Source organism: Rhizobium bangladeshense (assembly GCF_017357245.1).
GTDB classification, from domain to species: Bacteria; Pseudomonadota; Alphaproteobacteria; order Rhizobiales; family Rhizobiaceae; genus Rhizobium; species Rhizobium bangladeshense.
In genome coordinates this window covers 122,051-179,075 of sequence record NZ_CP071612.1, presented here as the reverse complement: position 1 = coordinate 179,075, position 57,025 = coordinate 122,051, and the positions used below count along the sequence as shown (strand labels likewise).

The following is a 57,025-nucleotide window of genomic DNA, read 5'->3' as shown; positions in this document are numbered from 1 at the left end:
CCGTTGACCGCGTGATGGCGGAGGCCTCGCTTTTCGACCGCACGCTTGCAGCGCTCGCCATCCGCCAATCGCGCGGCGATATGATCGAGGCGATCTTCCTGCTGCGCGCCTACCGCACGACTCTGCCGCGCTTCGGCTATTCAAGGCCGCTCGACACGGCTGATATGACGATCGAACGGCGCATCTCGGCGACCTACAAGGATCTGCCGGGCGGCCAGCTTCTTGGGCCTACCTTCGATTATACCCATCGGCTGCTCGATCCCTCGCTGCTTCAGGACGAAGCGGTCGAGGCGCCTGCCCAGCGTACGGCGGAGACCGGCCGCGTCATGCGCGTATCCGAAATTCTCGGCGAGGAAGGCCTGATCGAGGCAGACGGCGACATGCCGGAAGATCACGAGATCGGCGACCTGACCCGCGAGCCGATGGAATTCCCGATGACCCGCGACCTGCGCCTGCAGGCGCTTGCCCGGGGCGACGAGGGCTTCCTGCTGGCGCTCGGCTACTCCACCCAGCGCGGCTATGGCCGCAATCACCCCTTCACCGGCGAGATCCGCATCGGCGAAGTCGAGGTGGAATTCGACGTGGCGGAGCTCGGCTTCGCCGTCTCGCTCGGCGTAATCCAAATCACTGAATGCCAGATGGTCAACCAGTTCAAGGGATCGGCCAAGGCGCCGCCGCAATTCACCCGCGGCTACGGCCTCGTCTTCGGCCAGAGCGAGCGCAAGGCGATGGCGATGTCTCTGGTCGATAGGGCGTTGCGCGCCGAAGAGCTCGGCGAGGACATCACCGCGCCTGCGCAGGATGAGGAATTCGTCATTTCCCATTCCGACAACGTCCAGGCGACCGGTTTCGTCGAGCACCTGAAGCTTCCGCATTATGTGGACTTCCAGGCCGAACTCGATCTCGTCCGCCGCATGCGCCGCGAATTCGAAGCCGCCCGCAGTGCTGGCGAAGACATGAAGGAAGCCGCCGAATGAGCGATCTCGCCAGCTACAACTTCGCCTATCTCGACGAGCAGACCAAGCGGATGATCCGCCGCGCCATCCTGAAGGCAATCGCCATTCCAGGCTACCAGGTGCCTTTCGCCTCGCGCGAAATGCCGATGCCCTACGGCTGGGGCACCGGCGGCGTGCAGGTGACGGCCTCGATCATCGGGCCTGACGACGTGCTGAAGGTCATCGATCAGGGCGCCGACGATACGACCAACGCCGTTTCCATCCGCGCCTTCTTCCAAAAGGTCGCCAATGTCGCGGTGACGACGCATACCAGGGATGCGACGATCATCCAGACGCGCCACCGCATCCCGGAGGAAAAGCTCGGAGCCGGCCAGGTGCTGGTCTATCAGGTGCCGATCCCAGAGCCGCTGCGCTTCCTTGAGCCCCGCGAGACCGAGACCCGCAAGATGCATGCGCTCGAAGAATACGGCCTCATGCATGTGAAGCTCTACGAGGACATCGCGCGCAACGGTCGCATCGCCACCACCTATGCCTATCCGGTCAAGGTGCATGGACGTTACGTCATGGATCCTTCGCCGACACCGAAGTTCGACAATCCGAAGATGCACAAGTCGGAAGCGCTGCAGCTTTTCGGCGCCGGTCGCGAAAAGCGCATCTATGCCGTGCCGCCCTATACCGACGTCGTCAGCCTGGATTTCGAAGACCATCCCTTCGAGATCCAGCGCTTCGGCAAACCCTGCGCGCTCTGCGGCGCAGAAGATGTCTACCTCGACGAGGTCATCCTCGACGACAAGGGCGGCCGCATGTTCGTCTGCTCCGATACCGACCATTGCGAAGATCGCCGGGCGCAGGGGCATGCCGGCGAAATGCTGGCCCGGGAGGCTGCGGAATGACCGACACGGCGCTTCTCAAAGTCAACGACCTCTCAAAATTCTACGGCAATCGCATCGGCTGCCGGAACGTCTCCTTCGAGCTCTGGCCCGGCGAGGTGCTCGCCATCGTCGGCGAATCGGGTTCCGGCAAGACAACGCTGCTCAACTGCATCTCCACCAGGCTGATGCCGACCACCGGCAGCGTAGAGTACCACATGCGCGACGGCAGCTACCGCGACCTCTACCATATGAATGAGGCCGAGCGCCGCTTCCTGATGCGCACCGACTGGGGGTTCGTACACCAGAACCCCGCCGACGGGCTGCGCATGACCGTCTCGGCCGGCGCCAATGTCGGTGAACGGCTGATGGCGATCGGCGACCGGCACTACGGCAAGATCCGCTCGGCCGCCATCGACTGGCTCGAACGTGTCGAGATCGACGCAGAGCGCATCGACGACCAGCCGCGCGCCTTTTCCGGCGGCATGCGCCAGCGCCTGCAAATTGCCCGCAATCTCGTCACCGGGCCGCGCCTCGTCTTCATGGACGAACCCACCGGCGGTCTCGACGTTTCGGTGCAGGCGCGCCTGCTCGATCTGGTGCGCGGCCTCGTCAACGATCTTGGCCTCTCGGCCATCATCGTCACCCACGATCTCGCCGTCGCCCGGCTTCTCTCGCACCGGATGATGGTGATGAAGGATGGCTGCGTCATCGAACACGGTCTGACAGATCGTGTGCTCGACGATCCGCGGGAGCCTTACACCCAGCTGCTCGTCTCCTCGATCCTGCAGGTCTGAGCCATCGTTAGAAACCAGGAAAGAAGAATCATGGCCACGCCCCTCGTCGTTTCCGAAGTCTCGAAAAGCTTCACCATGCACCTGCGCGACGGCATCAGGCTGCCCGTCGTCTCCGACGTCGCCTTCTCTGTGTCGTCAGGCGAATGCGTCGTGCTCGGCGGCCCCTCTGGCATCGGCAAGAGCTCGCTGCTCAAGATGATCTACGGCAATTATGCCGTCGATACCGGGCAGATCCTCGTCCACCACGACGGGCGCATCGTCGATCTTGCCTCGGCCGACCCGCGCACCGTGCTCAACGTGCGGCGCCATACGCTCGGCTATGTCAGCCAATTCCTGCGCACCGTCCCGCGTGTCGCGGCCATAGACGTAGTGGCCGAGCCGCTTGTCGCACGCGGCGAACAGGCCGTGGCGGCGCGGGAAAAGGCCGGTGCCCTGCTCGCCAAACTCAACCTGCCCGAAACGCTCTGGCAGCTTCCGCCCGCCACCTTTTCGGGCGGAGAACAACAACGGGTCAACATCGCGCGCGGCTTCATCACCGACCATACGATCCTGCTTCTCGACGAACCCACAGCGTCGCTCGATGCACGAAATCGGGCCGTCGTCGTCAGCATGATTGCCGAAAAGAAGCGGGCGGGCGTTGCTCTCCTCGGCATCTTCCACGACGAGGAAGTGCGCGAAGCCGTCGCCGAGCGCATCCTCGATGTCCAGCAGTTCTCTCCACGAAAGATCGCTGCATGAACCGGAAGCTGGGCCTTGAGCCCTATATCGACGAGACTGCATCCGTCAGCGATTCCACCCTCGGGCGCTATACCGAAATCTCGGAACGCTGCCGCATCAGCGAGGTAACCTTCGGCGACTATTCCTACATCATGCAGGACGGCTCCATCTGGTGCGCGACGATCGGCAAATTCGTCAATATTGCCGCCGCCGTTCGCATCAACGCCACCAACCATCCGACCTGGCGCGCGACGCTGCACCATTTCACCTATCGCGCCGCAGATTACTGGCCGGACGGCGACATGGAGGAGGATTTCTTCGCCTGGCGGCGCTTGAATCGCGTGACGATCGGCAATGACGTCTGGATCGGCCATGGGGCGACGATCCTGCCGGGCGTCAGCGTCGGCAACGGCGCGGTGATAGGCGCCGGTGCCGTCGTATCGAAAGACGTCGCGTCCTACACGATCGTCGGCGGCGTCCCGGCCCGGCTGATCCGCGATCGGTTTTCTGAGGCGCTCGGAGAACGCATGGACGAACTCGCCTGGTGGGATTGGGAACATGACCGGCTGCGCCTGGCACTCCAGGATTTTCGCAACCTGAGCGCGGAAGATTTCCTCTCCCGCTACGGCGGCTAAACCTCCGATACCAGCGCCAGGAATTGTGACAAGACTTACACAAATATGACATCTGAGGGTCATCAAGCGGGACTAATGCGATCCTGATAAAGGCCCGGGATGCAGGGGAAGAGCATGATGTTCACGCTGAAGGATGTCACACGTCGATTCGGAAACAAACTCGCCGTCGACGCCGTCACACTCGAGATTTCTCAGGGTCAGATGGTTGGCATCATCGGCCGCTCCGGCGCCGGCAAGTCGACGCTCCTGCGCATTATCAACCGGCTCCAGGAGCCGAGCTCCGGCTCGATTCACTTTGCCGGCGTCGAAGTCTCCGGACTTCGTGGCCGGGCGCTGCGCAACTGGCAGCGCGACTGTGCGATGATCTTCCAGCAGTTCAACCTGGTGCCGCGCCTTGATGTTCTCACAAATGTCATGCTCGGCCGGCTCAATCACCGCTCGACGCTTCTGAGCCTGCTCAGCGTCTTCACACGCGAGGAGCGTATTCACGCCATCGCCGCGCTCGAACGCCTCGGCATTGAGCAGACGGCGCTGCAGCCGGCCGGCACGCTTTCCGGCGGACAACAGCAGCGCGTGGCGATTGCCCGCGCGCTCATGCAGAACCCGAAGATGGTTCTCGCCGACGAGCCGATCGCCTCGCTCGACCCGCTGAACGCCAAGATCGTCATGGATGCGCTGCGCGATATCAACGAGCGCGAGGGCATCATCGTAATCACCAATCTGCACACGCTCGACACCGCCCGCAACTACTGTGAGCGCATCATCGGCATGGCCGGTGGCCGCGTCGTCTTCGACGGAAAGCCCTCGGAGTTGACCGCGGAGGCTGTCAAGGAAATCTACGGGACGGATAAGGACGGCGCCGGCATCGACGAAACGGTGACCTCGACCAGCATTGAATCCACTCGTCGCCCCGAAATCGCATCATCCGGCATGACGGCCAAAGCCGCCGCCATGCATTGAACCGTTTCCGGCCGACGGGACAACGGCCGGAGAACCAACTGACAAGCCACGTCACAAAAGGAGACTTCCATGTCTGCATTCCGCAATATCCTGATGGCTACCATCGCCGTAGCCGCCCTCGCCGGCAATGCCGCCGCACAGGACGTCAAGGTGCTCCGCATCGGACTCGATGGCGGTGAAAACGAAGCCGACCAGGTTCGCCGCACCGAGTGCGTCAAGCCGGGCCTGACCGCTGCCACCGGTGTTTCCGAAGTCCAGCTCTTCCCATCGCCGAACTACAACGGCGTCATCCAGGGCCTGCTCGGTGGCACGATCGACCTCGCCGTCATGGGCGCTGCCTCCTACGCCGCGGTTTATATCAAAGATCCGAACGCCGTTACCCCGGTTCTGACCACGAAGCAGGCCGACGGTTCGACCGGCTACTATTCGATCATGGTTGCCCGCAAGGATTCCGGCATCAAGACGCTCGCCGACGCCAAGGGCAAGAAGCTCGGCTTCGCCGATCCCGACTCCACCTCCGGTTACCTCGTTCCTAACGTTGCCCTTCCGAAAGACACCGGCGCTCCCGTCAAGCAGTATTTCTCTGAAACCGGCTTCGGCGGCGGCCATGAGAACCTCGTTCTCGGCGTTCTCGACAAGAAGTTCGACGTCGGCACCACCTTCGGTTCCGGTCAGGGCGAGTGGGCGCAGGGCTACACCTCCGGCAACCTGCACCAGATGGTCGCCAAGGGCCTGCTCGACATGGACGATATCGTCGAGGTCTGGAAGTCGCCGCTCATCCCGAACGGTCCGCTGATGGTTTCCCAGAAGCTGCCGGCCGATCTCCAGAAGAAGGTTACCGCCTACTTCGCCGAGCTGCCGAAGACCGACAAGAGCTGCTTCGAATCGTTCACCGGCGGCGGCTACGTTGACTGGGCGCCGGTGGACCAGAGCTTCTACCAGACAATCATCGACGCCCGTAAGGCCGTGATCGGCGGCTGATCCTGAGTCTGAACAGTCTTGCGGCGGCATCATGATGGTGCCGCCGTTTTCCAAAAAGGAAGCCAGATATGGCGCACTCGGCCGGCGCGAACTCTCTGAACGGATTGCAGGAGAGCTCCCGCACCATCCTCGATAATTATCAGAGCCAAGTTCGAACGCGGCGGATCTACACCATCGTTTCAATCGTGGTCTTCGTCATCATCCTCGGCGCCTCGCTCGACTTCGCCAACAGCGCGAATTCGGGCAAGTTTTTCGAACGCCTTCCCTATTTCTTCGATTTCATGAAGAGTTTTGTGCCGGACAGCCCGCTGGAGATCTTCCGCGCCATGTTCGACCTGCCGTCGCCCTTTTCCGACGGTTCGATAAAATACGACTATACAAGCGACCGCGTCTGGATCACCGACAGTTTCTACATTCCGAATTTCTTCTACCAGCTCGCGATCACGCTCAACATCGCCATCGTCTCCACCATTCTTGGCGCAAGCGGCGCGTTCATGCTCTGCTTTTTCGCTTCCACCAACCTCGTCGGTGCAGGCGTAACCCGATGGATCGTGCGGCGCATCATGGAAATCATGCGCGCTTTTCCGGAAATCGTCATCGCCGGCTTGCTCGCGGCGATCCTGTCGATCGGGCCTATCTCGGCGATCATCGCGGTCTGGGTCCACACCGTCGGCGCGCTTGGAAAGCTGTTCTTCGAAGTCGTCGAGAACGCCGACATGAAGCCGGATGAGGGCCTGCGCGCAGTCGGCGCAGGATGGATCGAGCGTGTGCGTTTCGCCATCCTGCCGCAGGTGCTGCCGAACTTCGTCTCCTATACGCTGCTGCGCACCGAGATCAACGTGCGTGCCTCAACCATTATCGGCGCTGTTGGCGGCGGCGGCATAGGCGAGGTCTTCAGCCTGTCGATTGGTCGCGACCATGCCGCCAAGACTTACGCGATCATCATCCTGCTGCTGATCACCGTCATCTGCGTCGACCAGTTCTCCGCCTGGCTGCGCCGCCGCCTGATCGGCAAGCAGTCCTTCGAATTCGGCAGGGGAGCAGCGTGATGTCCTCTGTCTTGACCCTCGACACCGCCGAGCGCAACCGCCTGCTGACCGCCTATCCGGATGTCTTCCATCGCAGCTTCATGCAGCGCTGGGGTCTCCTCCTCATTTCGGCGGCAGTCCTCATCTATCTTGGCTTCTGCTTCGCCTTCTTCAACGTCATTCCGACTTTCGTGAACGGCAACTGGGACCGTGCGGCGATCTATGTCCAGGACTGGTATTCCTGGCGTGCCCAGCCACGCTTGCGTTTCCAGAACGATCAGGTCGTTCCCCAATGGACAAGTCGCCGGCAGTATCCCGAAGGCGCCGATATCGACTGGCTGAAGCCTAGTGCCGACGGGAGCAGATACATTGTCACCTTCGGCAGCGACGCCGACCGGCTGGAAGTAAGCCCGAGCCGCGTCGATGTCTATATCGACGGCAAGCTCTATCCCGTGACCATCACCCGCGACCGCGCCTCCATGCTCGCAAATGCGCCAGCCCAGATGCACCAGGACGACAACAAGGTGAATGTCTATTACGGCTTTGCCGGACAGGCAGAAATTCGAACTAGCCAGGTCTATGTGCAGCGCCGTTTTCTCGGCTGGGCGAACTTCTTCTTCGATACGCAATCGCCCTTCTGGGGCCACAGCCTGCCCGAGGTCATCGGCCTGATCTTCTCCGGCGAACGGCTCGATGCGAATCAGTCCAATGCTTCGCTGGCGTTCGACAACTTCCTCAACAATGCGAGTTGGCAGCACGGCGACATCCTGTCGAAACTGATGCAGACGCTGGTCATGGCCTTTGTCGGCACGCTGTTCGGCACCCTGGTCGCTTTCCCGCTCGCCTTCATCGGCGCGCGCAACATCATGCGCAGCCGCGCCGTGAACTGGGGCACGAAACGGCTCTTCGATTTCCTGCGCTCGATCGACATGCTGATCTGGGCACTGTTCTTCACCCGTGCCTTCGGCCCCGGGCCGCTTCCAGGGATCGCGGCAATCTTCTGCACCGATACGGGCGCACTCGGAAAAGTCTACGCCGAAGCGCTCGAGAACATCGACGACAAGCAACGCGAGGGCGTCAAGTCGGTGGGTGCGGCGCCGGTCGCCGTGCAACGTTTCGGCGTCATCCCACAGGTTCTGCCAGTCTTCATCTCGCAATCGCTCTACTTCTGGGAATCGAATACCCGCTCGGCGACCGTGATCGGTGCGGTCGGTGCGGGCGGCATTGGCCTCAAGCTGCTGGAATCCATGAAGACCAATTCGGACTGGGACAAGGTCGCCTATATGGTGCTTCTGATCCTCCTGGTGGTCTTTGCCTTCGACAATCTCTCGAATGCGCTGCGCTCGCGCGTGATGGGCAAAAAGAACCACTGAAGAGCTGCCGCATCATCATTCTGTCACGGAAATCTTTTAGCCGGGGAGCCTGCTTGCGGTTCGCCGCCAAATCACTGCACATTGCGCTCCCCATCTCGACGATCCCCAGGATAACAGCCTTGCGCTACGCTCTCTATTTCTCGCCGCCGAAGGATGATCCCCTGACCGGCGCGGCCTCGCTCTGGCTCGGTCGTGACGCCTTTACGGGCGAGACTTATCCTGCACCGAAACATGAGATGCTCGGTGCTGCGGAACAGTTCGAGCTGACCGCCGAGCCGCGCCGCTACGGCTTTCACGCCACGATCAAGGCGCCGTTTTCGCTCGCCGCCTCCGTCACCGAGAAGGATCTCATGGCGGTTGCCGAAGAGTTTGCTGCGCGCACGCCGGCCTTCGAGATTCCCGAACTCGTGCTCGGCCAGCTCGGCCGCTTTTTTGCCCTTGTTCCCGGCTCTCTTCATCAACCTCTTCAGGATTTCGCCGCGAAGGTGGTAAAATCCTTCGAGCCCTTTCGCGCAGCGCTCTCCGATGTCGACATCGCGCGGCGCAACCCGGAGAAGCTCAGCGAAAGCCAGCGCGCAAATCTGCAACGCTGGGGTTATCCTTACGTCATGGAGGATTTCGGTTTTCACATGACCCTGAGCGGCCAGGTACCCGCCGAGCGCGCCGATGTCATGAAGGCGATCCTGACTGAGCGTTTTGCCGGTTTCATCGGCCGGCCGCTTTCGATTTCCGGGCTTGCCGTCTTTACCGAGGAGACGCGCGGCGCCCCATTCAAAGTTCATTCCTGGCTGCCGCTCCGCGGCGCCAAATGCTGAAAGACCTGACGATATGAGCAAAGAGACCGTCTTTTCCAACGCCCGCATCGTTCTCGAGGACGACATCCTCTCAGGATCGATCCTCATACGCGACGGCAAGATCGCTGACATCTCCGAAGGCAATTCGGTAGTCGGCGAAGATTTTGAAGGCGACTACATTATTCCCGGCCTTGTCGAACTGCATACCGACCATCTCGAGGGCCATTATCAGCCGCGTCCGGGCATCCGCTGGCACAAGACGGCTGCCGTCCAGGCGCACGACGCGCAGATCGTCACATCGGGCATCACGACGGTCTTCGACTGCCTGCGCATGGGCGCGGACGAGGACGGCGGTTTCGAACATGGCGAGATGCGCGAGATGGCTGACGCCATCCAGTCGGCCGAAAAGGAAGGCAGGCTACGCGCCGAGCACCTCATCCACCTGCGCTGCGAAGTGTCGGCCGACAACGTGCTCGAACATTTTGCCGATTTCGAAAACGACCCGCATGTGCGGCTGGTCTCGTTGATGGATCACGCGCCGGGGCAGCGGCAGTTCCAGACGATGGATCAGTACATCTTCTACTATCAGAAGAAGCGGGGCCTGAGCAATGAAGCCTTCGCCCGGTTCGTCGCCAAACGACAGGCGGAATCGGCGCGCAACTCGACGCCGCATCGCGCCGCCATCGCCAAGGTCTGTGCCGAGCGCGGCATCACGGTTGCAAGCCATGACGATGCCACGCTTTCCCACGTCGACGAGGCGATCGATAATGGCGTCCGCCTTGCCGAGTTCCCGACAAGCTTCGATGCCGCCCGGGCATCGCACGAGCACGGCATGAGCGTGCTGATGGGCGCGCCCAACATCGTTCGCGGCAAATCCCATTCCGGCAACATCGCCGCCCGCGAACTCGCCGAAATGGGCGTGCTCGACGTCCTGTCGTCCGACTACGTGCCGCTCAGCCTGCTGCATGCACCCTTCATCCTCGCAGACGAGGTGGAGAGCATCACTCTTCCGAAAGCGATCGCAATGGTGACTTCGACTCCTGCTCGCACCGTCAGCCTCGACGATCGGGGCCGGATCGCAACCGGACTTCGTGCCGACCTCGTCCGCGTCCACCGCTCGCATGGCGTGCCGGTGACACGCTCCGTCTGGCGCCAGGGACGCCGAGTCGCATGACCCCGCACGAACCCCATGCGGCTGCCGGAGCCGAACGCGGCATCATGGTCGTCGTCGTCGGGCCGAGCGGCGCCGGCAAGGACACGCTGATGAACCTCGCTGCGCGGCGTTTTTCCGGCCGCGAAAATGTGCATTTCGCCCGCCGCGTCATCACACGTCATCGCGATGCCGGCGGCGAGGATCATCTTTCCGTCTCGCTCGAAGGCTTTGCAGCCATGGAGCAGTCAGGATCCTTCGCCGTCTGGTGGGAAGCGCACGGCCTGAAATACGGAATCCCCGCCGAGGTCTCGGTGGCGCTATCAAGGGGCCATCTCGTCGTGGCCAACGGCTCACGCTCGGCGCTTCACCGCTTCCAGGCCGCTTTCCCGCGACTGAAGGTCATCAATGTCACGGCCCGCCCCGAAGTGCTCGCCAGCCGGCTGGAAGCGCGCGGGCGCGAGACACATGAGGACATCATGGCCAGGCTTGCCCGCGGCCCGCTCACCGTGCGTGGCGACTACGACGTGACGGAACTCGACAATAGCGGCTCGCTCGAAGAAGCCGAGCAGAAGATGATCGCAATCCTGGACGGGTTACTGGCCGAAGTGCACTCGACACAGTAGAGCAGCAGGATGCGCGCCATCAAAGTCGTCGATTACGACCCTTGCTGGCCGCGGCTCTTTGCTGAAGTCAGCATCGAGATATCTGCGCTGCTCGGCGAGGTCGTGCTTACCATCGATCACATCGGCAGCACGTCGGTGCCCGGCTTGGCGGCCAAGCCGAAGATCGACCTCGATGTCGTCATGATCTCAGACGAGGTCCTGCCGATGGCAATCAAGATCATGCGCGCGACCGATTTCGTCTTCCACGGTGATAGAGGCGAGAAACGATGGGGCTTCACCCGCGATCATGACGATCACGGGTTCAAGCTCTATCTCTGCGGCCCGGATAATCGCGCCCACCGGGAGCGCATCCGGTTTCGCGACTATGTCCGAGATCACCCGGAAAGAGCCCGGGCCTATGCCGAGCTGAAACGCCGCTTGGCTGTGGAGGCCGGCGGCGATCGGGATTTCTATACCGGCGGCAAGACCGAATTCGTCAGCGAGACGGTGCGGCTGGCAGCCTTACGGACATGAATCGGAGTGCGTAGGGCACCCCGTGCCCTATCAATCCCCGTCGCCCCGTCCGGAGACGATCTCGCGCTTACCGACATGGTTGGCCGGCCCGACGAGGCCTTCCTTCTCCATGCGCTCGACGAGTGAAGCGGCTCTGTTGTAACCGATGCCGAGGCGGCGCTGGATGTAGGAGGTCGAGCACTTCTTGTCGCGCATGACCACCTTGACCGCCTGCTCGTAAAGCTCGTTGCCATCCTCGGAAGCCATGGCGCTCTTGTCGAAAACGGCGCCGGCCTCTTCCTCTTCCGGTTCTTCCTCCTCGTCGGCGGTCACGGTGTCGAGATATTCGGGGCGGCCCTGCGTCTTCAGATGCGCAACGACCTTCTCCACTTCAGCATCGGAGACGAAGGGACCATGGACGCGGGCGATGCGTCCGCCCCCCTGCATATGCAGCATGTCGCCCTGGCCGAGCAGTTGTTCGGCGCCCTGCTCGCCGAGGATGGTGCGGCTGTCAATCTTCGAGGTGACCTGGAATGAAATGCGAGTCGGGAAATTCGCCTTGATCGTGCCGGTGATGACGTCGACCGAAGGGCGCTGAGTCGCCATGATCAGGTGAATACCCGCGGCACGCGCCATCTGCGCCAGACGCTGGATCGCACCCTCGATCTCTTTGCCGGCGACCATCATCAGGTCGGCCATTTCGTCGACGATGACGACGATATAGGGCATCGGCGCAAGATCCAGTTCCTGGCTTTCCTCGATCGGCGCACCCGTTCCCTTATCGAAGCCGGTCTGGACCATGATATGGATGGTCTCGCCCTTTTCGCGCGCCTGGGAGACGCGGCCGTTATAGCCGTCGATGTTGCGCACGCCGAGGCGCGACATCTTGCGATAACGCTCCTCCATCTCGCGCACCGCCCATTTCAGCGCCATGACCGCCTTCTTCGGATCGGTGACGACGGGCGTCAGGAGATGCGGAATCCCGTCATAGACGGAGAGTTCCAGCATTTTCGGGTCGACCATGATCAGCCGGCACTGCTCCGGCGTCATGCGATAAAGCAGCGACAGGATCATCGTGTTGATGGCGACCGATTTGCCCGAGCCGGTGGTGCCGGCAACAAGCAGGTGCGGCATCTTCGCGAGCTCTGCGATCACAGGCTCACCGCCGATGGTCTTTCCGAGGCCGAGCGCCAGCTTGTAGCCGCTCTTGTCGAAATCCTGGCTCTCGATCATCTCGCGGAAGTAGACTGTTTCGCGGGTGACATTCGGCAACTCGATGCCGATGACGTTGCGGCCGGGGACCACGGCGACGCGGGCCGAAAGCGCCGACATCGAGCGGGCGATATCGTCGGCCAGGCCGATGACGCGCGATGACTTCACACCGGGCGCCGGCTCGAATTCATAGAGGGTGACGACGGGGCCCGGACGGACATGGATGATCTCGCCCTTGATGCCGAAATCCTCAAGCACGCTCTCCAGAAGACCGGCATTCTGCTCCAGCGTCTCCTGCGACATGATCTCACCGAGACGTTCGGGCGGCTCCTGCAGGAGAGCACGCGGCGGGAATTCATAGCCTGATGCATCGACCTTTTCCGGCCTCGTCGCTAGGCGCGGCGACGGCAGGACCGCAGCGACCGGAGGCGTCGGCCGAGGCGCGGGGGCGGCCTGTAGCATCGGGGCGGCCTGAGCCACGGGGGCGGCCTGAGGCATCGGGGCTGCCTGAAGCACCGGCGTGACCTGAGGCATTGGAGTGGCCTGGGGTGCGGCCTGGGGCGCCAACGCGATCGTCGCCTCGCGAGCCCGCGGCGGCTTTTCCAGGGAAATCGCCGCCGGCGGGCGCGGAGCCACCGGCGCGGTCGTGGCAGCCGGCGGCTGGGTCGGGCGGGATGCCGACGGGGCGGGCTTCAGCGCGCCCGGACGCCATTCCATGACGCGGAACAGGGAGGTGATCGATTCGGGCGCGGTCTCGATCTTCGGAAGAACGATCGCGGGCGCCCGCACAGGTTCGCCTTCTTCGAAGGCCATGACTTCCCAGAAGGCGAAATCGGAAATCGAAGACAGTTCGGAAGCGGCGCGCAGGGGGGAAGCCTCCACCGCGGCGGCCGGCGGTTGCGGCGTCTCGATCGTCTGAGCCGGCGCTGCGGCAAGTTCGCCGGGCTCCGGCAGATAGATGTCGAAGGGGACGTCGACCGCGACCGGCTCGATCCGTATTGCCTGCTGTTCAGATTGCGGTTCGCCGCGAACAGGCTCGTTCGATGGGCGGCGGCGGCTGATCAGCGTTTCGGGCGTGCGGGTGAAGCGAACGTTCGGCGCGAGCGAGAAGTTGCTCTGCCAGATCGGCGCGGCGGGCTTTTCGCCTGCAATTTCCTCCTGAAGTTCCGTTTCAAGCCCGCTGGAAAATTCCGCGGCATCGGTCAAATTGGTTCTGGGAAAACGCATGCGTCCGCTACTCACTCATGCCTAACAAATTGCGACCGTACCGGGATAGAAAAGGAAGGTTAATAAGTTCCTTCCGGCCGTACCAATCCGAGACGGCCTTCCGAGACAGTTTGCTGCCATTTCAACGACTTGTGTAAAGTGGAAAAATCTTCGCTTTTTTTGATGAGGCGATTAGTGCGCCTCGTCCCAATTGCTGGCGGCGCGGGCATCGACCTTTAGCGGCACGCGCATTTCGAGCGCTGGCATAGTGGCGTTTTCCATGACCGAGACGATGATCGGCATCGCCTTTTCGACATCCTCGTCCTCGACTTCGAAGATGAGTTCGTCGTGCACCTGCAGCAGCATGCGAACGCGCTCGGCAAGGCCGGCTTCGGCCAAGGCCGGCTCCATCTTGATCATCGCTCGGCGGATGACGTCGGCCGCCGAGCCCTGGATCGGCGCGTTGATCGCCGCACGCTCGTTGAAGGCACGCACGGAGGGATTGGACGAGCGGATTTCGGGATAGTTGATTCGCCGGCCGAAGATCGTTTCGACATAACCCTTGTCGCGCGCCATCGCCTTGCGGCTTTCCATATAGTCGCGGATGCCGGGGAAACGCTCGAAATATTTCTTGATGTAGTCACCGGCTTCCGACCGCTCGATCGAGAGCTGGTTGGCGAGGCCGAAGGCCGAGATGCCGTAGATGATGCCGAAGTTGATCGCCTTGGCGCGGCGGCGCACCTCGCCCGGCATGCCTTCAACCGGCACGCCGAACATTTCCGAGGCCGTCATGGCGTGGATGTCGACACCATCCGCGAAGGCCTTGGTCAGCTGCGGGATCTCGGCCACATGGGCAAGCACGCGCAGTTCGATCTGGCTGTAGTCCGCGGAGATCAGTTTGCGACCCGGCGTCGAGATGAAGGCGGTGCGGATCTTGCGGCCTTCAGCGGTGCGCACCGGAATGTTCTGCAGGTTCGGTTCGGACGAGGACAGGCGCCCCGTGGTCGTCGAAGCCAGCGAATAGGAAGTATGGACCCGCCTGGTTTCCGGATGGACATAGCCGGGAAGCGCGTCTGTATAGGTGGATTTCAGCTTGGTCAGCTGGCGCCAGTCGACGATCTTGCGCGGCAGCTCGAAACCGGCAGCGGCAAGGTCCTCGAGCACCGACGCGGAGGTCGACCATTGTCCCGTCTTCGTCTTGCTGCCGCCGGCAAGGCCCATCTTGCCGAACAGGATGTCGCCGAGCTGCTTCGGCGAACCGATATTGAAACGCTCGCCGGCGAGTTGGTAGATCTCGTCTTCCAAGCGCGCCGCACCCTGGGCCAGTTCGCCAGACAGGCGCGACAGGATCTGCCGGTCGACGGTGATCCCACGCGCTTCCATACGCGCCAGCACCGGCAACAGCGGCCGCTCCAGCCGCTCGTAAACGCTGGTCAGCCCCGCCGCCGCCAGCCGCGGCTTCAGGACCAGCCAGAGGCGCAGCGTCACGTCAGCGTCTTCGGCGGCATAATGGGTGGCGCGGTCGATATCGACGAGGTCGAAGGTGACGTTCGCCTTCCCGCTGCCCGCCACGTCCTTGTAGGGGATGGGCGTATGGCCGAGGAACTTTTCCGAGAGCGGGTCCATGCCGTGGGCGCCGGTGCCGGCGTCGAGCACATAGGAGATCAGCATCGTGTCGTCGAAACTCTTCGTCTCGATGCCGTAGCGCTTCATCAGGAGGTAGTCGTATTTCAGGTTCTGGGCGACCTTGAGTACCGATTCGTCCTCCAGCAATGCCTTCAGCCGCGGCAAGGCATCATCCATGGGGATCTGGTTTTCGGCCAGGCCACCGCCGAGCAGATCGCCGACGCCGTTCTTGTGGGCGAGCGGCAAATAGGCGGCGCGAATCTTCGTGCCTGTGGGGTCGGTGACATTGTCGGCGATCGCCATTGCAAAACCGACAAGTTCGGCCTGCATCGCATCCAGCGACGTGGTTTCGGTATCGAAGGCCATCAGGCCGGTGTCGCGCGCATCGGCGATCCATCGGTCCAGCGTCGCCAGATCGCGGATCGTCTCATAGTTCGCATGATCGAACGGCAGCGTCGCAAAGGCCTCGGCACGCGCCTTGGCAAGATCGGCGGGCGAAAAAGCACCTTCGACGCCGGCCTTCGCCTTTGCGCGCGGCGGCACGGGCACCGATTCGCCCGAAACCTCTGGGATGCCGCCGGCAACGGGTTCCGGCTCGACCGCGTCGAGATCGGGACCACGGGCTGCGTCGCCCCATTCGATAGGGACGACAGCCGGTTCGATGGCGCTCGCATCGCAGTCGCAGAGTTCGGCGACGCGTCGCGTCAGCGTCGTGAATTCCATCGTTTTGAGGAAGCCGATCAGCTTCGGGCCGTTCTGCGGTTCCAGCACCAGCGCGTCGAGATCGAGATCGAGCGGCACGTCGGTGCGCAGCCGCACGAGTTCGCGCGAAAGCCGCGCCATTTCGATATTGGCAAGGATCGTCTCACGGCGCTTGACCTGCTTGATCTCGGTGGCGCGGTCGAGCAGCGTGTCGAGATCGCCATATTCCTCGAGGAGCTGGGCAGCCGTTTTCGGGCCGATGCCGGGAATGCCGGGGACATTGTCGACGGAATCGCCGGTCATCGCCTGCAGGTCGATCATCTTTTCCGGCGGCACGCCCCATTTCTCGATGACGTCGGGGATACCGATCTGCTTGTCCTTCATGCTGTCATACATGTGGACATTCGGTGTGACGAGCTGCATCAGATCCTTGTCGGAGGAGACGATGGTGACATCGGCGCCCGCGGCCTCGGCCTGACGGGCGTAGGTGGCGATGATGTCATCGGCCTCGAACCCCTCGGTCTCGATGCAGGGCAGGTTGAAGGCACGCGTCGCCTCTCTTATGAGGCCGAATTGCGGGATGAGCTCTTCTGGTGGCGCCGAGCGGTTCGCCTTGTAGGCGTCGTAGAGATCCTTGCGAAAGGTCTTGGCGGAATAATCGAAGATGACTGCAAGATGGGTCGGCGTCACCCCGACATCGGTATTGCGCGCATCCCTCAAAAGTTTCCACAGCATGTTGCAGAAACCGGAAACGGCGCCCACCGGCAGGCCGTCGGACTTGCGCGTCAGCGGCGGCAATGCGTGAAACGCCCGAAAGATGAAGCCGGAACCATCGACTAGGAAGAGGTGATCGCCTTTTTTCATGCGTGCATGGATAGCGCGGGCACTGAACGAGGTCCATATAAAGTTCGATGCGCCAGGAGCGGAAAGGATTTCTGCTCACCGAACTGTTACCGATTTGTAACGTACCGTGACCCTTGAAAAACCACATTCGTAGCTACAAATCTATGTTACCGACGCTATTGATCGCGTCGCGGGTCTGATAACCGGCTTGTCCCCCGCCGCATCAGGCTTGGACAAAGGCCTTATCCCCCTCTCCGGGCCTTTGTCCCCATTTTAAAGTCGCCATGGCCAACCTCCAGGTCATGGCGACTTTTGTTTTCCGGGCCTGCGAAGCACTGATCGCGGCTAACATTTTTGGAGCGTCCTCTGCGATTTGCTGCATTGTCTCCGGCACAGTTTTGGGCCTAACTTGCAATCATGGGATTTAACCGCATGGATTCGGGAGCTTACCTTGCCAGCCAGCTGGCGAAGGGTTTTGCCCGCTCGCTTCAGCAGCGGGCAGTCGGGCTTGGTTTCTCTCCCGGTCAGTTTCCCATCCTGCTGGAGCTCTGGGCCGAGGACGGGCTGACCCAGAAACAGCTTCTCGATCGAGTCGATATCGAGCAGGCGACCATGGCCAATACGCTTTCGCGCATGGTTCGCGACGGGCTGATTGAACGCCGGCCGCATCCCTCCGACAAGCGGGCGCAGCTGATCTTCCTCACGCCGATGGCCCGTGCCATGGAGGCACAGGCGATCGAGACGGCGCGTGAGGCGGACTTGGCGCTGTTCAAAGGCTTTCGCGGCTTCGAGCGCGAGCTGACGCTCGAATATATCCGCCGGCTGCTGGAAAACGCCAAGGCGCTCTGACCGAGATTACTCACAGGCAAGGCGCGTCGGTCGCCTCCACGGTATCGGCAGCGCGCCAGCATCGGCCGTCGAGGATAGGAGGCTTTTGCGGGCAGCGAGCTTGATGCTCGGCTCGATATCCGGCTTGCCGAGTAAAAAACCCTGCACCTGGGCGCAGCCTTCTTCCAGGACGATCTGGCGCTGCGTCTCGGTTTCGACACCCTCCGTCACGACAGGCATGCCGAGACTGTGACCGAGGCCGATGATTGCGCGCACGATTGAACGCGCCGCCGCGTCGTGTTCCAGCATGCCGGTGAAGCTACGATCGACCTTGATCTTGTCGAAAGGGAAGGTCCGCAGGTTGGAAAGCGAAGAAAATCCGGTGCCGAAGTCGTCCATGACTATGTGAACACCTAGACTGCGCAGGCGCTGCAGCGTCGCCATCACCCGATCGCGGTCGCGGATGAGAGCGGCCTCCGTGATTTCGATTTCCAGCCGCTCGGGCTCGAGCCCCGTTTCATTGAGGATTGCCTCGATCCGCTCGCAAAGGTTTGGCAGCATGAACTGCACCGGCGAGACATTGACGGCGATTTTCAACGGATGCGGCCACCGTGCGGCCTCTGTACAGGCCTCACGCAATACCCATTCGCCGAGCTGGACGATCGATCCGCTTTCCTCGGCGATCGGAATGAAGACATCCGGCTCGCTGATGCCGTGCCCCGGCCGGTTCCAGCGCATCAAGGCTTCGTAGCCGCTGACCTCGCCGCTCTGCGCATCGTAAATCGGCTGATAGCTGACATGGATCTGGTTGCGGGTGACGGCGTGGCGCAGTTCGCTTTCGATCTGGCGGCGGGCTCGCGTGGCTTCGTCCATTTCCGCATCGAAGAAACAGGCCTTGCCGCGGCCGCCGTGCTTGACCCGATAGAGCGCGATATCGGCGTTGTTGCAGATCTCATCTGCCTCACGTCCGTCGGCCGGATAAAGGGCGATGCCGAGGCTGACGCCCACGGCGGTCGGGTCGCGTGCCATGTCCATTTCGGCGGCGAATTCGTCCAGGATCGCGGCGGCGAGCTTCTGCGCGGCGGCCGGTTGCTGGCCGACGGGCTGGATGATGGCAAACTCATCGCCGCCGAGACGGGCGACCGTATCGCTTTCATCGGCCACGCGACGGAGGATCGAGGCGACCTTGCAGAGAATCCGGTCGCCCTCGGCGTGGCCGAAAATATCGTTGACGGTCTTGAACCGATCGAGATCGATATAGAAGAGCGCCACCTTGCTGTTCTTTCGTTCGGCCATCTGCAGCGCCTGGCGGATGCGCGTGTCGAACAACGACCGGTTCGGAAGATCGGTGAGAACATCGTGGTGGGCGAGATGTTCTATCATCTCCTCGGCCTGCCTGCGCTCCGTCAGATCGCGCACTGCCAGTACGTCGCAATTGTGCCCGCGATAGACGATCCTGCTCGTATTCAACTCGACGGCAATCTGCTTGCCGCTGCTGGTGGTGAGCAACCTCTCGCCCGGCCCGTTCTGTCCCTGTATGACGGTCAAAGCAGCGGACGGCGCCTTGCCGACAAGATCGGCAAGCTTCCAGCCGGATAAAGCCTGGAATCGTTCATTGGCATCGACGATCCTGCCTTCGCGCAGGATCAGCAATCCTTCCTGCGAGGCATTGGCGAGCCCTCTCAGATCCGTCAGGTGGCTTTCGATAAAGACCACCGCGATAGCGGTCAGAATGAGAGCCGTTGCCGCGATGACGACGATCGCCGCCAGCAGGCTGGTATCGAGCACCGTTGCCGGAACTTCTTTGCCGGGATCGGGCACGAGCGTGATGCTTGCCATCGAAATGAAGTGGAGAGCGCAGATTGCCAAGACGAAGCTGACCGACGAGGTGAGCAGCCGCCTCGGGCCCTTTAACCGAAAGAAGGCGTGAAAGGCCGCGCTCGACAGCAGCGCTCCCGCGAGAACCGCAGTCAGCGTCATGTAGGGATCGTAAAGGATTATCGCCTGTGTCTCGATCGCCTGCATGCCGGTCAGGTGCATCGAGGCGATGCCGACCGCCATCAGGACGCCGCCGCGGATGCGCGAAAACCTGCCGCGCCCCTCCGAAGCGACGACGATCGCGGCCCACGAACCAGCAACCGACAGGAGGAAGGAAAGCGCCGTCAGCCCCAGTTGGTAGCTGATCGGCATGCCGCCGTCATAGGCCAGCATCGCGATGAAGTGCGTTGCCCATACGCCGGTGCCGAAGGCGAAAGCCGAGGCGGCTATCCAGAGCTTGCGCCGCCCGGCATCGCATTCTTGAGCGCGCGAAAGCGGCAGCATCGCTGCCATCGCGCCGATCAGGCAAACCGCGGCGGAGGCAAGCACCAGCCGCCAATCGTGATCATCCCGAATACATGTAATGACCGAAAACATCCGCTCCCCCGAACAGCTGAATTCAGTCAGACTACTTTGGTTGTACTAAATAACTGTAAATTGAATTAGCATGTTCTTCTATATTATCCGGTAATCTTCTTGCACGCCGATCTGGACATGACCGCTTTCGCGTCACCCATTTGCTTTTCCGCCTCGCCTGCCTTCCTCGTTTGGTCTATCGTCCGGCCAAATTTCAAAAAGGAGTCGAAAATGACGGATCTACAACAGGTGCTTGCGCGCGCGGATCAGAACCTCTCCTCGAGCCTCGAAAAGTTGTTCGAGCTTTTGCGCATTCAGTCGATTTCAACCGATCCCGTCTACAAGGCCGAATGCCGGAAGGCCGCCGAATGGCTTGTCGCCTATCTCATGGGGCTCGGCTTCGAAGCGTCGGTGCGTGACACGCCCGGCCATCCCATGGTCGTCGCGCACCATGAAGGGTCTTCCGCCGACGCGCCGCATGTTCTTTTCTACGGCCATTACGACGTGCAGCCGGTCGACCCGATCGAACTCTGGGAAAACGACCCCTTCGAGCCATCGATCAAGGATATCGGCGATGGCCGCAAGATCCTGACCGGTCGCGGCACCTCCGACGACAAGGGCCAGCTGATGACCTTCGTCGAAGCCTGCCGTGCCTATAAGGAGATCAATGGTGGGCTTCCCTGCCGCATCACCATTCTCTTCGAGGGTGAGGAAGAATCGGGCTCACCGTCCCTGAAGCCCTTTCTCGAAGCCAACGCCGCCGAGCTGAAGGCCGATTATGCGCTTGTCTGCGATACCGGTATGTGGGACCGCGATACGCCGGCGATCGCCGCCGCGCTCCGCGGCCTCGTCGGCGAGGAGGTTGTCGTGACGGCCGCCGACCGAGACCTGCATTCCGGTCTCTTCGGCGGTGCTGCCGCAAATCCGATCCATATTCTCGTCGAGGCGCTTGCCGGCCTGCGTGACGAGACAGGCCGTATCACGCTCGACGGTTTTTATGACGGCGTCGAGGAAACGCCCGACAACATCAAGGCGTCATGGGAGACGCTCGGCAAGACCGCCGAGAGCTTCCTCGGCGAAGTCGGCCTTTCCATTCCTTCCGGCGAAAAGGGCCGGTCAGTGCTGGAACTTACCTGGGCGCGGCCGACGGCTGAAATCAACGGCATCTGGGGCGGATATACCGGCGAAGGCTTCAAGACCGTCATCGCCGCCAAGGCCTCGGCAAAGGTTTCCTTCCGGCTCGTCGGCACCCAGGATCCGACTGCTATCCGCGAGACGTTCCGCAGTTATATCAGGTCAAAAATTCCGGCGGACTGCTCGGTCGAATTCCATCCGCATGGCGGCTCGCCGGCGATTCACCTCTCCTATGACTCGCCACTTCTGACAAGGGCGAAGACCGCACTTTCCGATGAATGGCCGAAGCCTGCCATCGTCATCGGCATGGGCGGATCCATCCCGATCGTTGGCGATTTCCAGAAGATGCTCGGCATGGAATCGCTGCTCGTCGGCTTTGGTCTCAGCGACGACCGCATCCATTCGCCAAATGAGAAATACGAGCTCGTTTCCTACCATAAGGGCATCCGCTCCTGGGTACGAATCCTTCAGGGCCTCGCCGGCTGAGGGGCGATGCGACCTTGCCGCGCGCCCGTCGAAATCCAAACAAAAAGGCCGGTCGCCCGGCCTTTCGTCATCCGCTCGGCTCGGTGCCAGTTCATCCGTGGTCAAGGAGCAAGCAGGTATTGCCGTCAGATTGCCGCCCAAAGGTTAATGGACGTTTAACGGTCCTCTGATGTGGCCCTTTCAATGTGCCATGAGAGCGCACCCGAATGTGGCGCACAAATCTCCCCCCGTTCAAGCTGCGTTCATCACGTTCGGCCTATAAGATGTTGAAAGACAAGCGAATGGTGACGCCCTAACAAATGCCGGCGATCGCTCTATCTTTTGTTCCAGATGGCATATGCCAAGGAAACGCAGCCGAGCGCTGCGTGAAAACACGCCAACCAGGAGTGAGAAGCGTGAAAAACCTCATCGTCAAAATAGCCGCAGCCGCGCTGCTTGTGCTGGCTCCGGCAATAGCGCAAGCTGCCGAGGGTTACTCGACGGCAAACGTCAACATGCGTGCGGGTCCGAGCACACGGTATCCCGCCGTCGCCGTCATACCCGCCGGTTCGCCCGTCGAAATCCGTGGATGCCTTTCCAACGTCAACTGGTGCGACGTCGAATTCTACGGCGGCCGCGGCTGGGTCTCGGGCCAGTACGTGCAGGCAGTCTATCAGCAACGCCGCGTCTATGTTGGTCCGCGATATTACCGTCCGCTGGGCATTCCGATGGTCACCTTCAGTGTCGGCAATTACTGGGACCGTTACTATCGCAACCGCGATTTCTACCGGGAGCGTGACCGCTGGAGCCGAGGCCCTGACTATTATTACCGGGACCGCTACTATCGCGATCGGGACTATCTCGATCGGGATTACCGCGATCGGGATTACCGTGATCGGGATTACGGACGTCGCGAGTACCGGGAACGCGATCGGGATCGGCGCGACGACGTTCGAAGAGAGGAAGTACGGCGGCCGGAGCGTCGGGCTACCGACACGAATTTCCGTGACCTGCCGCAGTTCAGAGGCGGAAAGGCTGACACCTACAATCGTCCCGACCCCAGGGCCTCGCCTTTCGTCTGCCGCCCAGGCGACCCTGCCTGCGACTGAAAATATCGAGGGCGGCAGTGATGCCGCCCTCTTTGCACACGGTGGCCGCAATGCCAAAGCCGAGCGAAGAAAAAAGCCCGGCGCTCCTTGAGGGATGCACCGGGCCTGATGTCGATCGGCTCGCGTTGAGGGGAGACGGCCGATCAAGCGCGGGACGTGAGGGGGGTGTCCCGCTTCCCGATAAACACTCCTCGCGCCTATTGGTTCCGCTCGCCGCATAAATCGTTGAATCGGAAACGCCCTTTGACTGCGCAAAGCGTCCCGGCTCTCTGATCACGATCCTGTGCCTCGGTAGCGTGTCCCGGTCGCCGTCGCCTTTAACACCCCGTTAAATCGCCGCAATTACAGTTCAGCCGGATGATCGCGTCGCCCGCTGCATAGTTCCTTAAACCGAAATCAATTTAAGGACAAAGTTATGCAGCACTTCAAAGTGCTACAGCGTCCTTTGCGCGTCTACAAAGACACGCGGCGCTGTAAATGGGCGCCGTTATGCGAAGTGGGCTTCGCGATCGAACAGAGGATGCGACCGGTCCGCGATGGCAGGCAGAGGCAGATCAGGCGACAGAATCGAACCGTCCTTCAGCGGCCGTCCGGCACGCGACGATGATGAATTTTCTCTCGACGCGGATGACCGCGTCATCACAAGCAGATCCGGGCGGCGCGGCGGCTCAAAGTCCCCGCCGCGACGCGTCGCCCGCCAGCGGCGGCGCGAGCCGCGGGAGCGTGATGGCGGCGGTTTTTTCGGCTTCCTCCGCGGCGTGGTCTACTGGTGCGTCGTACTTTTCATCTGGGCCGGCATTGGCGTTGCCGGGCTTGTCGTCTATTACGGCTCGCGCATGCCGAGCGCCAGCACGTGGGCGATCCCCGAGCGGCCGCCGAACGTCAAGATCACTGCCGTCGATGGCAGCGTCATCGCCAATCGTGGCGCCACGGGCGGCGAGGCGCTGTCGCTCGAAAACATGTCGCCCTATATTCCCGAAGCTGTCATCGCTATCGAAGATCGGCGTTTTTATTCCCATTTCGGCGTCGATCCGCTTGGCCTCGGGCGGGCGATCGTCACCAATTTCGCGGCCGGCCATATGGTGCAGGGCGGCTCGACGCTGACGCAGCAGCTTGCCAAGAATCTCTTCCTCTCTCCCGAGAGAACGCTGGAACGCAAGGTGCAGGAAGTGCTGCTCGCGCTTTGGCTGGAGCAGAATTATACCAAGGACCAGATCCTTGCGATGTATCTCAATCGGGTGTTCTTCGGATCGAACGCCTATGGTGTCGAGGCGGCGTCGAGACGCTACTTCAACAAATCGGCGCGCGATGTGAACCTCGGCGAGGCAGCGGTATTGGCAGGCCTGCTCAAGGCACCGTCGCGGCTTTCGCCGGCCCGTGATGCGGAAGCGGCGAATGCGCGCGCTCAGCTCGTGCTCGCGGCCATGCGCGAGCAGGGTTTCATCACCGATTCCGAGGTCAAAACAGCGATGTCGCAGACCCCGGCTTCGGCCAAAAGCTACTGGTCGGGCGCCGGGCACTATGTCGCCGACATGGTGATGGATCAATTGCCCGGACTGATCGGCGACATCAAGGAAGACGTCATTGTCGATACGACCATCGACAAATCCCTGGAGAAGAAGGCAGAACAATCGCTGGTCGACGTGCTCGACAAGGAAGGCGGCAAGCTCGATGCCTCGCAGGCGGCCCTCGTCTCGATCGACGGCACCGGAGCAATCCGAGCACTCGTCGGCGGCAGAGACTATGCGACGAGCCAGTTCAACCGTGCCGTCAAGGCCAAGCGCCAGCCGGGATCTTCGTTCAAGCCCTTCGTCTATGCCGCGGCGCTGGAAAAAGGGCTGACGCCTTTTTCGGTGTTGAACGACGCGCCGATCCGCATCGGCGACTGGACGCCGGAGAACTACGAGAAGAAATACAATGGCGAAGTGACGCTTGCGACCGCGCTCGCCAAATCGCTGAACACGGTAGCCGCGCAGCTGGTGATGTATGACGGGCCGGATCAGGTGATCAAGCTCGCCCACCGGCTCGGCATCGAAAGCGAACTGCAGCCGAACGCCTCGATTGCGCTCGGCACATCCGAAGTGTCGCTGATGGAACTCACCGCCTCCTATGCCGCCTTCATGAACGGCGGCTACAAGGCCACGCCGCACGTCATCCGACGGGTAACCACCGCCGAGGGCAAGGTCCTTTACGAAAATACCTATGACAGTCCGCCGCGTGTGCTCTCCGAAGAGATCGCCGCCCAGATGGACACGATGATGATGGGCGTCATCGAAAACGGCACCGGCAAGAGCGCCAAGATTCCTGGCTGGCAGGCGGCGGGAAAGACCGGCACGACGCAGAATTCACGCGACGCGCTCTTCGTCGGCTTCACCAGCAACCTTACAACAGGCGTCTGGTTCGGCAATGACGACGGCAAGCCGATGAAGAAGGTGACCGGCGGCGGTCTTCCGGCCAAGGCCTGGAACAAATTCATGATCGCCGCCCACAAGGGTCTTTCGCCGGCGCCGCTGTTCGGCAACGGCCAGCTGATCGACAATCCTACCAATGGGCAGCCGATGGCTGAGGCAGCGCCCGACGGCGGGCAGCCGGTCACGGCCGAAGTGCCGCCACCGACAACGATCGGCGGCATCATTTCCGGCGTCTTCGGCGGCGGCGAGAATGCCGAACGTTATCCGCAGGCGCCTGTCCGGCAGCAGCGGACAAGCCAAGGAAACGGTCCAGTTCCTCCTGCAGACGTTGCCGAAGGCGGCGGTCCAGGCTACGAAGGCATGGTGCCGCCCGGTGATATCGGTGGGCCTCAGACGACCTCTTCGGTGCAGCCGCGGCGCACGACCCTGCTCGATCTGATCATGGGTCAGTGAAATTCCTTGCTGCATGCCCGGCGCAAGCCATATATCCTAGAAATCTCACGCTTTCCGGAGATGGAGCGACCTCTTTCCCGGCTCCTGCGAAAATTGAAGGCAACACATTCGTTTTGCTGGATTCCGGGCTATTTCCCGCCTTGCAGTCCAGAAAACCGCTCCTTATATACGCCGCATCACCGCAATCACGATTGCGTAATCTTAAGTAGGCCCATCCCGTAAGGGGCTGTCAGGGAAATGCCTTCTGGGGGTTCCGACAGCTTGCTTCAAGGAGAGAATGACATGGCAAAAGTAATTGGTATCGACCTTGGAACGACGAATTCCTGCGTCGCAGTCATGGACGGCAAGGACGCAAAGGTCATCGAGAATGCGGAAGGTGCGCGCACCACCCCTTCCATGGTGGCCTTTTCCGATGACGGCGAGCGCCTCGTCGGTCAGCCGGCCAAGCGCCAGGCGGTCACCAACCCGACGAACACCCTCTTTGCAGTGAAGCGCCTGATCGGCCGCCGCTACGAAGACCCGACCGTCGAGAAGGACAAGCATCTCGTTCCCTTCAGCATCGTCAAGGGCGACAATGGCGACGCCTGGGTCGAAGCCAATGGCAAGGGCTACTCGCCCGCACAGATTTCCGCGATGATCCTCCAGAAGATGAAGGAAACCGCTGAATCCTATCTCGGCGAAAAGGTCGAGAAGGCCGTCATCACCGTTCCCGCATACTTCAACGACGCGCAGCGCCAGGCAACCAAGGATGCCGGTAAGATTGCCGGCCTCGAAGTCCTGCGCATCATCAACGAGCCGACCGCTGCCGCTCTCGCCTACGGCCTCGACAAGAAGGAAGGCAAGACGATCGCCGTCTACGACCTTGGCGGCGGCACCTTCGATATTTCGATCCTCGAAATCGGCGACGGCGTCTTCGAAGTGAAGTCCACCAACGGCGATACCTTCCTCGGCGGTGAAGACTTCGACATGCGTCTCGTCGAATATCTCGTTGCCGAATTCAAGAAGGACAACGGCATCGACCTGAAGAATGACAAGCTTGCCCTGCAGCGCCTCAAGGAGGCTGCGGAAAAGGCCAAGATCGAACTGTCGTCCTCGCAGCAGACCGAAATCAACCTGCCGTTCATCACGGCTGACGCGTCCGGTCCGAAGCATCTGACGCTGAAGCTGACCCGCGCAAAGCTCGAAAGCCTGGTCGACGACCTCGTCCAGCGCACGATCGCACCCTGCAAGGCAGCCCTCAAGGACGCCGGCGTCACCGCTGCCGAGATCGATGAAGTGGTTCTGGTCGGCGGCATGAGCCGCATGCCGAAGGTGCAGGAAGTCGTCAAGCAGCTGTTCGGCAAGGAGCCGCACAAGGGCGTCAACCCGGATGAAGTCGTCGCTCTCGGCGCCGCCATTCAGGCCGGCGTTCTGCAAGGCGACGTCAAGGACGTCCTGCTGCTCGACGTGACTCCATTGTCGCTCGGCATCGAAACCCTCGGCGGTGTCTTCACCCGCCTGATCGAACGCAACACGACGATCCCGACGAAGAAGAGCCAGGTCTTCTCGACCGCAGAAGACAACCAGCAGGCCGTCACAATCCGCGTTTCTCAGGGCGAGCGCGAAATGGCCGCCGACAACAAGCTGCTCGGTCAGTTCGACCTCGTCGGCCTGCCGCCGTCGCCGCGCGGCGTGCCGCAGATCGAAGTGACCTTCGACATCGACGCCAACGGCATCGTGCAGGTTTCGGCCAAGGACAAGGGCACCGGCAAGGAACAGCAGATCCGCATCCAGGCTTCCGGCGGCCTCTCCGACGCCGACATCGAAAAGATGGTGAAGGATGCCGAATCCCATGCTGCCGAAGACAAGAAGCGCCGCGAGACCGTGGAAGCCAAGAACCAGGCCGAAAGCCTGATCCACTCCACGGAAAAGTCGCTGAAGGATTACGGCGACAAGGTCTCCGAAGCCGACCGTACCGCGATCTCGGATGCGATCGCCGCGCTGAAGTCCTCGACCGAGGCAACCGAAGCCGATGCGGAAGACATCAAGGCCAAGACCCAGACGCTCATGGAAGTTTCCATGAAGCTCGGCCAGGCAATCTATGAAGCACAGCAGGCCGAAGGCGGCGCTGCTGCCGATACCTCCGCAGAAGGCGGCGACAATGTCGTTGACGCCGACTACGAGGAAATCAAGGACGACGACCGCAAGAAGTCCGCGTAATCCGCGGCGGCGTGGTAATGCTTCAACACCTGATCCGGCTGCTCACCATGGCAGCCGGAAATCCATTTCCGGGGTTTAATCCTTAATGGCAAAAGCGGACTTTTACGAAACTCTGGGTGTAGCCAAATCGGCGGACGAGAAAGAGCTGAAGAGCGCCTTCCGCAAGCTGGCGATGAAATATCATCCGGACAAGAACCCGGATGACAAGGAAGCCGAACGGAAGTTCAAGGAAATCAACGAAGCCTACGAAATGCTCAAGGACCCGCAGAAGCGGGCAGCCTATGATCGTTATGGCCATGCAGCCTTTGAGCATGGCGGCATGGGTGGCGGTGGCGGCGGCTTTGCCGGCGGCGGCTTCTCCGACATTTTCGAGGATATTTTCGGCGAGATGATGGGCGGCGGGCGGGCGCGCCAGCGCTCTGCTGGAGGCCGCGAGCGCGGTGCCGATCTTCGCTACAACATGGAAATAACGCTGGAAGAGGCCTTCTCGGGCAAGACGGCGCAGATCCGCGTTCCAACTTCCATCACCTGCGACGTCTGTTCGGGTTCAGGCGCCAAGCCCGGTACGCAGCCGAAGAACTGCGGCACCTGTCAGGGCACGGGCCGCGTGCGCGCCGCGCAGGGCTTCTTTTCGATCGAGCGGACCTGCCCGACCTGCCACGGGCGCGGCCAGATCATTCCCGATCCATGTCAAAAGTGCCATGGCCAGGGCCGGGTGACGGAAGAGCGTTCGCTCTCGGTCAATATCCCTGCCGGCATCGAGGACGGCACGCGCATCCGCCTGCAGGGCGAAGGCGAAGCCGGGGCTCGCGGCGGACCGGCCGGCGATCTTTATATCTTCCTGTCGGTGAAGCCACATGAGTTCTACCAGCGCGACGGAGCCGATCTCTATTGCGCCGTGCCGATCTCGATGACGACGGCGGCTCTCGGCGGGACCTTCGACGTGGCGACGCTCGACGGCACCAAATCGCGGGTGACCGTGCCGGAGGGCACGCAGGCGGGCAAACAGTTCCGCCTGAAGGGCAAGGGCATGCCGGTGCTGCGTTCGGCACAGACGGGCGACCTCTATATCCAGATCCAGATCGAGACACCGCAGAAGCTCACCAAGCGCCAGCGCGAGCTGCTGCAGGAATTCGAGCAGATTTCCTCGAAGGAGAACAATCCTGAGTCGACGGGCTTCTTTGCCCGGATGAAGGAATTCTTCGAAGGCTGAGCTGCCAATTGTTACGCGATCGCGAAAGCCGGGGCGGAAACGTCTCCGGCTTTTTTTGCCCACATATCCTGATTTGAGACATCGGCCGTTCATGCCGAGAGATCTGTTCCAGACCGGCACGATGCTCGATCGGCAGGGGGACTTCCGTTAACGCAGCCCGATAATGCCGCTTGCAAGTTTTTAAAATAATTCCAATCTCTGCCGTCAGTGCATAACCCCGAAGATCGAAACCGGTATCAGAAAGGTGATGCGCAGTTTTAGAGCGATAGAGTGTTCCAGCGCATCCCAATGGACGCAGGCGCTCTAACGGGGATCACCGAAGCAAGAGTATTCATCATGGCGCCAGCCTTTTCCTCTCAGTCCGAAGATGTCGACGTTCTCGCCGGCGCCATCTATACATGGTGTGCCGAACGCAATATCAAGCTTCGCAGCCAACAGGGCCTTTCCATCGCCAGCATGGCGATCGACCTCTACCATGCCGGCCACCAGACGCAGGACGATCTACTGACGGCGTTGCATGGATGCGAAATCCACTAAAGCGAGTTGCGATCTTTAGATTCGCTTGCAGCGCCAACTCTTTGCTTTCGGCCTGCAGGTATCGCAAACCGCTGCGCACCTTTGCGCGACATGCTCTGCCGCATCAGCCCGAAACCGGAAGCGCTTTTTCAAAAGCATGGAGTTAGGGCGTGCCGCGAATGCTGTTTCTACCCTTGTGGATAGGCAGCCCGGCACGGTTCGGACGTCCTCGTAGCTGAACACGTTCTGCCTTCGCAGAGGCAAGCTAACGCTCCGGCGGAGTCAGGCAGCGCTTTCGACCGCTTCGCCACTCATGAGAGTCAGGATGGTCTTGACCGCTGCCTTGCCTGCGGCCGAGTTCAGCTTGTCGTAGCTCAGCGCAAGGGCATAGGCATCAGGGCTGAGTTCGATACGGCCGCCGAATTCCGATATGCCGGTCCCCTCGAAGAGGGCGGAGATCTCGACACCGAGAAATACCGCGATCTGATGCAGCTTGCTGGCGGAAACGCGGTTCGTTCCCTTTTCATATTTCTGGATCTGCTGGAAAGTCAGTCCGAGTGCTTCACCAAGTTCGAGCTGGGAAACACGGCGAATGGCGCGAAGCTGTCTGATGTTGCGACCAACAATGATATCGACCGGATCTGGCACTTCACCACTCTCTTATACATGAACCTTTTGTTCACCATATCGTTTTCGCGAGATAACGCAACCGTCGAGTTGCAAAATTCAACCGGCTTTTTCTGGACTTTACGTTACGTCAGCAGCCGCGGGAGAATCTCGCAGAAACCCTGTTTTTCAGGCGATCCGGGAGTCGTGACGATGGTTGTCGCCGGGAAGGGCGCGCAAATCGGGCGCCTATGGTGCGGTTGTATTTTTTAGGTTCTTGAAAAGGCTGTACCGAAAAGTACCGGAATCGGCCGTGTTTCGGTGCTTCCTGTCAAGCGCGCAAGCTTGCCATCTGCGACGCTTCGGCTTAGCTGTCACGCTTCACGAACCCGGATACGCAATGCCGCATAAGGTTTCTCTTTCGCGTCTGAAGCTGACAGACTTCCGCAACTATGCGGCCGCGAGCCTTAGCCTCGACGGTCGGCATGCCGTGCTGACGGGAGACAATGGCGCCGGCAAGACCAATCTCATGGAAGCGGTCTCGCTGCTTTCGCCCGGCCGCGGCCTGCGCCGAGCGGCCTATGGCGACATCACCCGCGTCGGCGCCGCCGGCGGCTTTTCGATCTTCGCGACGCTTGACGGCATGGAGGGCGAAGTCGAGATCGGAACCGGCGTCGAAACGGGCGAGGAGACCACAGCCCGCCGGCTGCGCATCAACGGCACCCCGGCAAAAACCGCCGACGAATTGACGGATCACCTGCGCCTTCTCTGGCTGACACCGGCGATGGACGGGCTCTTCACCGGCGCCTCCTCCGACCGCCGGCGCTTCCTCGACCGGCTGGTGCTGTCGCTCGATCCCGCTCATGGCCGCCGCGCCAGCGATTTCGAACGCGCCATGCGCAGCCGCAACAGACTGCTCGACGAAGGCCGCTTCGACCCTTCCTGGCTCGCAGGTATCGAAGAACAGATGGCCAGCCTCGGCATCGCCATGGCGCTTGCTCGCCAGGAGATGCTTGGCCTGCTGACCCGGCTGATCGAGGAAACACTGGAGAGCTCGCCTTTCCCTTCGGCCGCGCTGCAGCTCTCAGGCTTCATGGATGGCCAGTTCTCGCGCCCATCGGTCGACCTTGAGGACGACTACGCGGCGATGCTTGCCGAGAGCCGTTACCGCGATGCCGGTGCGAGGCGTACGCTGGATGGGCCGCACCGGGCCGATCTCATCGTTCACCACCGCGAGAAGGCGATGGAAGCGGAGCGCTGCTCTACCGGCGAGCAGAAAGCGCTGCTTGTCGGCCTGGTGCTTGCCCATGCGCGGCTGGTCGGCAATCTCACCGGTCATGCCCCCATCCTGCTGCTCGACGAGATCGCCGCTCATCTCGACGAGAACAGGCGCGCCGCGCTGTTCGACCTCATCGACGGTCTGGGCGGTCAGGCCTTCATGACCGGAACAGATCGGGTAATGTTCTCGGCCCTCGGCGACAGGGCGCAGTTCTTTACGGTTGCGGACGGAAGGGTGGTCGGATGAGGGAGGCCGCTTTTCCCGATGTCGGCAGCCATGCTACCATCGCCGCCATGGAACCTCTCAGCCCTGATGAAATCGCCCGCTATCACCGCCACATCCTGCTCCCCGAAATCGGCGGCGCAGGTCAGCAGAAACTCAAAGCCGCCCGCGTGCTGGTAATCGGCGCCGGCGGGCTCGGAGCGCCGATCCTGCACTACCTCGCCGCAGCCGGTGTCGGCACGCTTGGCATCGTCGACGACGACCGGGTGTCTCTCTCCAATCTGCAGCGGCAGGTGATCCATGATTCCGGCACCATCGGCGAATTGAAGACCGAAAGCGCCGCCTTGGCCATTGCCAGGCTTAACCCGTATGTGCGGCTCATCCGCTTCGAGGAACGCTTTTCTCCGGAGACCGCGCGCCGTCACTTGTCCGGCTTCGATCTCCTGATCGACGGCTCCGATAATTTCGATACGCGTTACGCCGCCGCCGATGCGGCGGAGGTAGCACGCATCCCGCTCGTCACCGGCGCCGTCGGTCGTTTCGACGGTTCGCTGACGGTCCTAAAGCCTTATGAGACGGCCGAGGACGGAACGCCCAACCCCGGCTATCGCGACTTGTTTCCCGAGGCGCCTCCGGCAGGTCTGATACCTACTTGCGCCGAGGCCGGCATCATCGGCGCGCTCACAGGCGTCATCGGCACGATGATGGCTATGGAGGCGATCAAGCTGGTCACCGGCGCCGGCGAGCCGCTGATCGGGCGGCTGCTGCTTTACGACGCGCTCTCGGCCCGGTTCGAAACCGTACGCTATAAGCGCCGCCGCGCCAGGCAGGCTGGATGACGATTACCCGCCTTGATAGGAGCTTCACGCGCTGGGACGAGCTGCTCGCCCTCATCCTCACGGCCTTCGCCCCGATGAACGGCAGGATCGATCCGCCATCTTCGGCGCTCAGGCTGACGGCGGCGGCGCTGGCAGCAAAGGCCGAGGCGGAGATCGGCCATGTCGCCATCGACAATGGCAAATTGACCGGCTGCCTGTTCCTGCGGCCGGAGGCCGATTGTCTCTATGTCGGCAAACTCGCCGTTCTCCCGCAAGCGCAAGGCAAGGGCCTTGGGCGGCGTTTGCTTGAGATCGCCGAGGAGACGGCTGCAGAGCTCGGCCTTGCCGCCTTGCGGCTGGAGACGCGCATCGAACTTGTCGACAATCACGCCGTCTTTGCAGCCTGGGGATTTTCGAGAACCGCGGAGAAGGCGCATCCTGGCTTTACCAGAACGACCTTCATCGAGATGCGGAAGAGCCTTGCTCGCTGACGCTGATCGGCGATTCGCTGACAGACATCTCAACGGCCGGGCAGCACCCGGTTCGGCGGCCTGTGGCCGTCGATGAATGTGCGGATATTGATGATGACCTTGTCCCCCATGTCGATGCGGCCTTCGATCGTCGCCGAGCTCATATGCGGCAGCAGCACGACCTTGCCCTCATTGGCGAGCTTGATGAGCTTCGGGTTGACGGCTGGTTCGTTTTCGAAGACGTCGAGGCCTGCGCCGGCGATCTTGCCCTCCCTCAGGCATTTGATCAGCGCGGTTTCATCGACCACGTCACCGCGCGCCGTGTTGACGAGATAGGCCGTCGGCTGCAGCAGCGCCAAGCGGCGGGCCGAGATCAGATGAAAGGTTGCCGGCGTCGACGGGCAGTTGATGGAAACGATGTCAACGCGGGCCAGCATCTGGTCGAGGCTTTCCCAATAGGTCGCCTCCAGTTCGTCCTCGACCGCCGGATTGACGCGCTTGCGATTATGGTAGTGGATGGAAAGACCGAAAGCCTTGGCGCGGCGCGCCACCGCCGTGCCGATACGCCCCATACCGACGATGCCGACACGCTTGCCGTGAATGCGCCGCCCGAGCATCCAGGTGGGAGACCAGCCAGCCCACTCGCCCGGCTTGTCGGTCAGTACGCGCGCCCCTTCGCCGAGCCGTCTCGGAACCGCAAGAATCAGCGCCATTGTCATGTCGGCGGTGTCCTCGGTCAGGACGTTCGGCGTGTTGGTGACCGTGATACCCTTGCGCGCCGCCGCCTCGACGTCGATATGGTCGGTGCCGTTGGAGAAGCTGGCAATCAGCTTCATCTGCGGTCCCGCCTCTTCGATCAGCGCCGCGTCGATGCGATCGGTGACCGTCGGCACCAGCACGTCGGCGGTCCGGACAGCGGCGATAAGCTCGGAAACGGAGCGCGGCGCGTCGTCGATGTTCAACTCGGCATCGAAGAGCTCCCGCATTCGGGTTTCGACGGCATCCGGCAGCTTGCGGGTGATATAGACCTTCGGTTTTTTCTTCGCTGTCATGGCTGCCTGTGGTGCCTTGTTCAGAGGTCTTTAACCAAGAGGGGTGATAATTTTCCCGTTCCGGGCAATTTCTACCAGACCCGCACGCGAAGACAAACAAAACTCGTGGTGCAGCCGGGGAATGTCAAAGCCCGGACCGCGCGCAGGCCGAGCCTGGCGCGAATTCGAGCAAACGGAAGCCTCCATGCGCAGCAAAGTCCTGAAGTCCTGCCTCGCCCTCGCGATCGCTCTGGCCGCATCCATGGGAACCATAGAATTTGCTCATGCGCAGGCGGCCAAGGGGCCGAGCGGCCTGCCATTGCCACGTTTCGTCACATTGAAATCCAAGCGCGTCAACCTGCGCATCGGCCCGGGAACAGATTTCGCCGTGTCGTGGATGTATCTGAAATCGGGCCTTCCGGTGGAAATCATCCAGGAATACGACAACTGGCGCCGCATCCGTGATGCCGACGGCACTGAGGGCTGGGTCAATCAGTCGCTCCTGTCCGGCCAGCGTGCGGCAATCGCCGCGCCCTGGATGAAAACGAAGGGCAAGGGCGTCTATGTCAATCTGCGCCGCGAGGCGCTACCCTCCGCCTCGGTAGTCGCCAAGCTGGAACCCGGTGTGATGCTGACGATCGGAGAGTGCAATGGCAATTGGTGCCACGCAGAAACCGACGGCGCCGCAGGCTGGGTGGCGCAGTCGGAAATCTGGGGCGCCTATCCCGGCGAAGCCTTCAAATAAGCCCTGCCTGTTTGGCGGCCTCGGAAAGCGAGGTCATCGGGCGCGGGCCGATCTGCTGGATGACGATGCCGGCGGCCAGGCAGCCGAGCTTGCCGCAATCCTCCAGGGATCGTCCCTGCGTGTAGCCATAGAGGAAGCCGGAGGCAAAGAGGTCGCCGGCGCCCGTCGTATCCACAACTTCCCTGATCCGGATCGCATCGACGTAATAACGCTCGCGGCCCTTCAGGATGACGGCGCCGTTCTCGCTCATCGTCACGGCGGCGATCTTGCAGTCTGCGGCAATCCTGTTCAGCGCGTCTTCGAAATCATCGGTCTCATAAAGCGACAGCGCTTCCTGGCGATTGGCAAAGACGATATCGACCTTGCCGGAGCGCATCAGATCAAGGAATTCGCCGCGATAACGGTCGACGCAGAAACTGTCGGACAGCGTCATCGACATTTCCCGGCCGTGTTGATGGGCAATGCGGGCGCAATCAAGAATCGCCTCTTTGGCGCGCGGCGGATCCCAGAGGTAACCTTCGAAATAGGTGACCTTGGCATCGGCAACGACGTCGGCCTCGACATCTTCAGGGCCGAGTTCGACGCAGGCGCCGAGATAGGTATTCATCGAACGCTCGCCATCCTCGGTGACGAAGATCATCGAACGCGCCGTCGGCGGGAAGGTGCCCTTGGGACGGGTCTGGTAATGGACGCCCTGGGCGCGGATGTCATGGGTGAAGATGTCGCCGAGCTGATCTGCGGCGACATTGCCGAAATAGGCGGCCTTGCCGCCGAGGCTCGCAACACCCGCAGCCGTGTTGCCGGCGCTGCCGCCGGAGGCTTCGAGGGCCGGGCCCATGCGCGAATAAAGGAGTTCAGCGCGTTCGGCATCGATAAGGTTCATCGCTGCCTTGGTGATCTGGTTGTCATTGAGGAACTGGTCGTCGCAACGGGCAATGATATCCACGATCGCGTTGCCGACTGTCAGAACATCGAATCTTGTCATGAAATGGGGGGTCCCGGATTTGTGATAGCCGGGGTTCGGTCATAGCGAAATTTCCGCGGTTTGGAAGGATAAATGGTGAATGGCTCAGCTATTCTTCGCAAAAGTGCCGCCTATTTGTCATCTCCGTGTCATTTTTGAAATCTACAAATGCTCGCAAGAACACCGGCATGCGCATCTTTAAGTTGCAGCCGGGCGAGGAGGGATGATCCCTCCGATCTTGCCGGTGCGATGCTGACCACGGATGAACTGGCAGCTTGGTGACCCGGATATCCGGCACGGCCGGAGCGGAAAAGCGGGCACTGCCCGCTTTTTTTGCATTTCGAAGACCTCAGCTGCCAGATGGGGCGGCGCTTGCCTTTTCAACTCAAGCCTTTTGCTGCTAGAGGTCGGATACTCCCCTGCCCGCAGAGCATCCTCCCCCATGTCAGCCATCGTTCTCGACGTCCTTCCCATCTTCATCCTGATCCTCATAGGCTGGGTGATCGTTCGCAGCGGCCTGATGGCCTCGAATGTCGGCGACGCGCTCAGCGAATTTGTCTTCAAGATCGCCGTGCCGCTTCTGCTCTTCCGCACCATAGCCGAGGCGGATTTCCACGGCGCCTCGCCTTTCCGGCTCTGGATCGTCTATTTCTCCGGTGTCGCCATCACCTGGGCCGCTGGCCATATCGCCGCCACCCGCCTGTTCGGCCGCGACGAACGGATTGGAGTGCTGGCCGGCGTTTCCTCTGCCTTCGCTAACAATGTTTTCATCGGACTGCCGCTTGTCGAGCGCACGGTCGGCGACGAAGGGCTGGTAGCCTTGTCGATCCTGCTCGCCGTGCACCTGCCCGTGATGATGGTAGCCGGCACGGTGCTGATGGAGCACGCGGAGCGCAAGATCGCCGGCAAAAGCGACCGGAGCATGATGTTCGTGCTTCGCCAGATCGTCGTCAATCTCATACGCAATCCGCTGGTGATAGGGCTTGCGGCCGGCATGACCATACACCTTTCCGGCCTTACCATGACGGCGACGCTGGCGACGGTGGTCAATCAAGTCGCCGGCATTGCCGGCCCGGCAGCGCTGATCTCGCTCGGCATGGCACTCGAAAAATACGGCGTCTCCGGCAATCTCGGCATCGCCAGCGTCACCTCGGCATGCAAGCTGCTGCTGTTGCCGGGCTGCGTCTGGGCGGCAAGCCGTCTCCTCGGCCTCAGCCCCGAATGGACGGCGGCGATCGTGCTGACCTCCTCCGTGCCGACAGGCGTCAACGCCTGGCTGATCGCCAATCGCTTCGGCGTCGGCCACAGCCTCGCCGCCTCGACGATCTCAGTAACGACGGCGCTCGGCGCAGTCACCGTCTCGCTCTGGGCCTATTTCCTCGGCGCATGAGCAGCTCTGACGACAACAAAAAGCCCGGCTGGCGGCCGGGCTTCCATGTCATGCGCGTATGCTGCCGCCTTACTGCGTCGCGGCGTTCGGATCCGGCAACGGAACCGGCGAATCGGCAAGTGTATGTAGGTAGAGGATGACGTTGGCGCGATCCTGATCCTTCGCCAGCCCGGCAAAGCCCATCGCGGTACCGGGAATGTCCTTCTTCGGCGCCAGCAGGAACTTGTTGAGGAATTCGAAGGTCCATTTTTCGCTGCCGCCCTTGGAAAAATCCTTCATGGCGGAGGAATAGGCGAAGCCTTCATGCGAGGCGATCGGGCGATCTACGACACCAAAGAGGTTCGGACCGACCTTGTTCGGTCCCCCTTTGGTGGAGTCATGACAGGCCTGACACTTCTTGAAGACCACCTCACCGGCCTTGGCATCTGCAGAAGCGAGCAATTGCGCAATCGGAACGGCAGCGGCCGGCGCAGCTTCGCCGCCGGCGGCAGGCGCCTCTTCGGCGACGATCGCGAAACCTTCCTTCTCCGGCGCTTCGGAATGGAAGATCCCCTCGGACGCGATGGAGACCGACATCAGAACGAAAATCGTTCCGAGCAGCGCCCCCACGGCCGTATTGACGTATGAATTCATCTGCAATGCTCCCCTTGCAGCCGGCAGACCAGAACCGGACCATCTTGAAATCGCGCGGAACCTATGTCTTTTGACTGATCGTTGCAACTGTCTAAATGGTCTTATGCGTGAGACTTTTTGACACTTTTCAGCCCGGAATAGAAGGCCCGAGGAATGAGTGATTTAAATTTCGACGACGTGCTCGTACTGATCCCGGCACGGATGGCCTCGACCCGGCTTCCGGGCAAGCCGCTCGCCGACATTTGCGGACTGCCGATGATCGTGCAGGTGGCGATGCGCGCCCGGGAGGCTGCCATCGGCCGCGTGGTCGTCGCCGTCGATGACCAACAGGTATTCGACACCGTGGCCGCCGCCGGCTTCGAAGTCGTCATGACGCGCATCGATCACCAATCGGGTTCCGACCGTATCTTCGAGGCGTTGACCAAGGTCGATCCTGATGGAAAGGCGAAAATCATTGTCAACGTCCAGGGCGATTTGCCGACGATTGATCCGCAAACCGTACGGGCGGCTTTGCGCCCTCTCAGGAACGAGGCAGTCGATATTGGCACGCTAACGACCGAAATCGACAATGAGGAAGACAAGACCGCGCCGCAGATCGTCAAGGTCGTCGGTTCGCCCGTCTCCGACACCCGTCTGCACGCGCTCTATTTTACCCGCACCACCGCACCCTACGGAAGCGGACCACTCTACCATCATATTGGACTTTACGCGTATCGGCGCTCGGCGCTTGAACGGTTCGTCTCGCTCAGCCCGTCGACGCTCGAAAAGCGCGAATCTCTGGAGCAGCTGCGGGCGCTGGAAGCCGGCATGCGTATAGATGCCGAGATCGTTGACACGGTTCCGCTCGGTGTCGATACTCCCGCCGACCTCGAAAAGGCACGGCGCATCCTCTCCGCAAAGTCGAACTGACGGAATCACCCCATGAACATCAAGACCAACAGGATCGCCTTCCAGGGTGAATTCGGCGCCAATTCCGACATGGCCTGCCGTGACATGTTTCCGACCATGGAGCCGCTGCCCTGCCAGACTTTCGAGGATGCGTTCACCGCGGTCGACAATGGTGATGCCGATATCGCGATGATCCCGATCGAAAACACGATTGCCGGGCGCGTCGCCGATATCCACCATCTGCTGCCGGAATCGCGGCTGCACATCATCGGCGAATATTTCATGCCGATCCGCTTTCAGCTGATGGTGCTTCCGGGAGTAACCAAGGACGAGATCCGCACGGTACACAGCCACATCCATGCGCTCGGCCAGTGCCGCAAGATCGTGCGTGCCCACGGCTGGAAGCCCGTGATCGCCGGCGATACGGCGGGGGCGGCAAAGCTGGTCAAGGAAACCGGCGATCGCTCGATGGCGGCGCTTGCGCCGCGGCTTGCCGCCGATCTCTACGGACTGGAGATCGTCGCCGAAAATGTCGAGGATACGGAAAACAACGTCACCCGTTTCGTCATCCTGTCCCGCGACGAGGAATGGGCGCAGCGGAGCTCGGCGGAGGAAAAGGTCGTCACCACCTTCGTCTTCAACGTCCGCAACATTCCGGCCGCGCTCTACAAGGCGCTCGGCGGTTTTGCCACCAACAATATCAACATGACGAAGCTGGAGAGCTATCAGCTCGGCGGAAAATTCGTCGCGACGCAATTCTACGCCGATATCGAAGGCCATCCGAACGACCCGAATGTTCGCCGGGCATTGGAGGAACTGCGCTTCTTCTCCGAAAAGGTGCGAATCCTCGGCGTCTACAAGGGGCATGCGATGCGAGGCCTGCTTTAACAGACCTCGCGCTCTGGCATTACTTGTCCGGCTCGCAGACACGCAGCCGATGCCCGTCCGGATCGAGCACGACGAAGGTCGGGCCGAAATCAAGCTCGGTTAATTCCTGGGCGATCGGCAAGCCGCGCTGACGCCAGTCCTCATATTGCTTGGCGACGGCATTTTCCCCGTTCACCATGAAGGCTACCTCGCCTCGGTTGCCGATGGCCGACGGCTGCGGCTCGACCTTGCTGCGCCGCCAAAGGCCAAGGGTGAAGCCGCCATCGAGCGGAAAGGCGACGAAATTCGGCGCCTCGACGGCCGGTTCGCGGTTCAATAGATTGCGGTAGAAGCTCGCACTCTCCGCCGGGTCCTTGACGTAGAGAATGATGAGGTTCGGGCTGGTCATATCGGTTCTCCCCTTACTGATAAAAACATGCGTAGGACGATCTTCTGCTGACAATTCGTGGCAGCAGGATAGGGAGGCGCAGCAATAACTGCGCCCATTCTCGTCGGGCGGATTGTTGAGGCGGATTAGAGCGGGAAACGGTTCCCGCGGCGCGGGTCGCGTCCATCGATGAAACCGAGGTCGCGCTTGCGGCAATCCGGTGCTGCCTCGATATCGAGGCTGGTGTGGTTTGCACTGCGAATCCGAAAGACGTTCATGACCCGGCGCAGAAGCCCGGAGTGCCCGGACTGCCCGACATCGGCGAAAGTTTCAGCCGAGATGACATCGGCAAAGGTGTCAACTGCAAAACGGTCGCCGGCTTGCTGGAACACTGGAGACGTTGCCATGATCAGTACTCCTTCCCTGGCGCATCGGCACGATGCGCTGAACCTGGATGCTACAGCGTCCTGCGTCTAAAGAGGCGCGACGCTGTAGTGGATTGAGGCTAATCATAGCTCCAACTACTGACAGTTTATGGCAGCAGCATTCACCTCTCGATCGGCACGTCCTGCGTCTCGCGCCATTCCTTGAGGAGCACCGTGCGGCGGCGCGGATAGCGAACGTCGTGCAACGCCATGTCGATGATGCGGTCGGTGCGGAAATGGCGAAAATCCTGGCGCAGCTCGCACCAGGCCATCAGCACGCGCACATGCTCAAAATAGCCGAGTGCGAAAGGCCAGACGCGGCGCCGCGAGATGCGGCCCTGCTCGTCACCATAATGCAGTTCGAGGATACGCTCCAGGCGGATGGCCTTGCGGATGGCCGAGACATCGGCACTGTCTTCGTCCCGACGTTTGGGGCCGACGAAGAGGGCTGCCGAATCGATCATCTCGCGCATATCGGCCGGCAGCACGGCAGCGATCTTGGCCAGCGCGTCGGCGCCGGCGCCGGCAAGGCGCGGCTCGGCGGCGCGAGCGACCCAGCGCGAGCCAAGCACCAGTGCTTCCAGCTCTTCTTCGGAAAACATCATCGGCGGCAGCATGAAGCCTGGCTTCAGCACGTAGCCGATGCCGGCTTCGCCTTCGATCATCGCACCTTGAGCCTGCAGGCTGGCAATATCGCGATAGAGCGTGCGCAGGCTGACGCCGGTTTCCTGGGCAAGAACAGTTCCAGTCACCGGCCTGCGATAACGCCGAAGCGTCTGGAGCAGCGTCAGCAGCCGTTCCGAACGGGCGACAGGCATGGCACTAGCGCTTCCACTCCACCCAGTCGCGCATCAGGCGGTGGGCGATCGCACCTTTCGGCGGCGAGGCCTTGCCGTTGGCGCCTGGGCGCTCGAGCATCTCAAGCGTCTCCTCGCGAGTGAACCAGCGGCAATCCTCCAATTCGGTCTCATCGCGCTTGATCTCGGTGGACTTCGCCTCGGCGTAACAGCCGATCATCAGCGAATGCGGCATCGGCCAGGGCTGCGACGCATGATAGCGGACACGGCCGGTGCGGATGCCGGATTCCTCAAGCGTCTCGCGGCGCACGGCGCTCTCGATGGTCTCGCCGGGCTCGACGAAGCCGGCAAGACAGGAATACATGCCGGGGGCGAAATGCGGGCTGCGTCCGAGCAGGCAGAGATCGCGCGTCTCATCGATCGTCAGCATGATGACAACAGGATCGGTACGGGGGAAGATCATGTGCTCGCAGGCGGTGCAGACGCGCTTGTAGCCGCCGATATGGATCTCCATCGCCGCGCCGCAGCGGCCGCAGAAGCGGTTGTCGCCGTTCCAGCGGATGAGGCTTGCGGCCTGGGCGAATTCTCCGAGCAGCACCTCGTCGATCAGCATCTCGCGAAACAGGGTGCGGCCATCCGCCGGCTTATATTGGCTGGCAAGGTCGTCGACACCGACGCCGACGGGAACGGCAAGGCGCGGCTCGCCCGTTTTGCGGTAGCCTAACAGCACCGTCTCGTCCCAATTCGGCCGAAGCTCCTGCAGCTCGTAGCGGGCAAAGAGCGGATCGAGCACCTGGCCGTCATGCTTCAGCACCAGCCTGTCGTTCGCGAAAGCGAAGATATGCGTGCCTTCCCTCGCCAGCGCCCTTTCGACGGAGTGTTCGTCGCGATGTTCGGAATCGCGGTTGAGGTCATTGGCTGCAAAAGCAGTGAGATTGCTGGGTTCCGGATGCGGCACATCCGAATCGAAAAGCGAATGACTCATGATGAAAGGGCTTCCCGCAGCTTTGCTGTCAATTCGTCTCTCTTTGCGTCCTCGTAGGGCTCTGCCCGCCCGAAGCCCCAGACGGGGCCTGGCCAATTGGCGTCGCCTTCGAAGCGGGCAATGACATGAACATGAAGCTGGCGGACGACATTGCCAAGAGCCCCGACATTGATTTTTGTCGCCCCGGTAATCTTCTTGAGCGCATTTGCGACCAGCTCCGTCTCGAAGGCGAGCAGCACCTGGTCGAGCGGCGTCAGTTCGAAGATTTCGGTGATGTCAGCCCGGCGCGGCACAAGAATGAGCCAGGGCCAGCGGGCGTCCTTGGACAATCTGAGATCACAGAGACCGGTGACCATGATGCTGACGCTGTCGTTTTCCAGCCGGGGGTCGAGCTCGAAGGCGTTCAAGGGACAATCTCCTCGTGTTTTCCAAGGACTAGCAGTTTTTTATCATGTTGGCTTGCTTTTGATGACGATATTGCCGATATGTGCATCCGGGAGGTTGGTGGTGGACGAGCCACTCGCCAACCGGGTCAGGTCCGGAAGGAAGCAGCCCTAACGAGCCCGGCACGGGTCATCGTGCCAGCCTCCCACCTTCTCTCCACGAAATGCCTGACAATTCCGGGCGACAAGCAGGGCGATGAGCGATACCGAGCGACAATCAAAAGATGCCGCCTCGACGGGCACCGGATACCGGGTGCTGGCTCGCAAATACCGCCCCAAGGATTTTACGGACCTGATGGTCGGCCAGGAGCCGATGGTCCGCACACTCACCAACGCCTTCGAGACCGGCCGCATCGCGCAAGCCTATATGCTGACCGGGGTGCGCGGCGTCGGCAAGACGACGACGGCGCGCATCCTGGCGCGGGCGCTGAACTACAAGACAGCAGATGTCGATAAGCCGACGATCGACCTGCGTGTGCCGGGCGAGCACTGCCAGGCGATCATGGAAGGCCGGCATGTCGACGTGATCGAAATGGATGCCGCTTCGCACACCGGCATCGACGATATAAGAGAGATCATCGAGCAAGTGCGCTATCGGCCGGTTTCGGCGCGCTACAAGGTTTACATCATCGACGAAGTGCATATGCTGTCGACCCAGGCCTTCAACGGTCTCTTGAAGACCCTGGAAGAGCCGCCGGAGCATGTGAAGTTCATCTTCGCCACCACCGAAATCCGCAAGGTGCCGATCACCGTGCTGTCGCGCTGCCAGCGCTTCGACCTGCGCCGCATCAGCGCGTCGGATCTCGTCGGGCTGTTTACGACGATCGCGGCCAAGGAAGGCATCGAGGCGGAACCGGATGCGCTGGCGATGATCGCGCGCGCCGCCGAAGGCTCTGCCCGCGACGGCCTGTCGCTGCTCGATCAGGCGATCGCGCATGGCGCGGGCGCCGTGCAGGCGGAAGCCGTGCGCGGCATGCTCGGCCTTGCCGACCGCGCCCGGATCGTCGATCTCTTCCAGCATATCGTCAAAGGCGACGTCGCCGCCGCGCTCGGTGAATTCCAGAACCAGTACGAGGCCGGCGCCAATCCGGTGGTCGTGCTCACCGATCTCGCCGATTTCACGCATCTGGTGACGCGCCTTAAATATGTGCCGGATGCGGCAAACGACCCATCGCTGAGCGAAATCGAGCGTACCAAGGCGGCGGAATTCGCCAGGGGTGTTGCGGTGACGACGCTGTCGCGCATCTGGCAGATGCTGCTGAAGGGCATCCCTGAAACGGAAAGCTCGTCGCGCACCGCCGGTGCTGCCGAAATGGTGCTGATCCGGCTTGCTCATGCAGCCCATTTGCCGGCGCCCGAGGATGCGGCACGGCGGCTTGCCGAATTTTCTGGCGACAATGCCGGCCAGCGGCCCTCCTCGCCCTCCGGCAGTGGCGGCGGCAATGGCACGCGGGTTCCCTATCAGAGCAGTGTCGCGGCACGCGCGCCGGAGCCGACACCACGACCGCAGCCCTCGGGACCGACCGCGATGCTGCGCGCCGTGCCCAATCCGGAGCCGCAGACGATCGGCCGCACCGAGGCCAAGGCCGCAGAGGCTGCGAAGCCGCTCGTCTCTATCAATTCCATCGGCGATATCGTCGACCTCGCCAGCGAAAAGCGCGATGTCAAGCTGAAGGCGCTGGTACGCAACTTCGTGCGGCCGGTGCGCCTTGAGACCGGGCGGCTTGATGTCAACCTTACCGAAGGCGCCCCGAACACGCTGCTCAACGAGCTCGCCGTCAAACTCAAGGAATGGACTGGGATCCACTGGATCGTCAGCACCAGCCGCGAGGAAGGCGGGCCGACGATGGTGGAAGCAGAGGCGAGGACCCGTGAACAGCAGGTCATCGACGCCCGCCAGGATCCCGACGTGGCGGCGATCCTGGCGCATTTTCCGGGTGCGAAAATCATCGACGTGCGCGTGCGGGCGCCCGAGCCGGAAGAGGAAGGCGAGGCGAAGCCGCCGGCCGCCGCCGAATCAGAGGAAGGTGACATCCTGCCTGGCGACGACATAGAATTCTGACGTTTCAAGAAGGAGCGAGAAGATGCGCGACATCATGGGCATGATGGGCAAAGTCAAGGAAATGCAAGCCAAGATGGAGCAGATGCAGGCGGAGATCGCCGAGCTCACGGCTGAAGGCAAGGCCGGCGGCGGCCTCGTCACCGTCGTCATCTCCGGCAAGGGCGAACTCAAGAGCCTGAAGATCGACCCGTCGCTCTTCAAGGAAGACGATGTCGAGATCCTCGAGGATCTCATCGTCGCCGCCCACAAGGACGCCAAGGACAAGGCCGAGGCGCTCGCCGCCGAAAAGACCAAGGCGCTCACTGCCGGTCTGCCGATCCCGCCCGGCTTCAAGCTGCCGTTTTAATAGCAGGCAGGCGATCTGGTATTCTCAGCGCGGAGCTTCCAGGATTGCCCGCAGCTTATAGTGAATAGGAGCAGCGAGATATCGCGTCCGGTCTGGCTCCGAAAGCCGTCGGCCGAAAGTTTCCATCAGTTCCGGCATCGTCACCTTGCCTCCAGGAAAAGCCTGGTATTCGATCGGCGTTCCGACCTCGGCCACTCCGCCGCGGATGACGCGGCAATAGATGCCGGGACGGGCGGCCACGGTGTATCGTTTGACGAATTTCGGATCGGACATCCTGGCGGCGAAGGTCGCGCAGGGGATGCGGCACGCTGTGGCTTCGAGGATGAGATCGCCTGATATGAACCGGTCGCCGACGCAGACATCGCGATTGTCGAGGCCTGAGATCACCATGTTTTCGCCGAAGGTGCCGGGCTCGTACGGCCGGCCGAGTTCGCTGGCCCACCAGTCGAGCGTCAGCGATCCCTCGACATAAACCGCCTGATCAACGCCGCCATGGTGCTTGCGATTGCAGATCGCATCGCCGACCAGCCCCTGGGCATCTATCACCACCGCACCATTGACGGCCCGCTTGAAGATGCCGGTTTTGTAGCTCTTGCCAGGCAGCCTTTCCGGATTGCCGATACAGAGTGCCAGGATTTTCATGGGGCAGCCGATCCTTCCGCGATTCCGTTTTCGTTCCATATCAGTTAAGAACGGCGCATGGCAAAACGAGTCACCGGCCCCGAAATCGAAAAACTCATCCAGCTTCTGGCGAAGGTGCCGGGCCTCGGGCCGCGCTCGGCCCGCCGGGCGGCTTTGCATCTGATCAAGAAGAAGGACCAGCTGCTCGGCCCGCTGTCGAATGCGATGGGCGAAGCCTATGACAAGGTGAAGATCTGCTCGCGCTGCGGCAATGTCGACACCGTCGATCCCTGCACCGTCTGCACCGACACGCAGCGCGATCAATCCGTCATCATCGTCGTCGAGGACGTTTCGGATCTCTGGGCGCTGGAGCGGGCAGCCGCGATGAACGCCGCCTATCACGTGCTCGGCGGCACGCTGTCGCCGCTCGACGGGATCGGGCCCGATGATCTCAATATCCGTGGGCTGATCGACCGGATCGGCGAAGGCGGCATCCGCGAACTGATCATCGCCGTCAATGCCACCGTCGAGGGACAGACGACGGCGCATTACATCACCGATCAGCTGCAGGGGCTCGATGTGAAGATCACACGGCTGGCGCACGGCGTGCCGGTTGGCGGTGAACTCGATTATCTCGATGAGGGCACGCTTGCGGCGGCGCTGCGGGCGCGGACAGTGATATGAGGGGATTGCATATGCTGCGAATAGTCGCGCTCGCCGTAACAGCCGCTTTCCTCCCCCTCCCCTCCCACGCAGCCCCTTCGAAAGCCGATGTCGAGGCGCAATTCGAACAATGGGTGCAGAGCGACCTCTGGCCCGAGGCGAAGGCGGGCGGTGTCTCCGAGAAGACCTTCAGGGCGGCCTTCTCTGACATCAGGCTGAACTGGAATCTGCCGGATCTCGCCCCGCCGGGTTTCCCGCCGCCGAAGGAGCAGAAGCAGACGCAGGCCGAATTCTCCTCGCCCGGTCCCTATTTCAACGAGGACCAGCTGAAGAAGCTCGCCTTGACGGGGCGCGGCTTTGCCGCACAATATAGCTCGACGCTGAAGCGGATCGAGAAGACCTATGGAGTGCCCGGCCCGATCGTGCTTGCCATCTGGGGCCGCGAAACGGGCTTCGGAGCCGCGAAAATCCCGAATTCGGCGATCGAAGTGCTGGCGACCAAGGCATTCATGTCGACGCGCAAGGAGATGTTCCGCACCGAGCTGGTGGCAGCACTCCATATTCTCGACGGGGGTGACGTCACGCCTGCCGATTTCAAGAGCTCATGGGCCGGCGCGCTCGGCCAGCCGCAATTCATGCCGACAAGCTATCTCAAATATGCGGTGGATTTCGACGGCGACGGCCACCGCAACATCTGGACCTCGGTGCCGGATACGCTCGCTTCGATTGCGAATTATCTGGTCAAGAAGGGCTGGCAGCGCGATCGTGACTGGGGCTTCGAAGTGTCGATACCGCAAGAGGTCTCCTGCGCGCAGGAGGGACCTGATCTCGCAAAGCCGCTTTCTCACTGGGCCTCGCTCGGCATCGAGCGCATCTCCGGCAAGGCCTTTCCCGCAGGTGAGATGAAGGCGCAAGGCATGATGCTTGTTCCGGCCGGCCGCGACGGGCCGGAATTCATCGTCACGCCGAATTTCTACATCATCAAGGAGTATAACAACTCAGATCTCTATGCGCTTTATATCGGCAATCTCGCGGACCGGATCGGCTCTAACGGCGGCGCCTTCGAAGGCAGGTGGGGCGATGTCGGCAAGATGCTGCGTTCGGACGTCGCCGCCATGCAGAAGGCGCTGGAGCGGCAGGGCTATGACGTCGGCGGTTCCGACGGATTGCCCGGCTACAAGACGCGGCGCTCGATCGGCCAATGGCAGGCGAAGAACGGCATGAAGCCGACCTGCTTTCCCGAAGCCGCCATGAAGGGCAAGCTGAAATAGCGGGCCTCAGAGGTTGCGCTTCAGCCCTTCGTGGCTGGCGACGAAACCGAGCTTCTCGTAGAAGCGGATCGAGTCTTTCCGCGTCTTGTCGGATGTCAGCTGCACGAGGCCGCAGCCGCGCTCGATACTTTGGGCAAGCGCCCATTCGATGAACTGTGCGCCGAGGCCCGATCCGCGACACTCTCTTGCGATGCGCACGCTTTCGATCTGACCGCGCCACATGCCGGTCCGGGAGAGGCCGGGAAGAAAGCTCAGATGCAGGCAGCCGACGACCTGGTCGGTCGCATCGGTCGCGACAGCCAGCAGCTGGTTGGCATCCGCCTCGATCGCGGCGAAGGCCGAGAGATAACGTGCATCGACGGGATCGGAGACGATTTCCCTGGCGCCGCCGAGATCATCGTCGGCCAGAAGCCGTACGATGGCAGCAAGATCGGATAGGCGGGCAAGCCTGAAACTGTGCATGACTCTCTCAATGATGCAGATCGATCGGCGCCTTATGGAAGACATCGTCGCCTGGCGGGATCGCCTGGCGCTCGATCATTCGGTGAACATGGGGCGGACCTTTGCCGCGGTGGAGCGCGCGCAGCCTGTCGATGTTTTCGGCATCGGCCTGCGTGCGCCGTTGGTTGTGTCTGATATATTCGACCCAGGTCGGCGTATGGTAGGTCTCCGTCCACAGCCCGGGATTTTCGAGATCGCGCATCAGCGCCCAGTTGCGGGCGCCGTCGCGGATGCGGATGCGGCGGCGCTCACCCATCAGCACCATGAATTCCGCAAGATCGTCGTCGGCAATCTCGTAATCGACCTGGATGACGATCGGGCCGCTACGCGGCGTGATGTCGAGGCTGAGCGCCGGCGCGGTGAAGCGGTTCAAGGGATCGAGATTGAGCGAAGCGAAGGCTGGCATCGAAAAACGCAGGCCGATCGCAACGCCGAGCAGCATGACCACTGATGACATCAGCAGCGCATCGGCGACGCCATAGCGATCAGCGGCCACACCCCAAAGCCAGCTGCCGCCGGCAATGCCGCCGAAGGTGACGGTCTGGTAGAGCGACAGCGCCCGGCCCACCACCCAGCGCGGCGTCGACAGCTGGACGATGGTGTTGAAAAGCGACAGCGCCGAGACCCAGCAGGCGCCCGAGACGAGCAGCCCGGCGGAGGTCAGGACGGCGCTCGGACTGACGGCGGCGATGACGGCGCTCAGCGCAAAGCCAGCGAAGGCCAGCCGGATGATCGTCTCGCTGGACAGCATCTGGCGAAGCCTCGCATTCAGAACAGCGCCTCCGATCGCGCCGACGCCGAAGGCGCCAAGCATGAAGCCATAGGTCAGCGGGCCGCCGGCAACGAGATCGAGCGCCACGACCGGCAGCAGCGCCAGGATGGAACTGGCGCCGATGCCGAAGATCAGGCCCCTGGCGAGAACCTTTTCGAGATTGGGCGACATGGAGACATAACGCAGGCCCGCGAAGACAGCGCTGCCCAGCGCTTCGCGCGGCAGGGTCGAGACTGGCATATTCGGCCGCCAGCGCAGCAGGGCATAGATCAAAGGAAAATAACTCACGGTGTTCACCGCGAAGGCCGCGGCCGCGCCGGCTGCCGCCACGATGACGCCGCCGATCGCCGGGCCGACGCTGCGGGTGATGTTGAAGCCCATGCTGTTCAGCGTGACCGCGCCCGGCAGATCGGTCCGCGGCACCATATCGCCGACTGAGGCCTGCCATGAGGGATTGTTGAGCGCAGTGCCGCAGCCGATCAGAAAGGTGAAGAACAGGAGCAGCCAGGGGGTGACCAAGCCGAGAAGGGCGGTGGCCGTCAGCAAGGCCGAAACCGTCAGCATCATGCACTGGGCCGTCAGCATGACCCGGCGGCGATCAAAATTATCGGCCAACGCCCCCGATATCAGCGAAAACAGCATGATCGGCAGCGCCGTCGAGGTCTGCACCAGCGCGACCATATCCTCAGAGGTGGTGATCGTCGTCATCATCCATGCAGCACCCACCGCCTGGATCAGGCCGCCGAAATTCGAGGAAAGGCTGGCGAACCAGATGGTGCGGTAGGTATCGTGCCGCAAGGGCGCCAGTGTCGACGAGGTATAGCCCACGATGTCTCCCGCTTTTGTTATTGTGCGCCAACGGCAATATATGCGGAAGATGATCGCTGGCCATAGGCCTTCCCCTCGCCCGGCATGAATCGGCGGAATTGGTCGAAGACCTTGCAATTTCGGAAAAACCCGACTATATGGCTCTCAAATTCTTGATCGCTTGATGAAGAGTGGGCCGCAAGGACCCGCTCTTTTTTATTAGCGCGATCGCCTGGACAGCAGGAAATTGCGAGGAGCGCACCGCTTGTCGGACATGACAAACGCAGACAACGAACTTGAGCCGCGACTGATTACCGAAACCGGGCTCGACCTGCGTCTTGCCGATATCATCGAACCCGTGCTTGTCGGCATGGGATTCCGGCTCATCCGTGTGCGCATGCTGAACCAGAACGGCATGACGATGCAGGTCATGGCCGAGCGCAATGACGGCACGATGACGGTTCAGGACTGCGAAGAGGTCTCGATGGCGATTTCTCCGGTCCTCGATGTGGAAGATCCAATCGATAAAGAGTATCATCTTGAGGTGTCCTCGCCCGGCATCGACCGTCCGATGGTGCGGAAATCCGATTTTGTCCGCTGGCAAGGTCACCTAGTGAAATGCGAGACGTCGATCATGATCGGCAACCGCAAGCGCTTCCGCGGCAAGATCGTCGAAGCCGACGCTGATGGATTCACGCTGGAGCGTGACCAGGTTACCTATGGAGAAGAGCTGAACGTCACCATCCCCTTCACGGCGCTTAGCGATGCGAAGCTCATTCTCACCGACGATCTGATCCGCGATGCATTGCGCGCCGACAAGCTGGCGAAAGCGCAGGCCGCGAACCAGAACGAAGCAGACGACCAGGAATAACCGATCAATAGACCGCTGCAGGGACGGGAACCCTGGAGTAAAGACGGAGAAACAAAACAATGGCAGTCAGTGCGAACCGGCTCGAACTTCTGCAGATCGCAGATGCAGTGGCGCGCGAAAAAGTCATCGACCGGGAGATCGTGCTTGCCGCAATGGCCGATGCCATCCAGAAGGCGGCGCGCTCCCGTTACGGCACCGAGTCCAACATCCGGGCCGACATCAATCCGAAGACCGGTGAAATCCGTCTGCAGCGTCTGCTCGAAGTCGTCGACAAGGCCGAGGATTATTCGACGCAGATCCCGCTGGAGCTTGCCCGCGACCGCAATCCGGACGCAGCCCTCGGCGATTTCATCGCCGACCCGCTGCCGCCAATGGATTTCGGCCGCATCGCCGCACAGTCCGCCAAGCAGGTGATCGTGCAGAAGGTGCGTGAGGCCGAGCGCGACCGTCAGTTCGACGAATTCAAGGATCGCGTCGGCGAAATCGTCAACGGCACCGTCAAGCGCGTCGAATACGGCAATGTCATCGTCGATCTCGGCCGCGGTGAAGGCATCATCCGCCGCGATGAAATGATCCCGCGCGAGAACGTGCGCTATGGCGATCGCGTCCGTGCATACGTATATGATGTGCGTCGCGAGCAACGCGGCCCGCAGATTTTCCTGTCGCGCACGCACCCGCAGTTCATGGTGAAGCTCTTCACCATGGAAGTGCCTGAGATTTACGACGGCATCATCCAGGTGAAGTCGGTCGCCCGCGATCCGGGTTCGCGCGCCAAGATCGCGGTGATCTCGAACGACAGTTCGATCGATCCGGTCGGCGCCTGCGTCGGTATGCGCGGCTCGCGCGTTCAGGCCGTCGTCGGCGAACTGCAGGGCGAGAAGATCGACATCATCCCGTGGAGCCAGGACCCGGCGACCTTCGTGGTCAACGCCCTGCAGCCGGCGGAAGTCGCCAAGGTCGTTCTCGACGAGGACGCTGAGCGCATCGAAGTCGTTGTTCCCGACGAGCAGCTGTCGCTTGCAATCGGCCGCCGCGGCCAGAACGTCCGCCTCGCCTCGCAGCTGACCGGCTGGGATATCGACATCATGACGGAGGCCGAGGAATCGGAACGCCGTCAGAAGGAATTCAACGAGCGCACCAACCTGTTCATGGATTCGCTCGATGTCGACGAAATGGTCGGCCAGGTTCTGGCATCTGAAGGCTTTGCCGCCGTCGAGGAACTTGCCTATGTCGATCTCGACGAAATCTCCTCGATTGACGGTTTCGACGAAGAGACGGCGCAGGAAATCCAGCAGCGCGCCCGCGAATTCCTCGAGCGTCTCGAAGCCGAGATGGACGAGAAGCGCAAGGCGCTCGGCGTTCAGGACGAGTTGCGCCAGATCGACGGCATGACTGCCCAGATGATGGTGGCGCTCGGCGAGGACGGCATCAAGACGATCGAGGACTTCGCCGGCTGCGCTGCCGATGACCTCGTCGGCTGGACGGAACGCAAGAACGGCGAAACGAAGAAGTTCGAAGGCCTGTTCTCGAAGTTCGACGTCTCGCGTGTCGAAGCCGAGCAGATGATCGTGCAAGCGCGTCTAGCGGCCGGCTGGATTACCGAAGAGGACCTGGCGAACGCGACCGAAGAAGAGGTCACCGAAGCCGAACAGGAAGCATGATGACCGCGCATGAGCCGAACGCTCTTCCTGAGGACGACGATCTTGCAGGGTATGACGTGAACGGACGCATGTGCATCGTGACGCGCGAAAGCGGATCGCCGGAAGAGCTGATCCGCTTCGTAGCGGCTCCCGATGGAACCGTTGTCGCCGACCTGAAGCGCGAGCTTCCGGGACGCGGCTGCTGGGTGAAAGCCGACCGGTCGCTGGTCGACAAGGCGGTGGCGAAAAAACTATTCGCCCGCGCATTGAAGAGCGATGCGAAGGCCGCGGACGATCTCGGCGCGAGCGTCGACCGGCTGCTGGCGGCGCAATTAATGCAGATGATGAACATGGCGCGCAAAGCCGGCCAGTTCGTCAGCGGCGCCTCGAAAGTGGATGCCGCGGTCAGAAGTGGAGCAGCCCTTGCGGTGTTCCACGCGACTGACGCAGCGGATGACGGAGTGCGAAAAATCGACCAGGCCCGCAAGGCCTGGCACCTCGGAATGGAGACCGAGGAGGAGATACCTTCCTACCGTTTCTTCTCGGAGAGCGAAATGGAGGGCCTGATGGGCCAGAATGCTTTTATCCATGCCGCAGTGCTTGCAGGGCAGGCGGGTGAGGGTGTAGTGAAGCGCGCAAAGATGCTCGAACAGTACCGTATTGGCGGTCAGTCCCGGGCAGCGGGCGGCGCTGGCCGGCAAAAACAATGAGGCGGTCACCGGCATCGGCCGGTCTCATTCTCATTGATCGACAGTATTTGAACGACAGGGTCTGATCTAGTCATCGCTCCCTGTCCGAAGGAACGGGAACGAATGACCGATAGTAACGACGACAAGACAATCAGCGTAACGGGCAAGAAGACGCTTACCCTGAAACCATCGGGGATGAGCCAGGGCACCGTTCGCCAGGATATGGGTCGGGGTCGCACCAAAGCGGTCGTGGTCGAGACCCGCAAGCGGCGCCCGATGCGCCCGGAAGACGAAAAGCCGATCACGCCCGCTGCCCCCGCAGCCCCGGTTCGCGCAGCCGAACCAGCGCCGGCACCTGCTCAGGCGCGTCCGCAGCAGTCGACGCCGGCGCCGAGGATTCATCAGCCGGGCAGTAACCAGACCAACCAGCGTCCGCAGCAGTCCTATCAGCCGTCGCGTCCGAACGATCGTCCGCGCCCGGTGGTTCTGAACCATCTGTCGCCGGAAGAGATGGATGCGCGCCGCCGTGCGCTGGCCGAATCCCAGGCGCGTGACGCCCAGGATGCGATCCGCCGTGCCGAGGAAGAAAAGCGCCGTGCCGCCGAAGAGGTGATCCGCAAGGCAGCCGAAGCCGAAGAGGCCGCCCGCCGGGCAGCCGAAGAGGCTGTCCGCCAGGCAGAGGCGTCCGCTGCCGCCGAACCGGCAGCCGCTGCACAGGCTCCTGCCGTCGCCGAAGCCCGTCCGAACGCTCCCAGGCCGGCATCGCCGGCGCCGGCTGCGCGCCGGCCCGATGGCGCCGGAGCACCGGCTGCCGCCCGCCCGGCGCCCGGCGCTACGGCACCGGCTGGTGTCCGCGGCCGTCGCGACGACGGCGACGACGATGATCGCGGTGCTGCACGCGGCGGTCCGGCCCGTGGCCGCGTCATTCGCCCGGAACCCGCAAAGCCGGTCACCACCCGTCCGAAGACGGATGAGGAGCGCCGCCGCGGCAAGCTGACGATCACCACGGCCGACGTCGACGGAGACGACAATGCCCGGGGCCGCTCGCTCTCGGCGATGCGCCGCCGGCAGGAAAAGTTCCGCCGCAGTCAGATGCAGGAAACTCGCGAGAAGATCTCCCGCGAAGTGGTCCTGCCTGAGACCATCACCATTCAGGAGCTGTCGCAGCGCATGTCCGAACGCGCCGTCGACGTCATCAAGTTCCTGATGAAGGAAGGCCAGATGATGAAGCCGGGCGATGTCATCGACGCCGACCTCGCCGAACTCATCGCCGGCGAATTCGGCCATACCGTCAAGCGTGTCTCTGAATCCGACGTCGAACTCGGCATCTTTGACATCGCCGACGTCGAAGGCGATCGCGTTTCGCGTCCGCCCGTGGTCACCATCATGGGCCACGTCGACCACGGCAAGACCTCGCTGCTCGACGCCATCCGCCATGCCAACGTGGTTGCCGGCGAAGCCGGCGGTATCACGCAGCATATCGGCGCCTATCAAGTGGAGCAGAACGGCCAGAAGATCACCTTCATCGACACCCCCGGCCACGCCGCCTTCACGGCGATGCGCGCCCGCGGCGCGCAGGCGACCGACATCGCGATTCTGGTCGTGGCAGCTGACGACAGCGTCATGCCGCAGACAATCGAATCGATCAATCACGCCAAGGCGGCCGGTGTTCCGATCATCGTGGCGATCAACAAGATCGACAAGCACGAAGCCGATCCGCAGAAGGTGCGCAACCAGCTTCTGCAACACGAAGTCTTCGTGGAATCGATGGGCGGTGAAACGCTTGACGTCGAAGTCTCGGCCAAAACAGGCAAGAACCTTGACAAGCTGCTCGAAGCCGTTCTGCTGCAGGCGGAAATCCTCGACCTCAAGGCCAATCCGAACCGCACTGCCGAAGGTACCGTCATCGAAGCCCAGCTCGATCGCGGCCGCGGCTCGGTTGCCACGGTTCTCGTTCAGAACGGTACGCTGAAGCCGGGCCAGATCATCGTCGCAGGCGACGTCTGGGGCCGCGTGCGCGCCCTCGTCAACGACAAGGGCGACCATATGAAGGAAGCGCCGCCGGCGATGCCGGTCGAAGTGCTCGGCCTTTCCGGCACGCCGCAGGCGGGTGACAAGTTCGCAGTGGTCGAGAGCGAGAGCCGCGCCCGCGAAATCTCGGAATACCGCCAGCGTCTTGCCCGCGACAAGGCGGCTGCCCGCCAGTCGGGACAGCGCGGTTCGCTGGAACAGATGATGACGCAGATGCAGAGCACCGGAATCAAGGAATTCCCGCTTGTCATCAAGGGCGACGTGCAGGGTTCGATCGAAGCGATCGCCGGCGCACTGGAAAAGCTCGGCACCGACGAGGTGCGTGCCCGCATCGTCCATTCGGGCGCAGGCGGCATCACCGAGTCGGATATTTCGCTCGCCGAAGCCTCGAACGCGGCCATTATCGGCTTCAACGTTCGCGCCAATGCGCAGGCGCGCCAGTTCGCGGAGCGTCAGGGCATCGAGATCCGCTACTACAACATCATCTACGACCTCGTGGATGACGTGAAGGCAGCGATGTCGGGCCTCCTGTCTCCGGAACGGCGCGAGACCTTCATCGGCAATGCCGAGATCCTGGAAGTGTTCAACATCACCAAGGTCGGCAAGGTCGCAGGCTGCCGTGTCGTCGAAGGCAAGGTCGAGCGCGGGGCCGGTGTACGCCTCATCCGCGACGACGTCGTCGTTCACGAAGGCAAGCTCAAGACCCTCAAGCGCTTCAAGGACGAAGTCTCCGAAGTGCCGATGGGCCAGGAGTGCGGCATGGCCTTTGAAAACTATGAAGACATGCGCGTCGGCGACGTCATCGAGTGCTTCCGCGTCGAACATATCACGCGGACGCTCTAATCCTCGGCGTCACAGCAGCTTTACAAAGCCATCCGCTATCCGGCGGGTGGCTTTTCTATCTGCCGGCTTGACCTTTTCGGCCAAAAGAGTCATGGACGCTCTCCTTTGACGGGTTCGATTCCCAGCCGCATCGGCAAACAGAGATAACAATGACCAGACCAACATCTTCCGCGCCTTCGCAGCGCATGCTGCGCGTTGGCGAACAGGTCCGCGCCGCAATCACTCAGGTGCTGCAGCGCGGCGAAGTGCGCGACGACATCATCGAGGCGACGGTGATTTCGATCTCCGAAGTGCGCATGTCGCCTGATCTCAAGATCGCCACGGCTTACGTGACGCCGCTCGGCGTTTCCGACCACAGCATCGTCATCGAGGCTTTGAACCGCCATGCGAAATTCATCCGCGGCCGGCTCGGACCACAGCTCCGGCAGATGAAATACATGCCGGAGGTACGCTTCCGGGACGATACCAGTTTCGACAATTACAAGAAGATCGACGAGCTGCTGCGTTCGCCGGAGGTGAGCCGAGACCTCGACGGCGACAACGACGAACAATAACAGAAGAGACTGATGTCCAAACCACGCAAACCCAAGGGCCGACCGATTTCCGGCTGGCTGATCCTAGACAAGCCGGTGGATTTCGGCTCGACGGAAGCCGTTTCCAAGATCAAGTGGCTCTACAAGGCGCAGAAGGCCGGCCATGCCGGCACGCTCGATCCGCTCGCCTCCGGCATGCTGCCGATCGCGCTCGGCGATGCGACCAAGACCGTTCCCTATGTGATGGACGGCCGCAAAATCTACGAATTCACCGTCAGCTGGGGCGAGGAGCGCGCCACGGACGATCTCGAAGGCGAGGTCACTCAGAGCTCGGACAAGCGGCCAAGCGAACAGCATATCCGCGATATCCTGCCGAAATATATCGGCACCATCAGCCAGGTGCCGCCGCAGTTTTCCGCAATCAAGATAGCGGGAGAACGCGCCTATGACCTGGCGCGCGACGGTGAAGCCGTCGAGATCCCGTCGCGGGAAGTGGAGATCTTTCGGCTGACCCTGCTTGCCTGCCCTGACGCCAATACCGCCCATTTCGAAGTGGAATGCGGCAAGGGCACGTATGTGCGGGCGCTCGCTCGCGATTTCGGCCGCGAGCTCGGCTGCTACGGTCACATATCCGGCCTGCGGCGCACCTTCGTCGCGCCCTTCGCGGAGGACGCCATGGTGCCGCTCGCCGACCTGGTGGCGCTGGAAGCGATCGAGGACATGGACGAGCGGCTC

General features: G+C 61.8%; 52 protein-coding genes and 1 other RNA gene (2 of these 53 cut by a window edge). 38 read left to right on the top strand and 15 right to left on the bottom strand.

The features are described 5' to 3' along the window. The 13 genes from J2J98_RS00840 to J2J98_RS00780 form a co-directional block, all read left to right on the top strand. Positions 1–977: the 3' portion of a carbon-phosphorus lyase complex subunit gene (locus J2J98_RS00840; protein WP_207602090.1), read on the top strand. The gene continues 130 nt to the left of window position 1, outside the view; only the last 977 of its 1,107 coding nucleotides appear in the window; its start codon lies off the left edge, out of view; the stop codon is at positions 975–977. Further along, positions 974–1,849 (top strand): alpha-D-ribose 1-methylphosphonate 5-phosphate C-P-lyase PhnJ, encoded by an 876-nt coding sequence (locus J2J98_RS00835; RefSeq protein WP_064707587.1) that lies wholly within the window; start codon positions 974–976, stop codon positions 1,847–1,849. The genes J2J98_RS00840 and J2J98_RS00835 overlap by 4 nt, the downstream gene beginning before the upstream one ends. After that, positions 1,846–2,622 carry a phosphonate C-P lyase system protein PhnK gene (phnK, locus tag J2J98_RS00830; protein WP_138394422.1) on the top strand — a complete coding sequence of 259 codons (777 nt, stop codon included), beginning with the start codon at positions 1,846–1,848 and terminating at the stop codon, positions 2,620–2,622. The genes J2J98_RS00835 and phnK overlap by 4 nt, the downstream gene beginning before the upstream one ends. Positions 2,623–2,652: 30 nt before the next feature. Continuing rightward, the gene (phnL, locus tag J2J98_RS00825) at positions 2,653–3,360 is read left to right on the top strand and encodes a phosphonate C-P lyase system protein PhnL (protein ID WP_207602089.1); all 708 of its coding nucleotides are present in this window, start codon (positions 2,653–2,655) and stop codon (positions 3,358–3,360) included. Beyond that, entirely contained in the window at positions 3,357–3,974 is a 618-nt protein-coding gene (locus J2J98_RS00820; protein ID WP_207602088.1) for a DapH/DapD/GlmU-related protein, read from the top strand. Before phnL ends, J2J98_RS00820 begins: the two co-directional genes overlap by 4 nt. A 117-nt stretch (positions 3,975–4,091) precedes the next feature. Further along, positions 4,092–4,934 (top strand): phosphonate ABC transporter ATP-binding protein, encoded by an 843-nt coding sequence (phnC, locus tag J2J98_RS00815; protein ID WP_207603059.1) that lies wholly within the window; start codon positions 4,092–4,094, stop codon positions 4,932–4,934. Positions 4,935–5,003: 69 nt separating this feature from the next. After that, positions 5,004–5,915: a phosphonate ABC transporter substrate-binding protein gene (gene phnD / locus J2J98_RS00810; protein ID WP_138394424.1), complete on the top strand. Its 912-nt coding sequence runs from the start codon at positions 5,004–5,006 to the stop codon at positions 5,913–5,915. A gap of 68 nt (positions 5,916–5,983) precedes the next feature. Beyond that, the gene (gene phnE, locus J2J98_RS00805; protein ID WP_207602087.1) at positions 5,984–6,964 is read left to right on the top strand and encodes a phosphonate ABC transporter, permease protein PhnE; all 981 of its coding nucleotides are present in this window, start codon (positions 5,984–5,986) and stop codon (positions 6,962–6,964) included. Further along, positions 6,964–8,316, top strand: coding sequence for a phosphonate ABC transporter, permease protein PhnE (phnE, locus tag J2J98_RS00800; protein ID WP_207602086.1), 1,353 nt, complete (start codon positions 6,964–6,966; stop codon positions 8,314–8,316). The genes phnE (J2J98_RS00805) and phnE (J2J98_RS00800) overlap by 1 nt, the downstream gene beginning before the upstream one ends. A 119-nt stretch (positions 8,317–8,435) precedes the next feature. Beyond that, entirely contained in the window at positions 8,436–9,131 is a 696-nt protein-coding gene (locus tag J2J98_RS00795; protein ID WP_207602085.1) for a DUF1045 domain-containing protein, read from the top strand. 13 nt (positions 9,132–9,144) lie between these two features. Next, complete coding sequence (locus J2J98_RS00790; RefSeq protein WP_207602084.1) at positions 9,145–10,284, top strand: alpha-D-ribose 1-methylphosphonate 5-triphosphate diphosphatase; 1,140 nt, start codon at positions 9,145–9,147, stop codon at positions 10,282–10,284. Next, entirely contained in the window at positions 10,281–10,886 is a 606-nt protein-coding gene (gene phnN / locus J2J98_RS00785; protein WP_207602083.1) for a phosphonate metabolism protein/1,5-bisphosphokinase (PRPP-forming) PhnN, read from the top strand. Before J2J98_RS00790 ends, phnN begins: the two co-directional genes overlap by 4 nt. Positions 10,887–10,895: 9 nt before the next feature. Beyond that, on the top strand, positions 10,896–11,399 hold the full coding sequence (locus tag J2J98_RS00780) for a GrpB family protein (RefSeq protein WP_207602082.1): 504 nt from the start codon (positions 10,896–10,898) through the stop codon (positions 11,397–11,399). Between the two features lie 30 nt (positions 11,400–11,429). Here J2J98_RS00780 and J2J98_RS00775 read toward each other — a convergent pair whose 3' ends face one another. Both J2J98_RS00775 and polA read right to left on the bottom strand, forming a co-directional pair. Then, the gene (locus J2J98_RS00775) at positions 11,430–13,817 is read right to left on the bottom strand and encodes a DNA translocase FtsK (protein ID WP_207602081.1); all 2,388 of its coding nucleotides are present in this window, start codon (positions 13,815–13,817) and stop codon (positions 11,430–11,432) included. Between the two features lie 171 nt (positions 13,818–13,988). Then, positions 13,989–16,988, bottom strand: coding sequence for a DNA polymerase I (gene polA / locus J2J98_RS00770; RefSeq protein ID WP_207602080.1), 3,000 nt, complete (start codon positions 16,986–16,988; stop codon positions 13,989–13,991). 411 nt (positions 16,989–17,399) lie between these two features. Between polA and J2J98_RS00765 the strand changes: the two genes are divergently transcribed. Further along, on the top strand, positions 17,400–17,816 hold the full coding sequence (locus tag J2J98_RS00765) for a MarR family winged helix-turn-helix transcriptional regulator (RefSeq protein WP_138394431.1): 417 nt from the start codon (positions 17,400–17,402) through the stop codon (positions 17,814–17,816). Between the two features lie 6 nt (positions 17,817–17,822). On the opposite strand, the gene J2J98_RS00760 is transcribed toward J2J98_RS00765, so the two are convergent. Continuing rightward, positions 17,823–20,210, bottom strand: coding sequence for a bifunctional diguanylate cyclase/phosphodiesterase (locus tag J2J98_RS00760; RefSeq protein ID WP_207602079.1), 2,388 nt, complete (start codon positions 20,208–20,210; stop codon positions 17,823–17,825). 210 nt (positions 20,211–20,420) lie between these two features. Here J2J98_RS00760 and J2J98_RS00755 point away from each other — a divergent pair, with 210 nt between their 5' ends. From J2J98_RS00755 to J2J98_RS00730, 6 genes are all read left to right on the top strand, one after another. After that, the gene (locus J2J98_RS00755; protein ID WP_138394433.1) at positions 20,421–21,809 is read left to right on the top strand and encodes a M20/M25/M40 family metallo-hydrolase; all 1,389 of its coding nucleotides are present in this window, start codon (positions 20,421–20,423) and stop codon (positions 21,807–21,809) included. A 395-nt stretch (positions 21,810–22,204) separates the two neighbouring features. Next, on the top strand, positions 22,205–22,897 hold the full coding sequence (locus tag J2J98_RS00750) for an SH3 domain-containing protein (RefSeq protein WP_138394434.1): 693 nt from the start codon (positions 22,205–22,207) through the stop codon (positions 22,895–22,897). 536 nt (positions 22,898–23,433) lie between these two features. Beyond that, positions 23,434–25,761, top strand: a complete 2,328-nt coding sequence (locus J2J98_RS00745; protein ID WP_207602078.1) for a transglycosylase domain-containing protein — start codon at positions 23,434–23,436, stop codon at positions 25,759–25,761. Between the two features lie 282 nt (positions 25,762–26,043). Further along, positions 26,044–27,960, top strand: a complete 1,917-nt coding sequence (gene dnaK / locus J2J98_RS00740; protein ID WP_064707569.1) for a molecular chaperone DnaK — start codon at positions 26,044–26,046, stop codon at positions 27,958–27,960. 85 nt (positions 27,961–28,045) lie between these two features. After that, positions 28,046–29,173 carry a molecular chaperone DnaJ gene (gene dnaJ / locus J2J98_RS00735; RefSeq protein ID WP_064707568.1) on the top strand — a complete coding sequence of 376 codons (1,128 nt, stop codon included), beginning with the start codon at positions 28,046–28,048 and terminating at the stop codon, positions 29,171–29,173. Between the two features lie 336 nt (positions 29,174–29,509). Then, entirely contained in the window at positions 29,510–29,710 is a 201-nt protein-coding gene (locus J2J98_RS00730) for a hypothetical protein (RefSeq protein WP_064693332.1), read from the top strand. Positions 29,711–29,971: 261 nt separating this feature from the next. On the opposite strand, the gene J2J98_RS00725 is transcribed toward J2J98_RS00730, so the two are convergent. Next, positions 29,972–30,337 (bottom strand): helix-turn-helix domain-containing protein, encoded by a 366-nt coding sequence (locus J2J98_RS00725; protein ID WP_064707567.1) that lies wholly within the window; start codon positions 30,335–30,337, stop codon positions 29,972–29,974. A 358-nt stretch (positions 30,338–30,695) separates the two neighbouring features. Here J2J98_RS00725 and recF point away from each other — a divergent pair, with 358 nt between their 5' ends. The 3 genes from recF to J2J98_RS00710 are packed head-to-tail and all read left to right on the top strand — an operon-like array spanning position 30,696 to position 33,105. Next, positions 30,696–31,820, top strand: a complete 1,125-nt coding sequence (gene recF, locus J2J98_RS00720) for a DNA replication/repair protein RecF (protein WP_207602077.1) — start codon at positions 30,696–30,698, stop codon at positions 31,818–31,820. Beyond that, positions 31,817–32,635, top strand: a complete 819-nt coding sequence (locus J2J98_RS00715) for a molybdopterin-synthase adenylyltransferase MoeB (protein ID WP_207602076.1) — start codon at positions 31,817–31,819, stop codon at positions 32,633–32,635. Before recF ends, J2J98_RS00715 begins: the two co-directional genes overlap by 4 nt. Further along, positions 32,632–33,105, top strand: coding sequence for a GNAT family N-acetyltransferase (locus J2J98_RS00710; RefSeq protein WP_064707564.1), 474 nt, complete (start codon positions 32,632–32,634; stop codon positions 33,103–33,105). Before J2J98_RS00715 ends, J2J98_RS00710 begins: the two co-directional genes overlap by 4 nt. A 29-nt stretch (positions 33,106–33,134) precedes the next feature. On the opposite strand, the gene J2J98_RS00705 is transcribed toward J2J98_RS00710, so the two are convergent. After that, positions 33,135–34,136 (bottom strand): 2-hydroxyacid dehydrogenase, encoded by a 1,002-nt coding sequence (locus tag J2J98_RS00705; RefSeq protein ID WP_207602075.1) that lies wholly within the window; start codon positions 34,134–34,136, stop codon positions 33,135–33,137. A 184-nt stretch (positions 34,137–34,320) separates the two neighbouring features. Between J2J98_RS00705 and J2J98_RS00700 the strand changes: the two genes are divergently transcribed. After that, the gene (locus J2J98_RS00700) at positions 34,321–34,860 is read left to right on the top strand and encodes an SH3 domain-containing protein (RefSeq protein WP_207602074.1); all 540 of its coding nucleotides are present in this window, start codon (positions 34,321–34,323) and stop codon (positions 34,858–34,860) included. Here J2J98_RS00700 and J2J98_RS00695 read toward each other — a convergent pair. Then, complete coding sequence (locus J2J98_RS00695) at positions 34,853–35,845, bottom strand: adenosine kinase (RefSeq protein ID WP_207602073.1); 993 nt, start codon at positions 35,843–35,845, stop codon at positions 34,853–34,855. The genes J2J98_RS00700 and J2J98_RS00695 overlap by 8 nt on opposite strands. 421 nt (positions 35,846–36,266) lie before the next feature. Here J2J98_RS00695 and J2J98_RS00690 point away from each other — a divergent pair, with 421 nt between their 5' ends. Further along, the gene (locus J2J98_RS00690) at positions 36,267–37,214 is read left to right on the top strand and encodes an AEC family transporter (protein ID WP_064707561.1); all 948 of its coding nucleotides are present in this window, start codon (positions 36,267–36,269) and stop codon (positions 37,212–37,214) included. A gap of 69 nt (positions 37,215–37,283) precedes the next feature. On the opposite strand, the gene J2J98_RS00685 is transcribed toward J2J98_RS00690, so the two are convergent. Beyond that, complete coding sequence (locus J2J98_RS00685; RefSeq protein WP_064711856.1) at positions 37,284–37,847, bottom strand: c-type cytochrome; 564 nt, start codon at positions 37,845–37,847, stop codon at positions 37,284–37,286. 153 nt (positions 37,848–38,000) lie between these two features. Here J2J98_RS00685 and J2J98_RS00680 point away from each other — a divergent pair, with 153 nt between their 5' ends. Both J2J98_RS00680 and J2J98_RS00675 read left to right on the top strand, forming a co-directional pair. Beyond that, a complete protein-coding gene (locus tag J2J98_RS00680) occupies positions 38,001–38,756 on the top strand; it encodes a 3-deoxy-manno-octulosonate cytidylyltransferase (RefSeq protein ID WP_207602072.1) in 756 nt (251 codons plus the stop codon). A gap of 12 nt (positions 38,757–38,768) precedes the next feature. Next, a complete protein-coding gene (locus J2J98_RS00675; protein ID WP_064711858.1) occupies positions 38,769–39,623 on the top strand; it encodes a prephenate dehydratase in 855 nt (284 codons plus the stop codon). A gap of 19 nt (positions 39,624–39,642) precedes the next feature. Here the strand turns inward: J2J98_RS00675 and J2J98_RS00670 are convergent, their stop codons facing one another. The 5 genes from J2J98_RS00670 to J2J98_RS00650 all read right to left on the bottom strand — a co-directional run bounded on the left by J2J98_RS00670 (position 39,643) and on the right by J2J98_RS00650 (position 42,604). Continuing rightward, positions 39,643–40,011, bottom strand: coding sequence for a VOC family protein (locus J2J98_RS00670; protein ID WP_138394441.1), 369 nt, complete (start codon positions 40,009–40,011; stop codon positions 39,643–39,645). 125 nt (positions 40,012–40,136) lie between these two features. Then, positions 40,137–40,397, bottom strand: coding sequence for a hypothetical protein (locus tag J2J98_RS00665; RefSeq protein WP_207602071.1), 261 nt, complete (start codon positions 40,395–40,397; stop codon positions 40,137–40,139). Between the two features lie 140 nt (positions 40,398–40,537). Further along, positions 40,538–41,233, bottom strand: a complete 696-nt coding sequence (locus tag J2J98_RS00660; RefSeq protein ID WP_064707555.1) for a helix-turn-helix transcriptional regulator — start codon at positions 41,231–41,233, stop codon at positions 40,538–40,540. 4 nt (positions 41,234–41,237) lie between these two features. Further along, positions 41,238–42,197, bottom strand: coding sequence for an NAD(+) diphosphatase (gene nudC, locus J2J98_RS00655; RefSeq protein ID WP_207602070.1), 960 nt, complete (start codon positions 42,195–42,197; stop codon positions 41,238–41,240). Then, on the bottom strand, positions 42,194–42,604 hold the full coding sequence (locus J2J98_RS00650; protein WP_064707553.1) for an HIT domain-containing protein: 411 nt from the start codon (positions 42,602–42,604) through the stop codon (positions 42,194–42,196). Before J2J98_RS00650 ends, nudC begins: the two co-directional genes overlap by 4 nt. 89 nt (positions 42,605–42,693) lie before the next feature. Between J2J98_RS00650 and ffs the strand changes: the two genes are divergently transcribed. The 3 genes from ffs (at position 42,694) to J2J98_RS00635 (ending at position 45,048) form a co-directional block, all read left to right on the top strand. After that, positions 42,694–42,790: signal recognition particle sRNA small type (gene ffs, locus J2J98_RS00645), an RNA gene on the top strand. A 46-nt stretch (positions 42,791–42,836) separates the two neighbouring features. Beyond that, positions 42,837–44,702 carry a DNA polymerase III subunit gamma/tau gene (locus J2J98_RS00640; protein ID WP_138394445.1) on the top strand — a complete coding sequence of 622 codons (1,866 nt, stop codon included), beginning with the start codon at positions 42,837–42,839 and terminating at the stop codon, positions 44,700–44,702. 22 nt (positions 44,703–44,724) lie between these two features. Further along, a complete protein-coding gene (locus J2J98_RS00635) occupies positions 44,725–45,048 on the top strand; it encodes a YbaB/EbfC family nucleoid-associated protein (RefSeq protein WP_004676719.1) in 324 nt (107 codons plus the stop codon). Positions 45,049–45,072: 24 nt separating this feature from the next. On the opposite strand, the gene J2J98_RS00630 is transcribed toward J2J98_RS00635, so the two are convergent. Further along, positions 45,073–45,690 carry an MOSC domain-containing protein gene (locus tag J2J98_RS00630; RefSeq protein ID WP_171049217.1) on the bottom strand — a complete coding sequence of 206 codons (618 nt, stop codon included), beginning with the start codon at positions 45,688–45,690 and terminating at the stop codon, positions 45,073–45,075. 57 nt (positions 45,691–45,747) lie between these two features. Here J2J98_RS00630 and recR point away from each other — a divergent pair, with 57 nt between their 5' ends. Further along, positions 45,748–46,353: a recombination mediator RecR gene (gene recR, locus J2J98_RS00625; RefSeq protein WP_064711863.1), complete on the top strand. Its 606-nt coding sequence runs from the start codon at positions 45,748–45,750 to the stop codon at positions 46,351–46,353. A gap of 11 nt (positions 46,354–46,364) precedes the next feature. Further along, positions 46,365–47,603 carry a lytic murein transglycosylase gene (locus tag J2J98_RS00620; RefSeq protein ID WP_207602069.1) on the top strand — a complete coding sequence of 413 codons (1,239 nt, stop codon included), beginning with the start codon at positions 46,365–46,367 and terminating at the stop codon, positions 47,601–47,603. Positions 47,604–47,609: 6 nt separating this feature from the next. Here J2J98_RS00620 and J2J98_RS00615 read toward each other — a convergent pair whose 3' ends face one another. Together J2J98_RS00615 and J2J98_RS00610 are read right to left on the bottom strand one after the other, a co-directional pair. Continuing rightward, positions 47,610–48,065, bottom strand: coding sequence for a GNAT family N-acetyltransferase (locus J2J98_RS00615; protein WP_207602068.1), 456 nt, complete (start codon positions 48,063–48,065; stop codon positions 47,610–47,612). Between the two features lie 7 nt (positions 48,066–48,072). Then, a complete protein-coding gene (locus J2J98_RS00610) occupies positions 48,073–49,704 on the bottom strand; it encodes an MFS transporter (protein ID WP_207602067.1) in 1,632 nt (543 codons plus the stop codon). Between the two features lie 244 nt (positions 49,705–49,948). Here J2J98_RS00610 and rimP point away from each other — a divergent pair, with 244 nt between their 5' ends. The 6 genes from rimP to truB form a co-directional block, all read left to right on the top strand. Next, positions 49,949–50,554: a ribosome maturation factor RimP gene (gene rimP / locus J2J98_RS00605; protein ID WP_207602066.1), complete on the top strand. Its 606-nt coding sequence runs from the start codon at positions 49,949–49,951 to the stop codon at positions 50,552–50,554. Positions 50,555–50,613: 59 nt separating this feature from the next. Beyond that, the gene (nusA, locus tag J2J98_RS00600; protein ID WP_064707545.1) at positions 50,614–52,215 is read left to right on the top strand and encodes a transcription termination factor NusA; all 1,602 of its coding nucleotides are present in this window, start codon (positions 50,614–50,616) and stop codon (positions 52,213–52,215) included. Next, positions 52,212–52,904, top strand: a complete 693-nt coding sequence (locus J2J98_RS00595) for an RNA-binding protein (RefSeq protein WP_197491935.1) — start codon at positions 52,212–52,214, stop codon at positions 52,902–52,904. Before nusA ends, J2J98_RS00595 begins: the two co-directional genes overlap by 4 nt. A 102-nt stretch (positions 52,905–53,006) precedes the next feature. Then, positions 53,007–55,757, top strand: a complete 2,751-nt coding sequence (gene infB, locus J2J98_RS00590; RefSeq protein ID WP_207602065.1) for a translation initiation factor IF-2 — start codon at positions 53,007–53,009, stop codon at positions 55,755–55,757. 149 nt (positions 55,758–55,906) lie between these two features. Beyond that, positions 55,907–56,311: a 30S ribosome-binding factor RbfA gene (rbfA, locus tag J2J98_RS00585; protein ID WP_009993666.1), complete on the top strand. Its 405-nt coding sequence runs from the start codon at positions 55,907–55,909 to the stop codon at positions 56,309–56,311. A 12-nt stretch (positions 56,312–56,323) separates the two neighbouring features. Further along, on the top strand, positions 56,324–57,025 hold the 5' portion of the coding sequence (gene truB / locus J2J98_RS00580; protein WP_207602064.1) for a tRNA pseudouridine(55) synthase TruB. Its footprint extends 231 nt past the window's final position; only the first 702 of its 933 coding nucleotides appear in the window; it begins with the start codon at positions 56,324–56,326; its stop codon lies beyond the right edge, outside the window.

Excerpts from the sequence above, each read along its gene's own strand:
- J2J98_RS00835 (WP_064707587.1), top strand. The coding sequence starts at position 974 with ATGAGCGATCTCGCCAGCTACAACTTCGCCTATCTCGACGAGCAGACC.
- phnK (WP_138394422.1), top strand. The coding sequence starts at position 1,846 with ATGACCGACACGGCGCTTCTCAAAGTCAACGACCTCTCAAAATTCTAC.
- phnL (WP_207602089.1), top strand. The coding sequence starts at position 2,653 with ATGGCCACGCCCCTCGTCGTTTCCGAAGTCTCGAAAAGCTTCACCATG.
- J2J98_RS00820 (WP_207602088.1), top strand. The coding sequence starts at position 3,357 with ATGAACCGGAAGCTGGGCCTTGAGCCCTATATCGACGAGACTGCATCC.
- phnC (WP_207603059.1), top strand. The coding sequence starts at position 4,092 with ATGTTCACGCTGAAGGATGTCACACGTCGATTCGGAAACAAACTCGCC.
- phnD (WP_138394424.1), top strand. The coding sequence starts at position 5,004 with ATGTCTGCATTCCGCAATATCCTGATGGCTACCATCGCCGTAGCCGCC.
- phnE (WP_207602087.1), top strand. The coding sequence starts at position 5,984 with ATGGCGCACTCGGCCGGCGCGAACTCTCTGAACGGATTGCAGGAGAGC.
- phnE (WP_207602086.1), top strand. The coding sequence starts at position 6,964 with ATGTCCTCTGTCTTGACCCTCGACACCGCCGAGCGCAACCGCCTGCTG.
- J2J98_RS00790 (WP_207602084.1), top strand. The coding sequence starts at position 9,145 with ATGAGCAAAGAGACCGTCTTTTCCAACGCCCGCATCGTTCTCGAGGAC.
- phnN (WP_207602083.1), top strand. The coding sequence starts at position 10,281 with ATGACCCCGCACGAACCCCATGCGGCTGCCGGAGCCGAACGCGGCATC.
- J2J98_RS00780 (WP_207602082.1), top strand. The coding sequence starts at position 10,896 with ATGCGCGCCATCAAAGTCGTCGATTACGACCCTTGCTGGCCGCGGCTC.
- J2J98_RS00775 (WP_207602081.1), bottom strand. The coding sequence starts at position 13,817 with ATGCGTTTTCCCAGAACCAATTTGACCGATGCCGCGGAATTTTCCAGC.
- polA (WP_207602080.1), bottom strand. The coding sequence starts at position 16,988 with ATGAAAAAAGGCGATCACCTCTTCCTAGTCGATGGTTCCGGCTTCATC.
- J2J98_RS00765 (WP_138394431.1), top strand. The coding sequence starts at position 17,400 with ATGGATTCGGGAGCTTACCTTGCCAGCCAGCTGGCGAAGGGTTTTGCC.
- J2J98_RS00760 (WP_207602079.1), bottom strand. The coding sequence starts at position 20,210 with ATGTTTTCGGTCATTACATGTATTCGGGATGATCACGATTGGCGGCTG.
- J2J98_RS00755 (WP_138394433.1), top strand. The coding sequence starts at position 20,421 with ATGACGGATCTACAACAGGTGCTTGCGCGCGCGGATCAGAACCTCTCC.
- J2J98_RS00745 (WP_207602078.1), top strand. The coding sequence starts at position 23,434 with ATGGCAGGCAGAGGCAGATCAGGCGACAGAATCGAACCGTCCTTCAGC.
- dnaK (WP_064707569.1), top strand. The coding sequence starts at position 26,044 with ATGGCAAAAGTAATTGGTATCGACCTTGGAACGACGAATTCCTGCGTC.
- dnaJ (WP_064707568.1), top strand. The coding sequence starts at position 28,046 with ATGGCAAAAGCGGACTTTTACGAAACTCTGGGTGTAGCCAAATCGGCG.
- J2J98_RS00730 (WP_064693332.1), top strand. The coding sequence starts at position 29,510 with ATGGCGCCAGCCTTTTCCTCTCAGTCCGAAGATGTCGACGTTCTCGCC.
- recF (WP_207602077.1), top strand. The coding sequence starts at position 30,696 with ATGCCGCATAAGGTTTCTCTTTCGCGTCTGAAGCTGACAGACTTCCGC.
- J2J98_RS00715 (WP_207602076.1), top strand. The coding sequence starts at position 31,817 with ATGAGGGAGGCCGCTTTTCCCGATGTCGGCAGCCATGCTACCATCGCC.
- J2J98_RS00710 (WP_064707564.1), top strand. The coding sequence starts at position 32,632 with ATGACGATTACCCGCCTTGATAGGAGCTTCACGCGCTGGGACGAGCTG.
- J2J98_RS00705 (WP_207602075.1), bottom strand. The coding sequence starts at position 34,136 with ATGACAGCGAAGAAAAAACCGAAGGTCTATATCACCCGCAAGCTGCCG.
- J2J98_RS00700 (WP_207602074.1), top strand. The coding sequence starts at position 34,321 with ATGCGCAGCAAAGTCCTGAAGTCCTGCCTCGCCCTCGCGATCGCTCTG.
- J2J98_RS00695 (WP_207602073.1), bottom strand. The coding sequence starts at position 35,845 with ATGACAAGATTCGATGTTCTGACAGTCGGCAACGCGATCGTGGATATC.
- J2J98_RS00690 (WP_064707561.1), top strand. The coding sequence starts at position 36,267 with ATGTCAGCCATCGTTCTCGACGTCCTTCCCATCTTCATCCTGATCCTC.
- J2J98_RS00685 (WP_064711856.1), bottom strand. The coding sequence starts at position 37,847 with ATGAATTCATACGTCAATACGGCCGTGGGGGCGCTGCTCGGAACGATT.
- J2J98_RS00680 (WP_207602072.1), top strand. The coding sequence starts at position 38,001 with ATGAGTGATTTAAATTTCGACGACGTGCTCGTACTGATCCCGGCACGG.
- J2J98_RS00675 (WP_064711858.1), top strand. The coding sequence starts at position 38,769 with ATGAACATCAAGACCAACAGGATCGCCTTCCAGGGTGAATTCGGCGCC.
- J2J98_RS00670 (WP_138394441.1), bottom strand. The coding sequence starts at position 40,011 with ATGACCAGCCCGAACCTCATCATTCTCTACGTCAAGGACCCGGCGGAG.
- J2J98_RS00665 (WP_207602071.1), bottom strand. The coding sequence starts at position 40,397 with ATGGCAACGTCTCCAGTGTTCCAGCAAGCCGGCGACCGTTTTGCAGTT.
- J2J98_RS00660 (WP_064707555.1), bottom strand. The coding sequence starts at position 41,233 with ATGCCTGTCGCCCGTTCGGAACGGCTGCTGACGCTGCTCCAGACGCTT.
- nudC (WP_207602070.1), bottom strand. The coding sequence starts at position 42,197 with ATGAGTCATTCGCTTTTCGATTCGGATGTGCCGCATCCGGAACCCAGC.
- J2J98_RS00640 (WP_138394445.1), top strand. The coding sequence starts at position 42,837 with ATGAGCGATACCGAGCGACAATCAAAAGATGCCGCCTCGACGGGCACC.
- J2J98_RS00635 (WP_004676719.1), top strand. The coding sequence starts at position 44,725 with ATGCGCGACATCATGGGCATGATGGGCAAAGTCAAGGAAATGCAAGCC.
- J2J98_RS00630 (WP_171049217.1), bottom strand. The coding sequence starts at position 45,690 with ATGAAAATCCTGGCACTCTGTATCGGCAATCCGGAAAGGCTGCCTGGC.
- recR (WP_064711863.1), top strand. The coding sequence starts at position 45,748 with ATGGCAAAACGAGTCACCGGCCCCGAAATCGAAAAACTCATCCAGCTT.
- J2J98_RS00620 (WP_207602069.1), top strand. The coding sequence starts at position 46,365 with ATGCTGCGAATAGTCGCGCTCGCCGTAACAGCCGCTTTCCTCCCCCTC.
- J2J98_RS00615 (WP_207602068.1), bottom strand. The coding sequence starts at position 48,065 with ATGCACAGTTTCAGGCTTGCCCGCCTATCCGATCTTGCTGCCATCGTA.
- nusA (WP_064707545.1), top strand. The coding sequence starts at position 50,614 with ATGGCAGTCAGTGCGAACCGGCTCGAACTTCTGCAGATCGCAGATGCA.
- J2J98_RS00595 (WP_197491935.1), top strand. The coding sequence starts at position 52,212 with ATGATGACCGCGCATGAGCCGAACGCTCTTCCTGAGGACGACGATCTT.
- infB (WP_207602065.1), top strand. The coding sequence starts at position 53,007 with ATGACCGATAGTAACGACGACAAGACAATCAGCGTAACGGGCAAGAAG.
- rbfA (WP_009993666.1), top strand. The coding sequence starts at position 55,907 with ATGACCAGACCAACATCTTCCGCGCCTTCGCAGCGCATGCTGCGCGTT.